This is a genomic window from Bradyrhizobium sp. UFLA06-24 (genome assembly GCF_054967145.1).
In genome coordinates, this window is record NZ_JADFUE010000003.1 from 57,107 (window position 1) to 114,777 (window position 57,671).

At 64.6% G+C, this 57,671-nt stretch carries 44 protein-coding genes (2 of these 44 running past the window's edge); 21 read left to right on the forward strand and 23 right to left on the reverse strand.

The window, feature by feature from the left end; all coding sequences use genetic code 11:
- Together IF809_RS04240 and IF809_RS04245 are read right to left on the reverse strand one after the other, a co-directional pair.
- On the reverse strand, window positions 1–135 hold the beginning of the coding sequence (locus tag IF809_RS04240) for a DUF1345 domain-containing protein (protein ID WP_462836911.1). 543 nt of this gene lie to the left of the window's left edge; only the first 135 of its 678 coding nucleotides appear in the window; the start codon lies at window positions 133–135; its stop codon lies beyond the left edge, outside the window.
- Between the two features lie 177 nt (window positions 136–312).
- Window positions 313–1,236: a polyprenyl synthetase family protein gene (locus tag IF809_RS04245; RefSeq protein ID WP_128968998.1), complete on the reverse strand. Its 924-nt coding sequence runs from the start codon at window positions 1,234–1,236 to the stop codon at window positions 313–315.
- A 160-nt stretch (window positions 1,237–1,396) separates the two neighbouring features.
- Here IF809_RS04245 and mtgA point away from each other — a divergent pair, with 160 nt between their 5' ends.
- From mtgA to IF809_RS04260, 3 genes are all read left to right on the forward strand, one after another.
- Window positions 1,397–2,071: a monofunctional biosynthetic peptidoglycan transglycosylase gene (gene mtgA, locus IF809_RS04250; RefSeq protein ID WP_128968997.1), complete on the forward strand. Its 675-nt coding sequence runs from the start codon at window positions 1,397–1,399 to the stop codon at window positions 2,069–2,071.
- A 170-nt stretch (window positions 2,072–2,241) separates the two neighbouring features.
- Window positions 2,242–2,424, forward strand: a complete 183-nt coding sequence (gene rpmF / locus IF809_RS04255; RefSeq protein ID WP_007598106.1) for a 50S ribosomal protein L32 — start codon at window positions 2,242–2,244, stop codon at window positions 2,422–2,424.
- A gap of 143 nt (window positions 2,425–2,567) precedes the next feature.
- The gene (locus IF809_RS04260) at window positions 2,568–3,203 is read left to right on the forward strand and encodes a hypothetical protein (protein WP_462836912.1); all 636 of its coding nucleotides are present in this window, start codon (window positions 2,568–2,570) and stop codon (window positions 3,201–3,203) included.
- A gap of 193 nt (window positions 3,204–3,396) precedes the next feature.
- Here IF809_RS04260 and IF809_RS04265 read toward each other — a convergent pair whose 3' ends face one another.
- Entirely contained in the window at window positions 3,397–3,657 is a 261-nt protein-coding gene (locus IF809_RS04265) for a hypothetical protein (RefSeq protein WP_462837011.1), read from the reverse strand.
- Between the two features lie 220 nt (window positions 3,658–3,877).
- Here IF809_RS04265 and IF809_RS04270 point away from each other — a divergent pair, with 220 nt between their 5' ends.
- Complete coding sequence (locus IF809_RS04270) at window positions 3,878–5,572, forward strand: putative bifunctional diguanylate cyclase/phosphodiesterase (RefSeq protein ID WP_462836913.1); 1,695 nt, start codon at window positions 3,878–3,880, stop codon at window positions 5,570–5,572.
- Between the two features lie 112 nt (window positions 5,573–5,684).
- Here the strand turns inward: IF809_RS04270 and IF809_RS04275 are convergent, their stop codons facing one another.
- The 4 genes from IF809_RS04275 to IF809_RS04290 form a co-directional block, all read right to left on the reverse strand.
- Window positions 5,685–8,552: a PAS-domain containing protein gene (locus IF809_RS04275; RefSeq protein WP_462836914.1), complete on the reverse strand. Its 2,868-nt coding sequence runs from the start codon at window positions 8,550–8,552 to the stop codon at window positions 5,685–5,687.
- A gap of 170 nt (window positions 8,553–8,722) precedes the next feature.
- On the reverse strand, window positions 8,723–9,598 hold the full coding sequence (locus IF809_RS04280; protein ID WP_462836915.1) for an acyl-CoA acyltransferase: 876 nt from the start codon (window positions 9,596–9,598) through the stop codon (window positions 8,723–8,725).
- A 95-nt stretch (window positions 9,599–9,693) separates the two neighbouring features.
- Window positions 9,694–10,674 carry an amino acid--[acyl-carrier-protein] ligase gene (locus IF809_RS04285; RefSeq protein ID WP_128968992.1) on the reverse strand — a complete coding sequence of 327 codons (981 nt, stop codon included), beginning with the start codon at window positions 10,672–10,674 and terminating at the stop codon, window positions 9,694–9,696.
- 39 nt (window positions 10,675–10,713) lie between these two features.
- On the reverse strand, window positions 10,714–11,931 hold the full coding sequence (locus tag IF809_RS04290) for an acyl-CoA dehydrogenase family protein (protein ID WP_462836916.1): 1,218 nt from the start codon (window positions 11,929–11,931) through the stop codon (window positions 10,714–10,716).
- 357 nt (window positions 11,932–12,288) lie between these two features.
- On the opposite strand from IF809_RS04290, the gene IF809_RS04295 reads away from it, so the two are divergent.
- The 3 genes from IF809_RS04295 (at window position 12,289) to mtnA (ending at window position 14,682) form a co-directional block, all read left to right on the forward strand.
- Complete coding sequence (locus IF809_RS04295; RefSeq protein ID WP_453981036.1) at window positions 12,289–12,561, forward strand: phosphopantetheine-binding protein; 273 nt, start codon at window positions 12,289–12,291, stop codon at window positions 12,559–12,561.
- 105 nt (window positions 12,562–12,666) lie between these two features.
- The gene (locus IF809_RS04300) at window positions 12,667–13,542 is read left to right on the forward strand and encodes an S-methyl-5'-thioadenosine phosphorylase (RefSeq protein ID WP_128968989.1); all 876 of its coding nucleotides are present in this window, start codon (window positions 12,667–12,669) and stop codon (window positions 13,540–13,542) included.
- A gap of 30 nt (window positions 13,543–13,572) precedes the next feature.
- Window positions 13,573–14,682 (forward strand): S-methyl-5-thioribose-1-phosphate isomerase, encoded by a 1,110-nt coding sequence (gene mtnA / locus IF809_RS04305; protein ID WP_462836917.1) that lies wholly within the window; start codon window positions 13,573–13,575, stop codon window positions 14,680–14,682.
- A gap of 49 nt (window positions 14,683–14,731) precedes the next feature.
- Here the strand turns inward: mtnA and IF809_RS04310 are convergent, their stop codons facing one another.
- Window positions 14,732–15,367, reverse strand: coding sequence for an HAD-IA family hydrolase (locus tag IF809_RS04310; protein ID WP_164938948.1), 636 nt, complete (start codon window positions 15,365–15,367; stop codon window positions 14,732–14,734).
- An 87-nt stretch (window positions 15,368–15,454) separates the two neighbouring features.
- Between IF809_RS04310 and IF809_RS04315 the strand changes: the two genes are divergently transcribed.
- From IF809_RS04315 to IF809_RS04325, 3 genes are all read left to right on the forward strand, one after another.
- Window positions 15,455–16,213 (forward strand): S1 family peptidase, encoded by a 759-nt coding sequence (locus tag IF809_RS04315; RefSeq protein ID WP_462836918.1) that lies wholly within the window; start codon window positions 15,455–15,457, stop codon window positions 16,211–16,213.
- A gap of 120 nt (window positions 16,214–16,333) precedes the next feature.
- The gene (locus IF809_RS04320) at window positions 16,334–17,836 is read left to right on the forward strand and encodes a flavin-containing monooxygenase (RefSeq protein ID WP_128968985.1); all 1,503 of its coding nucleotides are present in this window, start codon (window positions 16,334–16,336) and stop codon (window positions 17,834–17,836) included.
- A gap of 307 nt (window positions 17,837–18,143) precedes the next feature.
- The gene (locus tag IF809_RS04325) at window positions 18,144–21,179 is read left to right on the forward strand and encodes an autotransporter outer membrane beta-barrel domain-containing protein (protein ID WP_462836919.1); all 3,036 of its coding nucleotides are present in this window, start codon (window positions 18,144–18,146) and stop codon (window positions 21,177–21,179) included.
- Between the two features lie 3 nt (window positions 21,180–21,182).
- On the opposite strand, the gene IF809_RS04330 is transcribed toward IF809_RS04325, so the two are convergent.
- The 4 genes from IF809_RS04330 to IF809_RS04345 all read right to left on the reverse strand — a co-directional run bounded on the left by IF809_RS04330 (window position 21,183) and on the right by IF809_RS04345 (window position 27,516).
- The gene (locus IF809_RS04330) at window positions 21,183–22,013 is read right to left on the reverse strand and encodes an MlaD family protein (RefSeq protein WP_462836920.1); all 831 of its coding nucleotides are present in this window, start codon (window positions 22,011–22,013) and stop codon (window positions 21,183–21,185) included.
- 145 nt (window positions 22,014–22,158) lie between these two features.
- Window positions 22,159–24,378 (reverse strand): acetate--CoA ligase family protein, encoded by a 2,220-nt coding sequence (locus IF809_RS04335; protein ID WP_462836921.1) that lies wholly within the window; start codon window positions 24,376–24,378, stop codon window positions 22,159–22,161.
- Window positions 24,379–24,492: 114 nt separating this feature from the next.
- Window positions 24,493–25,062 carry a class GN sortase gene (locus IF809_RS04340; protein WP_462836922.1) on the reverse strand — a complete coding sequence of 190 codons (570 nt, stop codon included), beginning with the start codon at window positions 25,060–25,062 and terminating at the stop codon, window positions 24,493–24,495.
- A 180-nt stretch (window positions 25,063–25,242) separates the two neighbouring features.
- Window positions 25,243–27,516: a marine proteobacterial sortase target protein gene (locus IF809_RS04345; RefSeq protein ID WP_462836923.1), complete on the reverse strand. Its 2,274-nt coding sequence runs from the start codon at window positions 27,514–27,516 to the stop codon at window positions 25,243–25,245.
- A 186-nt stretch (window positions 27,517–27,702) separates the two neighbouring features.
- On the opposite strand from IF809_RS04345, the gene IF809_RS04350 reads away from it, so the two are divergent.
- Window positions 27,703–28,503, forward strand: a complete 801-nt coding sequence (locus IF809_RS04350) for a helix-turn-helix domain-containing protein (RefSeq protein ID WP_128968980.1) — start codon at window positions 27,703–27,705, stop codon at window positions 28,501–28,503.
- Between the two features lie 45 nt (window positions 28,504–28,548).
- On the opposite strand, the gene IF809_RS04355 is transcribed toward IF809_RS04350, so the two are convergent.
- The gene (locus IF809_RS04355; protein ID WP_462836924.1) at window positions 28,549–29,772 is read right to left on the reverse strand and encodes an ABC transporter substrate-binding protein; all 1,224 of its coding nucleotides are present in this window, start codon (window positions 29,770–29,772) and stop codon (window positions 28,549–28,551) included.
- 523 nt (window positions 29,773–30,295) lie between these two features.
- On the opposite strand from IF809_RS04355, the gene IF809_RS04360 reads away from it, so the two are divergent.
- The 7 genes from IF809_RS04360 (at window position 30,296) to IF809_RS04390 (ending at window position 39,159) form a co-directional block, all read left to right on the forward strand.
- Window positions 30,296–31,432, forward strand: coding sequence for an acyl-CoA dehydrogenase family protein (locus tag IF809_RS04360; RefSeq protein WP_462836925.1), 1,137 nt, complete (start codon window positions 30,296–30,298; stop codon window positions 31,430–31,432).
- Window positions 31,433–31,562: 130 nt separating this feature from the next.
- Window positions 31,563–32,729, forward strand: a complete 1,167-nt coding sequence (locus tag IF809_RS04365) for an acyl-CoA dehydrogenase family protein (RefSeq protein ID WP_462836926.1) — start codon at window positions 31,563–31,565, stop codon at window positions 32,727–32,729.
- A complete protein-coding gene (locus IF809_RS04370) occupies window positions 32,726–33,382 on the forward strand; it encodes a glutathione S-transferase family protein (RefSeq protein ID WP_462836927.1) in 657 nt (218 codons plus the stop codon). Before IF809_RS04365 ends, IF809_RS04370 begins: the two co-directional genes overlap by 4 nt.
- A gap of 205 nt (window positions 33,383–33,587) precedes the next feature.
- Entirely contained in the window at window positions 33,588–34,388 is an 801-nt protein-coding gene (locus IF809_RS04375; RefSeq protein ID WP_453981023.1) for a helix-turn-helix domain-containing protein, read from the forward strand.
- Between the two features lie 199 nt (window positions 34,389–34,587).
- Entirely contained in the window at window positions 34,588–35,454 is an 867-nt protein-coding gene (locus tag IF809_RS04380; RefSeq protein WP_462836928.1) for a beta-keto acid cleavage family enzyme, read from the forward strand.
- 118 nt (window positions 35,455–35,572) lie between these two features.
- Window positions 35,573–37,189 carry an acyl-CoA carboxylase subunit beta gene (locus IF809_RS04385; RefSeq protein ID WP_462836929.1) on the forward strand — a complete coding sequence of 539 codons (1,617 nt, stop codon included), beginning with the start codon at window positions 35,573–35,575 and terminating at the stop codon, window positions 37,187–37,189.
- Window positions 37,186–39,159: an acetyl/propionyl/methylcrotonyl-CoA carboxylase subunit alpha gene (locus IF809_RS04390; protein WP_462836930.1), complete on the forward strand. Its 1,974-nt coding sequence runs from the start codon at window positions 37,186–37,188 to the stop codon at window positions 39,157–39,159. The genes IF809_RS04385 and IF809_RS04390 overlap by 4 nt, the downstream gene beginning before the upstream one ends.
- A gap of 116 nt (window positions 39,160–39,275) precedes the next feature.
- Here the strand turns inward: IF809_RS04390 and IF809_RS04395 are convergent, their stop codons facing one another.
- From IF809_RS04395 to IF809_RS04425, 7 genes are all read right to left on the reverse strand, one after another.
- Window positions 39,276–40,271: an ABC transporter ATP-binding protein gene (locus IF809_RS04395; protein WP_128968970.1), complete on the reverse strand. Its 996-nt coding sequence runs from the start codon at window positions 40,269–40,271 to the stop codon at window positions 39,276–39,278.
- Window positions 40,268–41,275: an ABC transporter ATP-binding protein gene (locus IF809_RS04400; protein ID WP_453981018.1), complete on the reverse strand. Its 1,008-nt coding sequence runs from the start codon at window positions 41,273–41,275 to the stop codon at window positions 40,268–40,270. The genes IF809_RS04395 and IF809_RS04400 overlap by 4 nt, the downstream gene beginning before the upstream one ends.
- Window positions 41,275–42,168 carry an ABC transporter permease gene (locus IF809_RS04405; RefSeq protein WP_462836931.1) on the reverse strand — a complete coding sequence of 298 codons (894 nt, stop codon included), beginning with the start codon at window positions 42,166–42,168 and terminating at the stop codon, window positions 41,275–41,277. The genes IF809_RS04400 and IF809_RS04405 overlap by 1 nt, the downstream gene beginning before the upstream one ends.
- Before the next feature lie 191 nt (window positions 42,169–42,359).
- Window positions 42,360–43,307 carry an ABC transporter permease gene (locus IF809_RS04410; protein ID WP_128968967.1) on the reverse strand — a complete coding sequence of 316 codons (948 nt, stop codon included), beginning with the start codon at window positions 43,305–43,307 and terminating at the stop codon, window positions 42,360–42,362.
- A 37-nt stretch (window positions 43,308–43,344) separates the two neighbouring features.
- Window positions 43,345–44,943 (reverse strand): ABC transporter substrate-binding protein, encoded by a 1,599-nt coding sequence (locus IF809_RS04415; RefSeq protein ID WP_462836932.1) that lies wholly within the window; start codon window positions 44,941–44,943, stop codon window positions 43,345–43,347.
- 421 nt (window positions 44,944–45,364) lie between these two features.
- Window positions 45,365–46,915, reverse strand: coding sequence for an AMP-binding protein (locus IF809_RS04420; RefSeq protein WP_462836933.1), 1,551 nt, complete (start codon window positions 46,913–46,915; stop codon window positions 45,365–45,367).
- 21 nt (window positions 46,916–46,936) lie between these two features.
- The gene (locus IF809_RS04425) at window positions 46,937–48,091 is read right to left on the reverse strand and encodes an iron-containing alcohol dehydrogenase (RefSeq protein WP_462836934.1); all 1,155 of its coding nucleotides are present in this window, start codon (window positions 48,089–48,091) and stop codon (window positions 46,937–46,939) included.
- Window positions 48,092–48,361: 270 nt separating this feature from the next.
- On the opposite strand from IF809_RS04425, the gene IF809_RS04430 reads away from it, so the two are divergent.
- The 3 genes from IF809_RS04430 (at window position 48,362) to IF809_RS04440 (ending at window position 54,074) form a co-directional block, all read left to right on the forward strand.
- A complete protein-coding gene (locus IF809_RS04430) occupies window positions 48,362–49,579 on the forward strand; it encodes an efflux RND transporter periplasmic adaptor subunit (RefSeq protein ID WP_462836935.1) in 1,218 nt (405 codons plus the stop codon).
- Window positions 49,576–52,740 carry an efflux RND transporter permease subunit gene (locus IF809_RS04435; protein ID WP_462836936.1) on the forward strand — a complete coding sequence of 1,055 codons (3,165 nt, stop codon included), beginning with the start codon at window positions 49,576–49,578 and terminating at the stop codon, window positions 52,738–52,740. Before IF809_RS04430 ends, IF809_RS04435 begins: the two co-directional genes overlap by 4 nt.
- Window positions 52,741–52,871: 131 nt before the next feature.
- A complete protein-coding gene (locus IF809_RS04440) occupies window positions 52,872–54,074 on the forward strand; it encodes an ABC transporter substrate-binding protein (protein WP_128968961.1) in 1,203 nt (400 codons plus the stop codon).
- Window positions 54,075–54,277: 203 nt separating this feature from the next.
- Here IF809_RS04440 and IF809_RS04445 read toward each other — a convergent pair whose 3' ends face one another.
- The 3 genes in view from IF809_RS04445 to IF809_RS04455 are tightly spaced (at most 27 nt apart) and all read right to left on the reverse strand, a layout consistent with a single transcriptional unit that may run on beyond the window.
- A complete protein-coding gene (locus tag IF809_RS04445) occupies window positions 54,278–54,664 on the reverse strand; it encodes an MAPEG family protein (protein ID WP_462836937.1) in 387 nt (128 codons plus the stop codon).
- A 27-nt stretch (window positions 54,665–54,691) separates the two neighbouring features.
- A complete protein-coding gene (locus tag IF809_RS04450; protein WP_462836938.1) occupies window positions 54,692–55,774 on the reverse strand; it encodes a lipocalin-like domain-containing protein in 1,083 nt (360 codons plus the stop codon).
- Window positions 55,764–57,671, reverse strand: partial view of an FtsX-like permease family protein gene (locus tag IF809_RS04455; protein WP_462836939.1) — the 3' portion only. It continues 555 nt past the right edge of the window; the window shows 1,908 of its 2,463 coding nt (coding positions 556–2,463); the start codon falls outside the window, past its right edge; its stop codon occupies window positions 55,764–55,766. The genes IF809_RS04450 and IF809_RS04455 overlap by 11 nt, the downstream gene beginning before the upstream one ends.

The following is a 57,671-nucleotide window of genomic DNA, read 5'->3' on the forward strand; positions in this document are numbered from 1 at the left end:
GTGCGAGCCGGGAACGAACAGGCAGACGAGGATGCCGACGGCGAGCGAGATGAAGGTCCGCGGTCGCGAATAGATCAGCCGCATCGGCCGCGACATCTGGCGGAAGCGGACGAGGACGGGATCTTCTTTTTCCATTCGGATCGTCCGGTGAGGCCTGAGCGGCATCGCAGGTGAGCTCCCTCCCCCGCTTGCGGGGGAGGGTAGGGGAGAGGGTGTCTCCGCGGTGGGACACTCCCTCAGAGGAGAGAACCCTCGCCCGCGCCTTCGGCGCGACCTCTCCCGCAAGCGGGAGAGGTGGGGAGCCCGTAGCTGTCAGTTCTTCCGCTCAGCTACAAACCGCGCTGCGGCCTGCAGCACGGCGGCGCGTTCGCCGAAGATCGACACCGCGCTGTCGGCGCGCGCCAGTAGATCGCGCACGCGCTGCTTGGCGCCTTCGATGCCGAGCTGGGTGACGAAGGTGGTCTTGCCGAGCACGGCATCGGCGCCGGCCGGCTTGCCGAGCGCGGCCGCATCGCCTTCGACGTCGAGCAGGTCGTCGGCGATCTGGAAAGCTTCGCCGAGCGCGCGGCCGTAATCGTCGAGCGCCTGATACTCCGCACTCGAAGCCTGGCCGAGCAGCGCGCCGGCAATGCAGCCGTAGCGCAGCAGGGCGCCGGTCTTCATCTGCTGAATGCGCGCGACATCGATAGGCTCGTTGCCGCCAAAGCGGCCTTCGCCGGCGAGATCCAGGATCTGGCCGCCGACCATGCCACCGATGCCGGCACAGCGCGCCAGCGCGCGCGTCAGCAAGAGCCGCACATTGGCGTCGCGATGGACCTCGTCGCGGGTGATGATGTCGAAGGCGAGAGTCAGCAGGCCGTCACCGGCGAGGATCGCGGTGGCGTCGTCGGTCTGCTTGTGCAGGGTGGGGCGGCCGCGGCGCAGGTCCGAATTGTCCATCGCAGGCAGATCGTCATGAATCAACGAATAGCAGTGGATGCATTCGAGCGCGGCGCCCACGAGCAGCGCGGCGTCACGCGGAACACCGAACACGGCGGCGCTCTCGACCACCAGGAACGGCCGCAGACGCTTGCCGCCGTTCAGGCTCGAGTAGCGCATTGCGTCCATCAGTCGCTTGGGGCGGGCGATCTCATCGTGCAGGATGTCGTCCGACAACAAGCGCCCGAGCAAGGCCTCGGTGTCATCAGCGGTCTTGTCCAGACGCTTGGCGAAATCGGACGGTGACGTGCCGGTCATCAAGAAAGGCTCCAGAACTAAAATTCGGCGGGACAATCCTTTATGCGCCCGTTCCAGTCAATCGTTTGGAACGCCCAAAAAGTGCTGGAAAAGGCCCGAATTATCACAGACTTAATGGCGGGGGCCGCGGCCACGTACATTTCGCGCCGGAAAGGTCGATTTGCGCATCGTTAAAGTCCTGCTTGCAGCGCTCGCGCTTGTGGTTCTCGCGCCCTATGTGGTCGCGCCGTTCTACCGGACCGGTCATCCGGTTTCGACGCTGATGGCGTGGCGCTCGCTGACGGGCGCGCCGATGCACCGGGAATGGATCGATCTGGCTGATATGTCGCCTTATCTTCCGCGCTCGGTGGTGGCGGCCGAGGACGCCCATTTCTGCAAGCATCACGGTATCGACTGGGGCGCGCTGCGCGAGGCCATCGACGATGCCCGGGAGGACGGCACCGCCTTCCGCGGCGCCTCCACCATCACCCAGCAGGTGGCGAAGAACCTGTTCCTCTGGCAGGGGCGGGATTTCATCCGCAAGGCGCTGGAGTTTCCGCTGGCGCTGTGGATCGATTTTGTCCTGCCCAAGCAGCGGATCCTGGAAATTTACCTCAACATCGCCGAGCTCGGTCCGCAGGGCCAATTTGGGGCGGAGGCGGGGAGCGCCTATGCTTTCGGCAAGTCGGCAGAGGACCTCTCGCCCCGGGAATCGGCCCTGCTGGCCTCCATCCTGCCGAATCCGGTCAAACGCAGCGCCAGGACCCCGGGCCCGGGTGTCCGGCGGCTGGCCGGGACCTATGTGGCGAGGGGGCAGGCCGCCTCGCTTTTGACCTGCTGGCGGGAAAATCGCTGATTTCGAGCCCTTTTCGGGCGCTTTTTCCGTGCCAGAACCCTAGCTTTAGGGCCAGCCTTCCTCTATAAGCCCGGCCTTGATCGGCATTCAGCTCGCCCCGTATTGCGGGTGCTGAGCCGTCCTCCCGCGGACGATGCCCGGATGAACACCAATCCCTAGAGGATACTGAAATGGCCGTTCCGAGAAGAAAAACCTCGCCGTCGCGCCGTGGCATGCGCCGCTCGGCAGACGCCATCAAGAAGCCGACTTATGTGGAAGACAAGGACTCCGGTGAGCTCCGTCGTCCGCATCATCTCGACCTGAAGACCGGCATGTACAAGGGCCGCCAGGTCCTGAAGAAGAAAGAGTCCTGAAGTCAGGACTTTTCCTTGGGCAGTTTGGTTGCACCTGCCTGATTTCGGCCAACCCGTGAGATATGACAATGGCGGCGGCGGAGCAAAAGCTTCGCCGCCGCATTGTCCTGCCCGAACATCTTGATCAAGAAGGCGCTTTGCCGATGGTCGGTTTCCCGCTGCTTCTGATTCCGCTCGCGGTGTACAACATCATCGCCTTCCTGATGCCCACCGTGTCCTTCACGGACGTGCTGTTCAGGGTGCCGATGATCACGGGCGAGACCTGGCCGGTCACGCTAGCCGATCTTCTGCTCGCGCTCGGCGTGCTGTTGCTGCTGCTCGAAGTGGTCAAGGGCGCGCGGCCCGGTGCGAAATTCCTGATGGATCATCTGCTGTCGCTGATCATCTTCGGCGCGGCCGCGGCCGAATTCGTGATGTGGCCCAAATTCGGCAACTCCACCTACTTCCTGTTGGTGCTGCTCGCGATGGCCGATTTTCTCGGCGGCATCGCCCAACGCGCACGCCGCCGCATCACCTATGTTGCGGCCGAGGCCGTGGTGTCGCCACGCAAGGCGAAGCGGCAGGCCGAGCCGCCGACGCCAGTGACCACGTTCGAGCCGAAATATCCCGAACCCGCACCGCAGCCTGAGCCGCCGCCGCCCTCGGCGCAATCGGTTGCCGAATCCGTGCTGATGGATCATCCCGCGCCGAAGCCGGGTGTCGCGCCATCGCCGGAAATTCCCTCGCCGCATTTGCAGCCGGGCAACGGCACGCCGCCCTCACCCGAAGAACCGCGCTGATTTTACGGCAGCGGCGGTGCGCTCCCTCGCCCCGTTCTTACGGGGAGAGGGTTGGGTTGAGGGGCCTCTCTCCACACGCGAGATGGTCGAGAAACCTGTACCCCCTCACCCGGATCGCAAGAGCGATCCGACGTCTCCCCGCGAGCGGGGGGAGGTTGAGGGCGCGGTCGGGCTTCAAAAAACTAGAGCTGCCTTACGCCACCTGCCGCGTCCTCGTAGCGACGCTGGGCAGTGGCCGCTTGCCGCTATAGGCCATGCGCGCGTCCTCGGACGAGCCACGGCGCAGTCGGCCTGCCTGCGGCAGGTGCTCGGCATTGGCGATCAGCTGGGTGACGAAGCTCGGATCGGGGCGCGTCATTGGCACCTTGCGGACCCACTGCAAGACTGGCGTGAGCGGGACCAGCGCGGTCCCCGCTTCCTGCGTCGTCTCTTCGATCTGATCCGCATTCACCATCACAACACCGCTGATCCGCTTGAACTGGCGCGTTTTGGGACGTCGGCGCCGGTGCATGAGATGGTCTCGCAAGGCCTATGCCGGCCGAGACTAACCCGTTCCTGAACGCCTTGGGAACGTGGTTTCCAAATTGTTTATGAACTTTGCCTAGGGTCGGAGGCGAATCTGGCCGTATCCTGTGCCAGCTCAGGACTCCCCGCTGTCCCGAAACGAGGCGCTTTTGACCCCAGCATTGCCGCAAGCCTCCGAAATCCTGGCTGCCCTCGGCCAAGCCGTGTTCGTCTGGGATCTCGTCAGCGACGCCATCGTCTGGGGCGAGCAGGCCGGCGCTATCTTCCCCGGCATTCCCGCAGAGCGGCTTGCGAGCGGTGCCGAGTTCGCCAAGCTGATCGAGCCTGCGCAGACCCTGCGGAGCGCGGCGCTGGCGCAGACCTCAGCCGTGCACGGCGCCGACGGCACGCCCTACCGGGTCGAATATGGTGTGCGCATGAGCGCCTCCGATCCCGTGGTCTGGATTGAAGAGACCGGCCGCTGGTTCGCCGGCCCCGACGGCCGCCCGGTGCGGGCAATCGGCTCGGTCCGCATCAACAACGAGCGGCATGCCCGCGATGAGGAGCTGACGAAGCTCGCGCGGCTCGATCCGCTGACCGGCGAGCTCAATCGGTCCCATCTGATCGCGGCGCTGGCCGAAGCGATCGAGGAGACGAGCCGCTTCCGCTCCACCGCGGCCTTCATGCTGGTCGGGATCGATCATCTCGCCCGCGTCAACGACGCCTTCGGTTTCGACGTTGCCGACGCCGTGATCCTCGACGTCGCCAGGCGCATTCGCGCGCGGCTGCGCGGCGGCGACGTGCTCGGCCGCTTCTCGGGCAACAAGTTCGGACTGATCCTGAAGAACTGCACCGTCGATGACATGAACGTCGCAGCCGAGCGCTTTCTCACCGGCATCCGCAACGAGGTGGTGCCGACCAAGTCCGGTCCGGTGTCCGTCACCGTCTCGATCGGCGCCGTCAGCCTGCCGCGCTATGCCCGCAATACCGACGAGGCGATCAACCGCGCCCATGAGACGCTGGATGCCGCCAAGCGCCGCCGCGCCGGCTCGTTCGCGGCGTGGCGACCGAACGCCGAGCGCGACGCCCAGCGCCGTGTCAACATCCGCGTCACCGACGAGATCGTCACGGCGCTCAACGAGCGTCGCATCAGGCTCGCTTATGAGCCCGTGGTGTCGGCTGCCACGCGCGAGGGGGCCTTCCACGAATGCCTGGTGCGGATGGACCAGGGCGATGGCCAGGTGTTGCTCGCGCCCGACATCGTGCCGGTCGCCGAGCGGCTCGGCCTCATCCGCCTCGTCGATCACCGTGTGCTCGAACTGGTGGTCGCCGAGCTCGCAGCCGCGCCGAACATCCGGCTCAGCCTCAACATCTCGCCTGACACCACGATGGACCCGGACTGGTGGGCCGGAATCGAATCGCTGATGCGCGCCCATCCCGGCGTCGCCGAACGGCTGATCGTGGAGATCACCGAGACCGTCGCGATCCAGGACATCGACGACGTCCGCGCCTTCGTCAGCCGTCTCAAGAATTTCGGCAGCCGCATTGCCATCGATGATTTCGGTGCCGGCTACACCTCGTTCCGCAATTTGCGCAAGCTCGGCGTGGACATCGTCAAGATCGATGGCGCCTTCGTGCAGAACATCACCCACTCCGCCGATGATCGCGCCTTTGTGCAGACCTTGATCGATCTCGCCCGCCGCCTCGACATCAAGACCGTCGCCGAATGGGTGCAGGACGAAGAGGCCGCCACCATGCTGCGCGACTGGGGCTGCGATTACATCCAGGGCCGCCTGATCGGGCTGGCGTCAGCCGACCGCCCGTGGTGCCCGCCGCCGGATAGCGCACTGCCGGCCGCAAGCTGAGATACGGGCAGGATGGGCAAAGCGAAGGGGGCCCACGAAAATTCTCCTTTGAAATCAACGCCCCTTCTACTGTGCATGGGGTTGTTTTCGCGGCGATCCGCGAGCAGGAAACTCACGCCACGCGGCGAACCGCGTTCAGCGTCGCGATGGTAAGTCCTACCTCGGCCGCCGGGCAGGGCTTGCCGAAATAGTACCCCTGTACGGCCGTGCAGCCGCATTCACGCACGAAGTCGAGCTGCTCCGATGTCTCGACGCCTTCCGCCGTGGTCTCGACGCCGAGCACCGAGCCGAGGCTCGCGATGGTGCGGACGATGGCGACGCTCTCCGGGCTTTCGCCGAGCGTGCCGACGAAGGAGCGGTCGATCTTGATGCGGTCGAACGGAAACTTGCGCAAATAGCTCAGCGAGGAATAGCCGACGCCGAAATCATCCAAGCTGACGCGCACGCCGAGGGCGCGGAGCTGGTGCAGGATCCCGATGGTCGCTTCGCTGTCGTCGAGCAGCGCCGTCTCGGTGACTTCGAGCTCGAGCCGCTGCGGCGGCAGGCCGGCCTCGGCCAGCGCGCTCGTGACCATCGCGACCAGTCCGCGCGAGCGGAACTGGACCGGCGACAGGTTCACCGCGACCGTAACCTCAGGCCATGAGCCGGCCGTGGCGCAGGCGGTGCGCAACACCCATTCGCCGATCGGAACGATCAGCCCGTTCTCTTCGGCGATCGGAATGAACTCGGCCGGCGAGACGAAGCCGCGCGTGGGATGTCTCCAGCGCAGCAGCGCCTCGAAGCCGGTGAGTTCGGTGCTGTCGAGCCGCACCTGCGGCTGGAACACCAGATGGAACTGGTTGGATTCCAGCGCGCCGCGCAGATCCTGCTCGAGCGCGTGCCGGCTGCGCGCCTCTTCTTCCATCTCCGGCTCGAACAGCTGATAGGCGCCGCGCCCCTTGGCCTTGGCCTGGTATAGCGCAAGGTCGGCGCATTTCATCAGCTCGTCGGCATCGAGGCCGTGATCGGGCGCGATGGCGATGCCGACGGAGACGCCGACGTGAATGGACTGGCTTTCCAGCGGCGGGGGATGCCCGATGATCTCGACCAGGCGCCGCGCGAGCTTTTCCGCCGATTGCGGTTGTGGTCCACGCTGGAGCACGGCGAACTCGTCGCCGCCGAGGCGGGCGACGGTGTCGTGCTCGCCGACATTCTCCCTCAGCCGCGCCGCGACCCAGCGCAGCAGCCGGTCGCCGGCGGCATGGCCGAGCCGGTCGTTGACGGTCTTGAAATTGTCGAGGTCGAAGCACAGTACGGCCATGGCGCCGCCGGCGATTGCGACCTGGTTCAGCCCCTCGCCCATCTTCTCGCGGAACAGTGTGCGGTTGGGCAGATCTGTCAGCGAGTCGTGCCGCGCCATGTGCGCGACGCGGGCCTGCGCCTTGTGCCGCTCGGTCACGTCCTCATAGGTGACGACCCAGCCGCCATGCTCCATGCGCTTGTGGTTGAGCTTGATGATGCGGCCGTCGCTCAAATGGCGGTGCAGCGTGTGCTCGCCCTCGCGCAGCCGCTCGACATAGTCGGCATAGAGCTTGGCGCCGGTCGTGTTCGGGTGGATGCCGAGCGAGCAGCTGTGCTCCATGATCTCGCGCATCGAGACGCCGGGCTTCACGACATCGGGTGACAGGCCGTACATCTCGATGTAGCGGCGATTGCAGACGATCACGTGCAGGCTCGCATCGAGCATGCACAGGCCCTGGCTCATGTTGTTCAGCGCCGCGTCGAAGCGGCGATACTGCTCGCTCAGTTCCTCGACCGCGCGTTCGCGCTCGGTGATGTCCTCATAGGTGGCGACGAAGCCGCCCTCGGCCAGCGCGCAATAGCGCACAGAGACCACCGTGTCGTTGCTCATGCGCCGGCGCATGGGGGAGGTATCGTTGTTCTCGATCCGGACCCGGGCCGCCTCGAGGAGCTGCTGCGGGCTGTATTCGGAGGCGAAGGCGCCGTTCGCCATCGAGCGCTCGATCAGTTCGGAGAGATGCGTGCCGGGCTTGCTCTCCTCCGGAGACAGCCGGTAGATCTTCTGATAGGTGGAATTGCAGATGCGCAGGCGCATGTCGCTGTCGTAGAAAGCGAGGCCATGTGCCATGTTTTCGAGCGCGGCATCCAGCATCAGGTTCTGCTGCTTCAGCATCTCTTCGCGCTGCAGCCGCTCGGTGACATCCTCATGCACCGTGACCCAGCCGCCGTCGGGCATGAAGCGCGATACGGCCTGCACTTTCCGGCCGTCATGGCACGTCACGAGAATGGTCTTCGGGCTTCTTGTCCTGATGTCGTTGGTCCGGGCGTCGCGGAACTCGTCCCCGGACATCTCTGCCCGGTTGCCGCGCGACAGCCAATGATCGATCGCCGTGCAATGCGCGATACCTGGCTTCAAAACGGCGGGGTCGAGATCGTAGAGTTGCAGGAAGCGCTCGTTGCAGACGACCACACGATCCTCGGCGTCATACATGATGAGGCCGTGCGACATGTGGGCGAGCGCGTGCTGGCTGCGCTCCGTCTGCAGTTGCAGCTCGGCTTCGAGGCGGGCGAGACGGCTGACGTCGTCGCAGATCGTCATCCAGCCGCCGTCGGGAAGCGGCTTCAGTTCCAGCGTGATGACGAGACCGCTTGCGAGCGTCTGCCGCGTCTGGAACGGCTTGCCGGCCGCGATCAACGCGATCCGCGAAGCATAGAGCGCATCGAGCTCGCTCGGGGGGATATTCCCGCGCGCCATGCTATGGGCGAGCACCTCGCGATAGCTCGTCCCGAGCCGGACGATATCGGCCGACATGTCGAACAGCGTCAGGTAGCGCGTGTTGACCAGCACGATCCGGTTGTCGGCGTCGTAGACACAAACGCCCTGTTCCATGCCATCGAGCGCCAGCTGGCTCAGCGACAGCAGGGCCTGCGGGCCTTGGTCGCGGCATGCACCGAGCTCGTTGTTGCGGGTCGACGTCATGGGATCAGCGGGATCTCGGCGCAATAGACTTAATGCAACGTAATTCAGCCGCTGAGCGTAGCGAAGAGGCGGGAAAATTCCCTTAAGCGCCGTAGTTTACGGAGAGTGACTGGCGATGCAGAGCGAGCGTGCAAACAGCCTGACCGCAAGGCGATAGCGAAGCCGAACGCCTATGGCCCGTACAGCACGAGTTCCGTATCGGTGAGATCAGCCAGTCGTGGACGGTGCGGGCCCTTGAAATATTTGCGCCCGCGTCGCTCGGTATAAATACCGACAAGGCCGGGGATGGGTTCGTTGGAATCGACGATCACCGAGATCTTGCCGAGCCGCAGCAGCAGCCGGCCGATGCGGCCGGCGCAGGCGGCGTATTCGGCGGCGCTGCGGCAATAGATCAGCTGCATTGCGGGCGGTGCGATGAAGCCGCGGCGGATGCGCACCGGTTGCAGGATGAAGGGGAAGACGCCTTTCGGCGTGCGGCACACCAGGCTGAGGCAATTGTAGCGTGCGTGCCGCGTCAGCAACTCCGTCTCGGCCTCGGACAGGCCCTCGATCTGCTTGGCGTGCGGAGAAATGACTTCGATCTTGCTCCAGCGCGGCGCGCGGGACAGTGCCGGCACCGAAAAGAACAGGCCGTGGCAATAGGCGCGAAAGCCCTGCGTCTCGATGATTGGCCAGGTCCATACCGCCGGGCTGATGTTGAGATAGGTGACGTGCTTGTGCCGTTGCGCGATCTTGGTCAGCAGCGGCGCGTAGTTGCGGTAGGCCGGCTCGACATACCAGCTCGACAGATTGCACTGGATGGCGATCTCCTCCCCATCCTTGCGTGTGGTGTAGATCAGCAGCAGCACGCCGACCGGTTCGCCGTCATTGTCGAGCATATAGCCGAAACGCGGATAGCCCTCCGGCACGGGCCGGAAGGCCTGCCGGCGCAGGCCCTGGATCCAGTAATTGCGCGATCGGCCGACGAAGCCGCGCGTCAGCAAGTCCGCGATGGCGTCAACATCGGACTCGGTGATCTCGCGACATCGGACCTTGGTGTGGATCACGCTCGTCTTGCCCGTGGAAATGGTCGGCCTCTTGAAGTCTATCGTTTCAGCATGATCGATCCGGAAAACAGCTTCACGCTTCTCCGGATCACGCTCTAGCGCCAGCCTTCGCCGTGGGCCTCAGTCGCTACGTGCGGCGGCATGCCCATGATGTCCCGCACCTTGGCGGGCCAGGCGGAGAGATCGGTGCCGTGGGTGTGGAACATCGCGACCGCCAGCCGATCCATGCCGAAGGCAACGCAGCCAGTGTGAGCAGGCTCGCCATTGGCGTCCTGGATGCCCCAGGTCGTGCCGAAATGCTCGCGGTGATAGTTGAAGCTCATGCAGGCGGTCGGCTGCTCTTCGGAGCGCAGCGGGATCAGGAGCTCGAACTTGAGCTGCTGCTGTTTCTGGCTCACCGCCTTCATCTGGCCGACGCGGCCGAAGAAGGGATCGCTGGCATAATCGACCCGGAAGGTCAGGCCGAGATCGCGGGCGATCGCCTGCGCGCGCACCATCCAGCGCTCGCGGAAATCGGCGACGTCGTCGGGCGTGCCGATGCAGACATATTCGCGCATCCGGAACGATTGCAGGCGATCGAGATGCTTCGACGGCTCGCGGCGGAAGCAGTCGGCGGCGACGTCGAAGCGCAGGCCGCCCTTCGGCAAGGGCCCGCGGCTCGCCGCGATCGGATAGACGGGATAGCAGGCCGCGGGCGACAACACGAGGTCGGCCGGCGACAGCGACGTGGTCCAATCGCCGCCGGCATCGAAGCGGCTCACCGCGGCGTTGATCTCGCGTTCGGTGCCGTGCAGCCCGCAGACGCAGCCGAGCAGGTTCGGAAAGCTCTTGAGGTAGCCGGACTTTTCCAGCTGGGCCCGGCTCATCACCGGCGGGAAGCGCAGCGCTTCCGTGCCGGATTCGCGATGGCTGGTGATCAGCGCGGCGAGCTTCTCCACCACACCTTCATACAGCGCGGTGCGGGCGTAGACGCCGTCCGAGCCCATGCGGTGGAATAGTTTGTCGGCGAGATGATCGAGCGGATCGGCGATTTGCGGGGCAGTCTCGGGCGAATCCGGGAGGACGGCAATGTTCATGGTCGATGTCCTGCTATCTCAAATTTGCTTTTTGTTGGTTTAGTCACGAAGGCTCGCCGGCACACCGCTCATCAGCGTCGACGTGGCGGCATTGGCCAGAATACGATCGTTGTTGATCATGATCGGCGACGACAACACGTCGCGCAGGTGGCGGCCCATGGTGAACTCGCCGTCGTTGCGATAGCCGGACAGGCCCGCAGTGCGCATCGCATGCATCACTGTCTCGACCGCGAGCTCGGAGGCCTGCACCTTCAACAGCGTGATCGAGGACTGGAAGTCCAGCGAGCCGAGCGCGCGCTCGTCATGTTCAGCATGGGCGAAGGCGTCGAGATTGGCTGAGATCAGCGCGCGAAGTTTCGCCAGCGACATCTTCGCGGCGGTGAAATGCGCGGCGGCCGGCGGCATCTGTCCACCGGAAGAGCGTGCAGCCTTGCGGATGAAGGCCTGCGCGCGCGTCACCGCTGCGGCGGCGATGCCGGCCCAGGCCGATGACCAGCACAGATGCGCGAAGGGCGTCATGGTCTGGGCGTGGATCTTGTCGTAGGATTCCGGGAAGACGCGGTCAGCCGGACAGTCGACCCTGAGCTCGAAACCGGTCGAGCAGGTGCCGCGCATGCCGAGCGTTTCCCAGCCCAGGGTCTGCTTCAGCGAATAATCGTCCTTGGCGAGCGCAAGGAGCACCTGGTCAGAGGCCGCGGCCTCGGTGGCGCGGCGGGCGATGGTGACGAGGCCATCGGCTTCGGCGCCGTAGGAGATCACCGTGGCGTCGCGCAGCAGCGAGATGGTGTCGCCGGCGTGGTCGACGGCTGCGGCGCTGGCGCGGATGTTGCCGCCGCTCTGGCCTTCGGTGGTGGAGGAGGCGAGCAGCCATTGGTCGCGGGCGACCCGGCGCATCATGGTTTCCATCCAGGGAATGCCGTGGCCGTGCCTGATGATGCAGGCGACCTTGGTCTGGTGCATCGCGTAGATCATGGCCGTCGAGGCGCAGGCGCGCCCGAGCGTGTAGCAGATGTCGGTGACGTCGTAGATCGAGGCGCCAAAGCCGCCGAACTCGACCGGGATCATGACGCCGAGCAGCTTCTGCTCACGCGCGGTCTCGAAGGCCTTGTGCGGGAAGCGGGCATCGCGATCGACGCCATCGGCATCGGCCGCAGCCACGCTGGCGGTTCGGGCGGTACGCTCGATGAGGGAAGGGCCCTGCTCGAGCAGGCTCGTCGGTGTTTCGTCGACAGTGGGGACTGCTTCACGCACGTTCATACTCGTCCGCCTCCGGTTTGCCGTTCAAGATCGTCGGCATCATTCGCGATGCGCGTCAGCGATCCTCCGGCCATCTTTGCTTGTGAGACGAGGCTACGGATTTAATTCAAATTCGTCGATGAAATAGAGGGTAAACGAACCGCAATTTCGAACGAACAGTTAAGGTGCGGTTGTTTGCATGGCCCGAATTTCGGCGATCGCGTTAGGGTTCTGGAAGATGCCGTAATTCCAGACAATCTGAGTCATCGTTTACTAAGAAACGCGATGTAATGCTGGCAGGCATTGCGGGATCGGCCCGTCGTCCCCATCGTACCCGGCGACCGGCCCGACCTTTTAAAGACAGATGGGAATTTGCCGATGCAGGCCTTCGATACCGATTTGCGTCATCGCATCACCAAGCTGGTGAAGGGCATCCTCGAGCAGAATTCGCTTGCCGCCGATGTCGCGCCGCAGGCCAAGCTCGTCGATGTCGGCCTGACCTCGATGGACATGGTCAATCTGATGCTGGGCGTCGAGGCCGAGTTCGACTTCACCATTCCGCAGTCGGAGATCACGCCGGAGAATTTCCAGTCCGTCGAGACCCTGGAACGCATGGTCGCGACCCAGCTGAAGCTGGCGAAGGCGGCTTAGCCAGGTCGCCGCTGCCTCCCGGCAAGCCCCCGTCCCCGTTCCAAAACTGCCGCAAAACTGGCATAGCTTAACCATGTCGCACGTGGCGGACAGGGTGAAGCAGGTATGACGCAGGCGGTATTGGGCATCATCGGTGGCTCCGGCATCTATGATTTGCCGGGTCTCGAAGGCGCGCACGAAGAGGTGATCAGGAGCCCCTGGGGGGAGCCGTCGGCGCCCGTGCGGAGAGGCACCATTGCAGGTCTGCCGATCGTGTTCCTGCCGCGCCATGACAAGGGGCATCGGCTGTCACCCTCCGACATCAACTATCGCGCCAATATCGATGTGCTGAAGCGCGCCGGCGTCACCGACCTGATCTCGCTCTCGGCCTGCGGTTCCTTCAAGGAGGAGCTGCCGCCCGGCACCTTCGTTCTCGTCGATCAGTTCGTCGACCGCACTCACAAGCGCGAGAGCTCGTTCTTCGGCAGAGGCTGCGTCGCCCATGTCTCGATGGCGCATCCGGTCTCGCCGCGGCTGCGGATTCATCTGGCGGCGGCGGCCGAGGCCGAAGGGATCGCGATCGCGCGCGGCGGCACCTATGTCTGCATGGAGGGACCGCAATTCTCCACCTATGCGGAGAGCATGACGTACAAGACGCTGGGCTATTCCGTGATCGGCATGACCAACATGCCCGAGGCCAAGCTCGCCCGCGAGGCCGAGATTTGCTACGCGACCGTCGCGATGGTGACGGATTTCGATTGCTGGCATCCGGATCACGACGCGGTCACGGTGCAGGACATCATCCGTGTGCTCACCTCGAACGCCGACAAGGCCAAGGCGCTGGTTGCGCGGCTGGCGAAGGATTTTCCACGGGAACACGAGCCGTGCCCGATCGGTTCGGACCGTGCGCTGGATACCGCGCTGATCACCGCGCCCGAGGCGCGCGATCCCGAGCTTCTGAAGAAGCTCGATGCGGTGGCCGGGCGCATTTTGCGCGGTTGAGACGCAAGAAGAACGAAAAGGCAGACCGCCATGAAGGTCGACGGCAACCATTTTCGCAGCATCTGGCGCGAACGCGACGGCTGGTCGGTCGGCGCGATCGACCAGCGCCGGTTGCCGCATGAGTTCATCATTGCGAAGTTGACCTCGTGCCAAGACGCCGCCGTGGCGATCCGCGACATGCTGGTACGCGGCGCACCGCTCATCGGCGCGACCGCGGCCTACGGCATGGCGCTGGCGATGCGTGCGGACCCGTCCGACGCCGGCCTGAAGCGCGCTTACGACACGCTGATCGTGGCGCGGCCGACCGCGATCAATCTGAAATGGGCGCTGGAGGAGATGCGTGCGGCGCTTGCGCCGATCGATCCGGTTGAACGGGCCGAAGCGGCCTACGCCCGCGCCGACGAGATCGTCGAGCAGGACGTCGAAATCAATCGCGGCATCGCCGCCAACGGCTTTGCGCTGATCGAGGCGATCGTGGCCAGGAAGAAGCCGGGCGAGACGGTCAACGTGCTGACCCATTGCAATGCCGGGTGGCTTGCCACCGTCGATTGGGGCACCGCAACCGCGCCGATTTATCTTGCGCATGAGCGCGGCATCAAGATCCATGTCTGGGTCGACGAGACGCGTCCGCGCAATCAGGGCGCCTCGCTGACCGCCTGGGAACTCGGCCATCATGGCGTGGCGCACACCGTAATTCCTGACAATACCGGCGGGCACCTGATGCAGCATGGCATGGTCGATCTCGCCATCGTCGGCACCGACCGCGTCGCCGCCAATGGCGACGTCTGCAACAAGATCGGCACCTATCTGAAAGCGCTCGCCGCGCACGACAATGGCGTGCCGTTCTATGTCGCGCTGCCGTCGCCCACGATCGACTTCGCGGTTGACGACGGCATTCGCGATATTCCGATCGAGCAGCGTAGCGGCGCCGAGGTCACGGACATGACCGGCCGCACCGCGGATGGACGGTTGGAGACGGTGCGCATCGTGCCGGAGGGCTCACCGGTCGCGAATTATGCCTTCGACGTCACGCCGGCGCGCCTCGTGACTGGCCTCATCACCGAGCGCGGCGTCCTGAAGCCCGACCGTGCCTCGCTGGCGGCCGCGTTTCCCGAGCGGATCGCTGCCGCGGCGGAGTAGCTAGGTAATCGGGCGATTGATCTGCGCTCGCAATGACGAGGGTGATAGACTATGCCAGCTTCAACCCGGTCGCCGCCTCGAGGTCGGCGATCGCCTGCGTGCCGGTCGTGACCTTGATCGTGGTCATGCCCATGTCCCGCGCAGGCTTCAGGTTGACGCCGAGATCGTCGAGATAGACGCAGTTCTTCGGATCGACCTTCAGCGTCTCGACCATCAGCTGGTAAATGCGTGGGTCCGGCTTGCGCAGGCCGATCTTGGCGGATTCGATGACGTGATCGAACAGCACCATTACCTCGGCGACATAGAGCGAGCGCCCGGTCATGCTGCCGATGGCATTGGCCGGAAGGTTGTTGGTGATGCAGCCGGTCTTGAACTCTGCCTTGATGCGCTTCAGCGCGGCGACCATCTCGGGGCGCAGGTCGCCCTGGAGCAACGGCAGCACGTCGCGTCCGCGCACTTCGGCGCCGAGCGCGAGCGACTCCGCTGCGAACAGCTGGTCGAACGTCTCGATATCGACTTCGGCGCGCTCGAACTTGGCCCAGGCATTTTCCAGGTGATTGGCCGCGTTGGTGCGCCTGATGATGTCGACGGGCAGACCACGCTCGGTTTCGAATCGCGCAAACGCTTCGAATGGTGAGCTCGTCAACACGCCGCCAAAATCAAAGATCACAGCCTCGATCGCCAATGTCCTGCCCTCGTCAATTCCTTCCCAAGAGGGCTAGCATGCGCTATCCGCAAGGGCCAGTCCGGCCGACGATAGAAGCGTGTTCCCATGAAGAAGTTCGTTTTTCTCATCGCAGCAGCCCTGCTGCCTGCCGTGCCCGCTCATGCCATCGTCGGCGGCGGTACACCTCAGACGGAGGGCGTCGCGCGCGCGGTCGTCACCATCGTGGGCTCGCGCGGCAATTTCTGCAGCGGCACTCTGATCGCCCCGCAAATCGTGCTGACGGTCGCTCACTGCGTGCAGCCCGGCGCCGACTACAAGATCGTCGATCGCGGCGCCGATGGTCAGCCGCAATTGCTGAACGTGCGCACCGTCGCGATCCATCCGGGCTTCAACATGCAAGCGATGCAGGCACATCGCGCCACGGCCGACGTGGCATTGCTGCAACTTCAAATTCCACTCAAGGGAAAATCGACCGTGCCGGTCGGCGCGCCAACTATTCCGATCCGGGTCGGCAGCCGTTTCACCATCGCCGGTATCGGCGTCACCGTGCGCGGCGATGGCAAGAGCGGCGGCGCCACGCGGGTTGCCGGTCTCGTCGCCACCGGACAGCCCGGCACCTTCCAGATCCGCCTGGTTGATCCCGTAACCAACGGTATTCGCGACGGAATCGGCGCCTGCACCGGCGATTCCGGCGGCCCCGTGTTCGAGGACAGATCGAACGGCGCGGTGCTTGTCGGCGTGATCAGCTGGTCCACCGGGCCGAATGGCGCTGCCGGCTGCGGCGGATTGACCGGGGTTACGCCGCTCACGCTGTACCGTGACTGGCTCTTGCAGACCGCGCGGAGCTGGGGCGCGGCGTTATAGTTTGATCGCGAGTTGATCTATGTCATTTTGCGAGGGAAGCGCGGCGGGCGAACATGACCGTCGCGGAGGAAACGCGTCGCCATCAAGGCGGCCTGAACAAGACAAGGCACAGAAACAACAATGAATGTCGCTGTTCGCAGTCACGCCACGGCCAAACAGGCTTCTGAACATTTCGACGTGCTGATCGTCGGCGCCGGCATCTCCGGCATCGGCAGCGCCTATCACCTCGAAAAGCAGCTCCCGGGCACGAGCTATGTCATCCTGGAAACGCAGGCGACGTTCGGCGGCACCTGGAGCACGCATCGCTATCCCGGCATTCGCTCGGACAGCGATCTCCATACCTTCGGGTACAGCTTCAAGCCTTGGGTCGGGCCGCCGATCGCAACCGCCGAGGAAATCCTCGCCTACATGAACGAAGTGATCGACGACAACGATATCGCTCGCCACATCCGGTACAAGCACAAGATCGTCTCGGCGAGCTGGTCGAGCGAGCAGAATCTCTGGACCATCGAGGCCGTGACGACGGACACCGGCGAGACCAAGACGTTCAGCGCCAACTTCCTCTGGATGTGCCAGGGCTATTATCGCCATTCGGAAGGCTACACGCCGGAATGGAAGGGTATGGACCGCTTCAAGGGGCGTATCGTCCATCCGCAGACCTGGCCCGACGATCTCGATCTCAAGGGCAAGAAGGTCGTCGTAATCGGCTCGGGCGCGACAGCGGCGACGCTGGTGCCGAACATCGCCGACGACTGCGCGCATGTCACCATGCTGCAGCGCTCGCCGACCTATTTCAGGCTGGGGCGTAACGCCATCGAGATCGCGGAGGAACTGCGCCGGCTTCAGGTGGATGAAGCCTGGATCCACGAGATCGTCCGCCGCAAGATCCTGTTCGAGCAGGATGCGTTCACGAAGCTCTGCCTTTCCAAGCCCGAGCAGGTGAAGAAGGAGCTGATCGGCCAGATCAGTGCCGTGCTCGGTCCGGACTACGATGTCGAAAAGCACTTTACGCCGAGCTATCGGCCGTGGCGCCAGCGCATCGCCTTCGTGCCTGATGCCGATCTGTTCAAGGGCATCGCCAGCGGCAAGGCCTCCGTGGTCACCGACGAGATCGAGTGCTTTGTCGAGAACGGTATTCAGCTCAAATCCGGCAAGCTGCTCGAGGCCGATGTCATCGTCACCGCGACCGGCTTCAATCTCTCTGCGCTCGGCGATATCGCCTTCGAGATCGACGGCAATCCGCTCGCGTTCGGCGACACCGTCACCTATCGCGGCATGATGTTCACGGGCGTGCCGAACATGGTCTGGGTGTTCGGCTATTTCCGTGCGAGCTGGACGCTTCGCGTCGACCTTGTTGCGGATTTCGTCTGCCGCCTGCTCGGCCACATGAAGGCGAAAGGCGCAAAGAAGGTCGAGGTCAAGCTGCGGCCTGAAGATCACAACATGCCGATCCTGCCCTGGATCGATCCGGAGAACTTCAACCCCGGCTACATCATGCGCAACATGGACCTCTTGCCCAAGCGCGGCGACAAGCCGGAATGGCAGCACAGTCAGGATTATTGGACCGAGAAGGACGAGATCCCGAGGACCGATCTCGATGACGCGGCGTTTGTGTACGGGTAACGGCTTCCGGCCGCCCGATCATCTCTCAATCGTCATGGCGAGGGCGTGGGCGTATGCTTCCGGTGTGAATGGCCGTACACACGATCGGCCATTCTGACGCACCGTCGCATGCGCCGATTGAGAGCCGAACGTGTCAAAACGTGGCGCGGTTGCAACAACGTGTGTCGAATCTGCCTGAGTTGCAGCCTTACGGGCGGATTCTGGGCCGCCCGTAGTTCTACTGACCATTCCCATGATCTAGGTTCCGGGGCTGGCGCCGCTAGGAGCGCCAAGGGTCAGGGGGCAAGCGTTGCGGGCTGGGGTGCCATTGAGGGGGCAGAATTGCCCGCGCCGGATCGTCGCCGCGGTTCGCGCGGCCGTCTGGCTTGGCTTTGCCTTGAGCGTGGCCGCGACGACGAGCCCCGCAGCCGCGCAGCAATTCTTCAACGGATCGCAGACCACGCCCAACGGCGCCGTCAACGGCGGAGGCGGCGTTTGGGAAACGACCACGACGAACTGGACGAACGATCCCGGGACGACGAGTTCGGTCTACGATCCATCCGTGGCGACCAGCACAGTGTTTGGCGCCTCCGCCACATCGACACCGGCCACCGGCGGTACGGTGACGGTCGCGCCAACCGGCGTCCAGCTTACCGGCGCCCTGACGTTCACCAACACCGGCGATCATTCGATTTATACAATCCAGGGTGGGGACCTCAGGCTGGCGGTGGGCGGGACGATCATCAATGTGGGCGACGTCACCGGCACGTCGGCTCCCTCGGCGGTGATTGCCTCAAACATCGTCGGCGGCGGCGGGATGTCCCTATTCGGTTCCGGCACGCTCGCTCTGACGGGAACGAATGCCGTCTCTGTCACCATATGCTCGTGCGCGACGCTGCAACTCGGTGATCTCACCCATACCGCTGGCCTTACTGGATCGGTCGTCAACGAAGGCTATTTCAACGTCGTCAATGCCAACACGTCAGGGATATCCACGATCCGGAATGACGGCAGCAGCTTCGGCCCGGCCACCACCACCTTCCTCAATAGCACGGGCGCAAGCTCGATCACGATCACCAACATCAACGGTGGCGAAACGTTCTTCGGCACGTTTCGCGGAACCGACACCGCAACGGCCGCCAACGCGACGATTTTGAACAAGACGGGAGCTACGATCTTCTTTGCGCGGACCACGGCAGGATCTGCAACGATCACCAACGAGAGCGGCGGCGGAATCGAATTTCTCGAACACAGCAGCGCGGGCAGCGCCAAGATCACCAACCGCACGGGCGCCGTGACGATCTTCAGCGATTCAACCACGGCGGCCGACGCCAGCATCACCAATAGATCGGGTGGCTCGACGGTCTTTGGCGGCAACGCGACCGCCGGAAACGCCACCATCACGACACTCAACGGCGGCACGACGCAGTTTTTCGTTGCCGCAACGGGCGGCAACGCGCAATTCATCACGAATGGGACCGGCATTGTCGATTTTTCCGGCAGCACCGGTCCGAACGGCGACGGGCGCGTGAGCGCCGGATCGATTGCAGGCTCCGGCACCTACGTGATCGGTATCGGTAATACGCTTGTGGTCGGCAGCAACAATCTGTCGACCGAAGTGAGCGGCGTCATCGCCGATTCCTGCGGCTGTGGCCCGGGGCCTGGCTCTCTCGAGAAGGTCGGCACCGGAACGCTGGTTCTCTCCGGCACGAATACCTACACCGGCACGACGACCATCAATGGCGGCAGCCTGCGCGTGGATGGCAGCATCTCGCAGTCGAGCCTGACCACGGTGAATGCGGGCGCTGCGCTCTATGGCGCCGGCATAGTCGGCAACACTGTCATCACCAATGGCGGCATTTACGCCCCGGGTAACGGTAGTCCGGGCTCAAGCATGCGGGTTCAGGGCGATCTCAGCTTTCAGCCCGGCTCGGTCTATGCCGTGCAGGTCGGCAGCGGCTCCAGCACCAGTCACGCGCTCGTCAGCGGCAATGTCGCGCTGAACGGGACGGTCGGTATTTCGCTGTCTGCCGGCAGCATGGTGATGAAGCACTACGCGATCATGGACTTCTCGGGCATCGCCACCGGAAATTTTGCCGGCGTTGCCGCGCCGGGCGGACTGATCGGCACGACGAGCGTCGGCTCGAGCCAGGTCTTTCTCGATTTCACGCTGGACTATGGTGCGAAATACGCGCTCAACGTCAACCAGCAGAACGTGGCGACGACGCTTCAGAACTTTTTCAACGCCAATGGCGTCCTGCCGGCTGAGTTCGCGGGCCTCGGTCCCGCCGGCCTGTCGCAGGCCTCGGGTGAATCGGCAACGGGATCGCAGCAGACCACATTCAACGCGATGAACCTGTTCATGAGCCTGTTGACCGATGTGTTCGGCGCAGGGCGCAGCGGTCCTCCGGGTGCGGCCCCTTACGCCGACGAGACCCGCGCGAATGCCTACGCCGCCTCCGCCAGGCGGCCCAGCGACGCGTTTGCCTCGATTGATCGCAAGGCGGCGCCGCCGACCTTCGAGCAGCGTTGGGACGTCTGGGCGGCTGGCTTCGGCGGTTCGCAGACCACCGACGGCCAGGCGGCACTCGGCTCGAGCACCACCACCAGCAGCGTCTACGGCACGGCGGTCGGTCTGGACTATCGCTTCTCGCCCTCGACAGTCGCAGGCTTTGCGCTCGCCGGCGGCGCCACCGGTTTCGGCGTCAATGGTCTCGGCTGGGGCCACTCCGACCTGTTCCAGGCCGGCGCCTTCGTTCGTCACAACGCCGGGCCCGCTTACCTCACGGCCGCGCTGGCCTACGGCTGGCAGGATGTCACCACCAACCGCATCGTCACGGCGGCCGGCACCGATCAGCTGCGTGCCCAGTTCAACGCCAACGCCGTCTCGGGACGTATCGAAGGCGGTTATCGCCAGGCAACGCCGTGGATCGGGCTGACACCCTATGCCGCGCTGCAGGCCACGTTGTTCAGCCTGCCGAGCTATCAGGAATTCGCCGTGGTCGGCAACAACACGTTCGCGCTCAACTATGCCGCCAAGGACGTGACCAGCACCCGGACCGAGCTCGGCTTGCGCGCCGACAAATCCTTTGCCGCGGCCGGCGGCGTGGTGACGCTGCGCGGTCGCGCGGCCTGGGCGCATGATTTCAATCCGAATCGCACGGTCGGTGCGGTGTTTCAGGCGCTGCCGGGCTCTGCCTTCGTCGTGAACGGCGCCGCGCTGGCGCGCGATTCCGCGCTCACGACCGCTTCGGTGCAAATGAACTGGATGAACGGCTGGTCCGCCGCGGCAACCTTCGAGGGCGAATTCTCGAACGTCACGCGCTCCTACGCCGGCAAGGGCGTCGTGCGCTACACCTGGTAAATTCTACCGCTTGGGGTGCGGCGGCTTGCGTGGCGGGCGAGGGGCGGCCACGGGCGTTGGTATTCCGCTCATCTTGTTGGCGGCTTCGCTGACGTCGAGCAGGGAGCGGCGGGTGTCCTCGAGGAAGCTCGCCGATTTCTTCTTCATGGTGTCGGCGAGCTCGTGCAGCGCCTTCACCTTCTCGAACAGCTCGTCGGTCTTGCCGTCGATGAAGCCGGGCACCACGCCCTCGATTTTCGTGACCGCCTTGTCGAAACCCGCAAACGCATTGTCGACCTTGAGCATCACCGTGTCGATCTCCTCGCCCTTGCCCCTGAGGCTGGCGGTGTAGTCTTCGAACGTGCGGAGGCCCTCCTTGATTGCCGGCGCGTTGCTGACGATCGAGCGATCGACGCTATGCAGCGTATCGACGATGGATTCGGCGTCGCTGAGATCGGCGGTGAGCACGGGAATGCCGTCCGAGTCCAGCGGCACCGGGGGTGCGGACGGAGCGCCGCCGATCAGCGAGACCGCGGCGACACCGGTGAGCCCCTGGAACTCGATGCCGGCCACCGTGTCCTTGCGGATCGGCGCGGTGTTGTCGAGCAACACCAGCGTCACGACCTTGCGCGGATTCTCCAGCTTGATCGACAGGATCTGGCCGGCGGGAACGCCGTCGAAATTGACCGGGCCGCCGCGGCGCAGGCCGCTCGCCGAGCCGCCTTCGAACACGACGCGCAACTGGCTGCGGCTCTGGATGGTGCGCCATTTCTGCATGCCGAGCACGCCGCCGAACGCGACGGCGATCACCGTCAGCGTCGTCGTTCCAATCACCAGATTGCTCGCGCGTGCCATAAGGTCGAGTTTACGGTCAATGCCTGAAAGTTGGAAGGAGGCAGTAATGGTACGTAGGGCGGGTTAGCGAAGCGTAACCCGCCGCTTGACGCCGGCATTCGTGCAAATTGGCGGGTTACGCTGCGCTAATCCGCCCTAGACGACATCAATGCTTGGCCGCGCGTTTTGCCGCAGCACTGTTCAACACGATCAGTGCGTCGACGGCGACACCGGTCTTGGTGTTGATCAGGAACGGATTGACGTCGATCGAGGCGATCCGGTCGCCGGCATCCGCGATCAGATTGGAGAGCCCGACCAGCGCCTTCACGGCGGAGATCTCGTGCAACGCCGGCTTGCCGCGATAGCCGCGCATCTTGATACCCGCCTTGGTGCGGCCGATCAGCAGCCGCGCCTCGGCCTCGTCCAGCGGCGCGCCTGATAGCGCCACGTCCTTCATCAGCTCGATATCGACGCCGCCGGTGCCGAACAGCACGACCGGCCCCATCTCGGCATCGAGCGAGGCGCCGACCACGAGCTCGAGGTCGGCCTTCACCTGCTGTGCGATCAGGATGCCGTCGAGCTTCGGCTTGCCCTTCAACCTGGCCACCCGCGCGGTGATGTCGGCAAAGGCCTTCTTCACCTCGGCAGCGGTGGTGAGGTTCAGCACCACGCCGCCGATATCGGATTTGTGCAGGATTTCGGCGCTGACGACCTTGGCCACCACGGGAAAGCCGATCTGCTTGGCGATCTTCACGGCTTCTGCCGCCGTCTGCGCGATTCCCTCCTTCGAAATCGGGATGCCATAGGCCTTCAGCAGTTTCTTCGAGGCGACCTCGTCGAGCGCGGCGCCGCTCGCCGATTTCAGCGCCTTCTCCAGCACCGCGCGCGCGGCTGGCTTGGAGCTCGAGACGATGTCGGGTACCTCCTTCCGCAGCTTCGCATAGGCGAGCAGCGATTTGATGGCCGTCACGGCACGGTCCATGCCCTGCATCACCGCCAGATGCGGCAGCGACTTGCGCAGGCCCTTGGTGAATTCGGTAAAGCCGATCGACATCGCGCTGATGTAGATCACGGGTTTCGAGGCCCGCCTCGCCATCTCGTTGACCATCCGCAAATTGCGCTCGCGCTGCTCGTGCGGCGCTTTGGGCAACTCGGAATCGATGATGACGATGTCGATATCGGGATCGTCGATCATCAGCTTGATCGACTTCATGTAGACGGAGGGATCGACCACCGCGGCAAAGCCGGCGTCGAGCGGATTGCCGACGATCGAGCCCGGTCCGAGCATGTTGGCCAGCTCGCTGCTGACATGCGGGCTCAGCGGAGCGAAGTTCAGGCCTTGTGCATAGAAGGCGTCGATCAGCATGCCGCGCTTGCCGCCGGACAGCGTCACCGCCGCGAGCCGGTCGCCCTTGGGCACGGTGGCGTGGACGAAGCATTCGGTGGTCTCGATCAGTTCGTCGAGCCCGCTGACGCGGATGACGCCTTCGCGGGTCGCGATGGCATCGAACGTCTCGATCGAGCCTGCCAGCGCGCCGGTGTGCGCCATCGCCGCGGCGCGGCCGCCTTCCGATGATCCGAGCTTGAGCGCGATCACCGGTTTGCTCGCCGCACGCGCCGCCTTGCAGGCGTCGCGAAACGCCTTGGTGTTGCGCACGCCTTCGAGATAGACCACGATCACCCTGATGCTGGGATCCTCGGCGAAATAGCGCATCAGGTCCGGCGTCTCGAGCCCGGTCTCGTTGCCTGTCGTCACCATGTAGCCGACGCCCACGCCACGATCCTCCAGCGCTTGCCGGATCGCCATCACGATGGCGCCGGATTGGCCGGCGATCGCCACCGCGCCCTGTTCCATGGTGACGATGCGGTCGTCGATGTTTGTGAAGAGCTTTTCGCCGGCGCTCAAATTGCCGAGACAATTCGGGCCGGTGACGGCGAGTCCCGTCTCGCGCACCGCCTTCTGCAGCTCTGCGGCCAGCTTCTGGCTCTCCTCGTCCTGCAATTCGCTGAAGCCGGAGGTGACAATGGTGGCCGATCGCGCCCCGGCGGCAGCGGCGTCGCGGATCACCTGTACGGCAAAGCGCGCGGGCACCAGCACCAACACGTGATCAGGCTTTTCGGGAAGGCTCGCAAAATCCTTGTAGCACGGCACGCCCCAGATCGTGTCGCGCTTGGCATTGACAGGATAGAGCCCGCCCTCGTAGCCGTATTTGACCAGATTGTTCCAGATGCGCTCGGCGTAATTGCCGGGCTTGTCGGTCGCGCCCACCAGCACGATGTTGCGGGGATGCAGCATGGCATGGATGCGCTTGACGATGTCGCTGGCATCGGGTGAAGGCGACCACGGACGGGCAGGAACCGATGCAGCAGAGACCTGAGCTTCCATGGCGTGACCTCACCTGTTGTTCTTCTTGACGGCGCGTTCCTCTGTTCTATGGCGAGTTCTCCTCAGTGGCAACCAACTGGTATGCCGCAAGATGGAATGAGCGATGTGTCGCTCTTATTGATTCTCTCCAATCAGAACGCCATGCAGGATGTAGCGCTCGGGACCTGATGTGACGGCGTCAAACGGCCAACAGGTCGAGAGCACCAGTTCAAAATCCCGTGTCGCGGGATCGATGCCGGTTGCATCGAAACGGACCACAGCCGAGGAATCCGCGCGATAGAGGAAATGTTTGCCGTCGCGGCGCGTGATCTCGATGACGTCACCGACCGAAACATTCCGCAGGAAGCGGAAATGTGTGTCGCGATGTGCGGCATATACGGCAACGCCGCGTTCGCCTGGAGCGGCCGTCCGCTCGAGATGGGCGGGTCCGAAAGCAAGCGCCTGACCGCTCGTGCCCTCCAGCACGATAGCGCTTGCGCCGATCCGCTTCACCTCGATCCGGGCGACCGGCCAGGTGTCGGCCCATGACCACGGCTTGACCGTCTCGCCGGTCGCCACGCTCCGCTCGAACGCGCGCTCCAGCAGTACCTGCGCGAGCCAGGCTTTGGCGTGGATATAGGCGCCGTCGCCGAACAGGATCATTCCAAAGAGCGCGACGACCAGAGGCGAAATGAAGCGGGACATGGCAATCTTCCTCGTCATTGCGAGCGGAGCGAAGCAATCCAGGCTGTCTCCCTGGTGGCAGTCTGGATTGCTTCGTCGTCTCGCTCCTCGCAATGACAGGAAAAAAAGGCGCGCGCGGCCGTTGGTTTCGGGACGGGCAGCCGCGCGCGCCAAGCAAGAGGAGTTCGGGGTGCTCCTCTCTCAAGCGGCGTCAGTGAGCAAGGTCCGACGCCGGTTGAACACGAACAGGATCAGGGCGAGCGCAATCATGACCAGTCCTGCCATCATCTTGAGCTCGGCCGAGGTGCTGGTCTTGGGCAGGCGGATCGCGTCTGGTGTGACGGGAGCCGGCCGCCTTGCCGCGGGCTGGCCCGCATCGGCGCGGCGTTCGCGCAGTTGCGTCGGCGTCAGCTGCGGCCGTTCGCCGAACACTTTTTCGAAATCCCAGCCGGCCGGCAGGTTGATCGGCAGCTCGCTGAGCTTGAGCGGCGCGCCTTCGGGACGGCTGGGGGTCTTGTCGACCGCGACGAGACTGGTCAGCCGCGTGACGATCTGATGGTCGAGCGCCAGCGCAAGGATGGTCTTGTCGGTATCCTCCGGCGTCATCTCGCGGAGCGTCCGCGCCACCTCGGCGTCGCCGATCTTGCGCCTCGCCCAGAGCTTGGACAGGCCCTTGCCCTGAGCGGCGTTCTGCAGCGGCAGCGTCACCGACCACGGGCGGTCGCCGACACGACCCTTGATCTCCAGTGAGCCCGCGAGCTTGTCCAGCTTCGCCGCCAGCACCAGCGGCTCGTCGCGATAGACATCGGGAATGATCGCGGGCGTGACGTCGACCTTTGCCTCGGAGAACCTTGCGGTGAGGCCGGTCACGGCAGGATTCTCGAGCTTGGCGAACAGGCCGCGCATGCGCTCCTCGACCTGCTCGACGGAGCCGATATGGGTGAAGGCACCGCGGCCGAGCTCGGCGGCGCGCGTCATCAGATAGGTGTTGGGCGCGGAGCCGATGCCGACCATGAAGATGCGTGAGCGGCCGCGCATCGCGGTGATGGTCTCGAACAATTGCTGCTCGTTGCCGATCGCCCCGTCGGTCAGGAACACGATCTGCCGGACCATGTTGGTGTCGCCGAGCTTGTCGGTCAGCGCCGCACGCATCGCCGGCACCATCTCGGTGCCGCCGCGAGCCTGCAATGCGCTGACGAACGAGGTCGCTTCGCCGAGATGCGCGTTATCTGCGGGAACGGAGGTCGGAAACAACACGTCCATGGTGTCGTCGAAACGGATCACGTTGAAGCGGTCGTTCGGTTGGAGGCGGCCGAGCGCATAGAGCAGGCTTGCCTTGGCCTGCTCGATCGAGGTGCCGCCCATCGAACCGGAATTGTCGATCACGAACACGACTTCGCGCGGCAACGGCTTCTGCGTGGCTTGCTCGGCGGCCGGCGGCGTGACGAAGGCGAGCAGGTAGTCGGCATTGCCGACATGCTCACGGAACAGGCCGACCGACGGCGCCTGTTGGGCGGCCGGCTTCCAGGTCAGTTCGAAGTCGCGGTCGGCGGGCACCGGGCCCTCGGCGAGCGTGATCACGCGCGTTGCGTTGTCCGGGCTCTCGATCTTGACCTTGTGGTGCTGGCTCTTGACCTCGCCGAGTGCGAAACCGGCGTTCAGGTGCACGTTGATGCTGGTCGGATTGACCGGCGCATTCCTGGCGGGATCGACAACGGGCGGCGAGATTCGGTCACGGTCCGGCACCGGGTCTGATGTGGTCGCGCCCCAGCCGGTGCCGTCCTTGCGGAAATCGGCGCTCTGCACGAGCGGGGCCGGATTGTAGCGCGGCCCGACGACAAGCGGCAGGCGCAGCGAATATTCGTTGCCGGATTGATGCACCGGCTCCTGATATTTGATCTGCACCAGCACGGTCTCCCCCGGGCCGATATTGGCAACCGAATTGGTGAAGATATTGGGCCGCTCCTGCTCGGTGAGCGCGGCCTTCTGCCCGGCGCGGCGCGCCTGCTCGTAGATCACGCGGGCCTGCTGACGCTCCTTGATGTCGCCGATGATGATGCGGTCGCCGACCACCATCTTCAGCGTGTCGACGGCGCCGTCACTCGCCAGCGGATAGACATAGGTTGCCTCGACCCAGTCCTTGGTCGGGTTACGGAAAGCTTGCGTGACGCGCGTGCGCAGCGTCGGGCCTGACACCGTGATGTCGACGTCGATCCCGAGCCGGACGGCTTCGGTCGTGCCACTGTCGTTCTTCAGGAGGAGGGTGCCGGACCTGGCATCGCCGGGCTGGAGCAGGCTGGCCTGCTGCGTCGTCGCCGACCACGAGGTTTCGAAGCTCACCAGCAGGGCGACGAAACTGACCAGGAGCACGGCAATGCTTTGCGCCAGCAGAAACAGACCGACCTTGATCAGCCTATCCAGCCAAAGGTGCTCGTCCGGGTGTTCGTCGCTGTCGATCGTGTCGTAAGTGTCCATTTCGCCTGCTCCCGAAAGCTGTTTGACGGCCTGAGCATCGGTCGGAAGGGCCTGATGGCGCGAGCAGAATGATCGGCAATGTTCCGCCGCGGCCGGCCTGAGCGGGCCGCCATGGTGGCGGTCCTGTCCGGTTTTGTGCTGACTTGTCCGCCCTGCTAGACTGACGCCAGTGGAGCAGGATTACCGATGCAGACGCCGGATAAACTCAACGACGGGCAGCTTTCGGACGAGCAGAGCCGCGAGGTCGCGGACACCATCCGCGAAGAAATCGCGAGGCGACGGATCTCGCGGCAGGCGCTGGCCGAGCAGGCCAAGCTCAGCCTGTCGACGCTGGAGAAGGCGCTCGGCGGTCGCCGTCCGTTCACGCTGGCCACCACGGTCCGGCTGGAGCAGGCGCTGGGCGTCTCCTTGCGCAAGAGCGCCGCTGCACCGTCGCCCACGGCCGGTAGCGATGTCGCACCCGACAGCCTCGGCGCATATTCGCATCGCGCCGTCACCTGGCTCGAAGGCGTCTTCGTGACGCTGCGGCCTTCGTTCGGGGACAAGGATGCGATCTTCGCCTACCGCACCGAGATCGTCTGGGAGCCGAACGTCTCCTCCCTGGTGTTTCGTGAGGGCGAGCGCACCGATGCGGCCTACGAGCATACCGGAGAGGTTGCGGTGCCGCACCAGTCCGGCTTCATCTATCTCGTCATCAACAAGCACGGCCAGCATCGCGTCATCACGGTGTCGCGGCCGACCGTGGCCGGCGAGATGTACGGCATCATCTCGACCCTGCGCGCCGGTCCCGGGTCGCAGCTCACGCCCGTTGCGGCGCCGATCGCCTACGTGCCGCTCAGAAACGTGGCAAAGCCGTCTTGGGGACGGGTCGGGCCCGATGATGCCAATCATCCGCTCTATCGCGATCATCTGCGTCGCACGGTCGACGAGTCTTTTGCGCTGTTCCTGCCCGTCAGTGCGCCTTTGCAGGCGGAGCAAAAGAAATAGCGGCCTTGCGGCCGCTATCTCGCGCGTCCTGGCATCCCGTCCGAGCTAGCCGCTCGGCTCGGCGCTGATGATGGGGCCGAACAGCTCCCACTGGCCGTTCTTGAACCGCCACATCTTGAGCTGCTCGATCGGCGCGAAGTCGGTGGCCGAGGTGTTGATCGTGATCCCCGGGATCAGCGTATCGGGCGTAAAATCCTTCAGGCTGGCGGCCTGCTTCATCACGTTCTCGCGCGTGAGATTGTCACCCGCCTGCTTCAGCACCTGCACCATGGTCTGGGCCGCGGCGTAACCATAGACCAGATTGGCGTCGGAAATGTTAGCGCCAGGCATGTACTTCTCGATGAAGGCCATGAACTTCTTCATGCCGGCATCGTCCTTCCATTGCGGATCCGACGCGTCCTTGAGGTAGCCGGCCGAGAGCACGCCTTCGGACGCCTCGAGCCCGGCCGGCTTCATCACCGCGCCGATCGACACCGAGACGTCGGTCATCAGATGCATCGGCTTCCAGTTGAGCTCGGCGATCTTCTTGATCGCCTGCGCCGCGAATTTCGGAGTTGAAACGTTGACGAAGACATCGGCGCCGGTGTCCTTGAGCTTGACGATATGGGCGTCGATCGACGGCTCCGACGTCTCGTAGCTTTCCTCCGCCACGATCAGCTTCGAGGCCTTGTCGCCGAACACGTCCTTGATGCCGGCAAGATAGTCTTTGCCGAAATCGTCGTTGGCGTAGAAGATGGCGACCTTCGCGTCCGGCTTTTCCTTCAGGATGTATTTCGCGAAGATCCGCGCTTCGACCCGGTAGCTGGGCTGGAAGCCCATGGTCCAGGGGAAGTTCTTCGGGTCGTTCCATTTGCTGGCGCCGGTGGCGAGGAAGAGCTGCGGCACCTTCTTGGCATTGTGGTACTTCTGCACGGCGGTCTGGGTCGGCGTGCCCAGTGCGTTGAACACCAGGAAGACCTCGTCGCTCTCGATCAGCTTGCGGACCTGCTCCACCGTCTTCGGCGGCGAATAGCCGTCGTCGTAAGAGATGAAGTTGATCTTGCGACCGTTGATGCCGCCCTGGTCATTGATCATCTTGAAATAGGCTTCTTCGGTCTTGCCGATGATGCCGTAGGCGGACGCCGGGCCGGAATAGGCCTCGACATTGCCGATCTTGATCTCGGTGTCGGTAACGCCGGTGTCGTAGGCCTTTTGTGCGTTGGCGGCTTGGGCCGAAAGCAACGTCACGGCCGCCGCCGCGGCGAGCAGGGAGAGTTTCTTGTTCTTCATGGAAATTCCTTGGGTTTCTTGCTGGGTTTCTTGTGGGATGGAGCAGGCACTTCAAAATAAAAAGCGCCCGCGAGACGGACGCTTTTGATCAAACGGCAGCGAATTTCTTGTCGAAGCTGCGTGGGCGGAAGAATGAGGAGGCGCGAGATTTGGACACCCCGCATAGCTCAATCGGCGCTCGCTCGCGAGGTCGATGGCCGCGACCTTGCCAGGCGCGCGGCGTGCATGGTGAGTGATCCAGTCGTAATAACAGACGGCCAACACTCCCTCCCTCGGCGGTCTTGCGCCGCCTGAATTTTATTGCTGTGCACCATCCCGGCATGGCCCTGGGAGGCCAGCCGGAGTTTGTGCAGCACTTTTTTGATTTGGAGTTGGCCAGCGAGGAGGGAAAATCGTCTTGCGTTGAGTTGCTGGATCGTTGCGGCTGGTGCCGAGCGGCTCCCGGGCCAGCCACTCGGCGCAAGCGAGCCGCCGGTGTTCCAGCCATGGTGGAACGAGACGAGTCGTCGAAGGCGAAAGTGCAATGAAGAGCCCGTTCTATACCGCCGAGCACGACGCCTTTCGCGACGTCATGCGCCGCTTCGTCGACAAGGAGATTGCCCCGTTCGCCCATGAGTGGGACGAAGCCGGCGAATTTCCCCGCGTCCTCTATCGCAAGGCGGCCGAGATCGGATTGCTGGGGCTCGGCTTCCCCGAGGAATATGGCGGGATCGCCGCCGACCAGTTCATAAAGATCGTGGCGAGCCAGGAGCTGGCGCGCGCCGGAGCCGGCGGCGTCAGCGCCAGCCTGATGAGCCACACCATCGGCTCGCCGCCGATCGCGCGCGCCGCGCGGCCGGAGGTGAAGGCGCGCGTGCTGCCGCAGGTCCTGTCGGGCGAGAAGATCTCCGCGCTCGCGATCACCGAGCCGGGCGGTGGCTCCGATGTCGCGAACCTGCGCACAAGGGCGCAGCGCGACGGCAATCACTACGTCGTGAGCGGCGAAAAGACCTTCATTACCTCAGGCGTGCGCGCCGATTATCTGACCGTTGCGGTGCGTACCGGCGGCGAGGGGGCCGGCGGCGTCAGCCTGCTGCTGATCGAGGGCGATACGCCCGGCCTGTCGCGCACCAAGTTGAAGAAGATGGGTTGGTGGGCCTCCGACACCGCGACGCTGCATTTCGATGACTGCCGGGTGCCGGCCGAAAATTTGATCGGCGAAGAGGGCCAGGGCTTCAAGATCATCATGCAGAACTTCAACAGCGAGCGGATGGGCATGGCCGCGAGCTGCACCGCCTTTGCCCGCGTCTGTCTCGATGAAGCCGTCGCTTACGCCAAGGAGCGCAAGACGTTCGGCAAGCCGCTCGCGCAGCATCAGGTCATCAGGCACAAGATCGTCGACATGGCGCAGAAGGTCGCAGCCTCGCAGGCGATGCTGGAAATGCTGGCCTGGCGGCTGGAGCAGGGCGAGAGCCCGGTCGCCGAAATCTGCATGATGAAGAACCAGGCGACGCAGACCATGGCGTTCTGCGCCTCGGAAGCGGTGCAGATCTTCGGCGGCGCCGGCTTCATGCGCGGCATCAAGGCCGAACGCATCTACCGCGAGGTCAAGGTCAACGCCATCGGCGGCGGCACCGAGGAGATCATGAAGGACCTGGCGTCGAGGCAGATGGGATTGTGAATACTATCTCCTCGCGTCATTCCGGGGCGCGAGCGAAGCGGAGCGAGCCCGGAATCCATACTCACGATGGTGGTTATGGATTCCGGGCCCGCGCCAAGAGGCGCGTCCCGGAATGACGAGGCTGAGAAGAATGCTATTCACCGCCGACCACGACGACATCCGCCGTTCCCTGCAAAAGTTCATCGCGAACGAGATCAACCCTCACGTCGATGAATGGGAGAAGGCCGACATCTTCCCGGCGCATGAGCTGTTCAAGAAGATGGGCAGTCTCGGCTTTCTCGGCCTGAACAAGCCGGTCGCGTTCGGCGGCTCCGGCCTCGACTATTCCTATGGGCTGATGATGGCGGAAGAGCTGGGGGCCATCACCTGCGGCGGCGTGCCGATGGCGATCGGCGTGCAGACCGATATGGCGACGCCGGCACTTGCGCGATTCGGTTCGGACGAGGTGCGGCGCGAGTTTCTGGCGCCCTCGATTTCGGGTGACTATGTCGCCTGCATCGGCGTCTCCGAGCCTGGCGCAGGCTCCGATGTTGCCTCGATCAAGACCAATGCCCGCTCCGACGGCGATGACTATCTCATTACCGGCGGCAAGATGTGGATCACCAACGGTACGCAAGCCGACTGGATCTGCCTGCTCGCCAACACGGGCGACGGTCCGGTTCACCGCAACAAATCGCTGATCTGCGTGCCCATGAAGAGCAAGGGCGTCACGGTCGCCCGCAAGCTCGACAAGATGGGCATGCGCTCGTCCGATACGGCGCAGATCTTCTTCGACAATGTCCGGGTGCCCAAACGCAATCGGATCGGCGAAGAGGGCAAGGGCTTCACCTACCAGATGATCCAGTTCCAGGAGGAGCGGCTCTGGGGCGCCGCGGCCTGTCTCAAGGCGCACGAATACATCATCGACGAGACCATCGAATACACCCGCAACCGCAAGGCGTTCGGCCAGAGCATCCTCGACAACCAGGTCGTGCACTTCAAGCTCGCGGAGATGCAGACCGAGGTCGAGCTGCTGCGCGCGCTGATCTATCGCGCCGCCGAGCAACTGGTCGCCGGCGAGGACGTGACAAAACTTGCGACCATGGCCAAGCTGAAGGCCGGCCGGCTCGGCCGCGAGCTCACCGACGCCTGCTTGCAATATTGGGGCGGAATGGGCTTTACCAACGAGACGCCGGTCAGCCGCGCCTATCGTGACAGCCGTCTGACCTCGATCGGTGGGGGCGCCGACGAGGTCATGCTGATGGTCCTGTGCAAGATGATGGGGACGCTGCCTGGGAGTAGAGGAAAGGCTTCATGATCACGCTCTATCATTGCGACGCCGCGCGCTCGTTTCGTCCGCTCTGGATGCTGGAGGAGATGGAGCTGCCTTACGAGCTGAAGATGCTGCCGTTCCCGCCGCGCGTCTTCGCCAAGGATTATCTGGTGCTCAATCCGCTCGGCACGATTCCATATCTGATCGACGGCGAGACCAGGATGACGGAGTCATCAGGCATCTGTCACTATCTCGGCGTCGTCTACGGGCCGACGCCGCTGATGGTCGACCCCGAGGATCCCGCCTATGGCGCTTTCCTGAACTGGATGTATTTCAGCGACGCCACGTTAACCTTTCCGCAAACGCTGGTGCTCCGCTACACCCAGCTCGAGCCGGAGGAGCGGCGCAATCCGCAGGTCGCCACCGACTATGCCAAGTGGTTTCTGGGGCGACTGCGCGCGGTCGAGGCAGCGACCGCCAATGCCGAAACCTTGTGCGCCGGCCGTTTCACCGCCGCTGACATCGTCATCGGCTATGCGTTGCGTCTCGCAGGCAGCATCGGTCTCGCCAAGGATTTTGGTCCAAATGTCGCAGCCTATTGGGCGCGCTTGCAGCAGCGCGACGGATTCAAGCGTGCGGTTGCTGCGGAGCAAAAGGCCGGCCTCGAGCAAAATGTTGCACCACGCGTGAGGGCGTAAGGGATGCTGTCATTCCGGGGCGCGCAATTGCGCGAACCGGGATTATCGCGCAGCCAAATCGAGGTTCCGGGTTCGGTTCAATCGACCGCCCGGGAGCGATGGCGCTTGTTTCCATGACAGCGCTATCCCGTCGTGACAGCGCCCAAATTTCCGCTAAGGTGACCTCCGTCCGCAGCGGCCAGAGAGCCGCGCGAGGAGGAGCCCAATGGAATATCACGGTCGCGAATCCGACCATCTGATGCTGATCACACCAGAGCGGGTCTTCTATGCCGGCCTGCTTGGCCGCCCCCGCAAGCGAACCCCCGGCTGCTGCCACGTCTATGTCGCGGTAAAGGGCGATCTGCACCTGACGATCGACGATGTCCTCGCCACCGGCGAGCTGTTCGTCACCCTGCCGAACCAGCGGCATTCCATCGCCAGCGAATATCGCACCGTCATCAGCGTGACGCTCGAGCCCGAAAGCATGCCGGATGGGGTGCTGGAGGCCTTGGCCGAGCGGCTGACCGGCCCCGACCGGGCCGCCCATGCCCGCAAGATCCTCGCCGCCTACGCATTGCTGCGTCAGCGGCGCTATGGCGACATCACCACCGCCGAATTCGACGAGATGTGCTTTGGCGAGGCGCTGCCGCGCCGCGTGCTCGACCCGCGCGTGATGCGCGCCGTCGCCCGCATCGGGCGCTTCTCCGGCGAGCCGGTGACGGCGGATACCTGCGCGGCGGAAGCAGGCCTCTCGGCGTCGCGCTTCCTGCATCTGTTCAAGGAGGAGACCGGCATCTCGTTCCGCTCCTTCCGCGCCTGGAAGCGCGCGCGGCATCTGCTGCACTTCGCAAACCAGGATCTCAACCTCGCCCATCTCGCGCAGGACATCGGCTATCCCGACAGCACCCATTTCAGCCACTCGATCCGCCGCTTCTACGGATTGAAGCCGCGCGCGATCTTCGTCGGCTCGCGCGATCTGGCGATCTATCGCAGCACCGAGACGGTGAGGATGGCGGAAGCGGGTTGATACCGCTCTCGTAGGATGGGCAAAGCGAAGCGCGCCCACCACATCTCTCGATCAGTGACATATGCGGGCACGGCGCAACAGCGCCTTTGCCCACCCTACGAAAGCTCGCCTTTTTCCCAGCTTCTCCGCGCAAGAAGCCGCATGCCCCGCATCACATGATCCCAAGCGTTGAATTCTCAACGTGCGAGATAATTTTGGCATGAGCGACAAGGCCGTCATCACCTGCGCGCTGAACGGCGTGCTCACCGACCCGAAGCAGCACAACGTGCCCGTGACCCCCGAGCAGATGGCGCGCGAGGCCAAGGCTGCGTTCGATGCCGGCGCATCCATCATGCACATCCATCTGCGGCAGCAGGCGCCGAACAAGGGGCACCTGCCGTCCTGGGACGTCGCTGTGTCAAAGGAGATCCAGCAGGCGATCCGCGAAGCCTGCCCCGGCGTGATCATCAACCACACCTCGGGCGTGTCAGGGCCGAACTACTCCGGCGCGCTCGATTGCATCCGCGAGACCAGGCCGGAGATCGCTGCCTGCAATGCCGGCTCGCTGAATTATCTGAAGGTGAAGGCCGACAACACCTGGGCATGGCCCCCGATGATGTTCGACAACGCGGTCGAGAAAGTGAAGGACTATCTCGACGTCATGAACGAAGTCGGCACAATCCCCGAGTTCGAATGTTTCGACGTCGGCATCGTCCGCTGCGTCGGCATGTACACCCAAGTCGGCATGTACAGCGGCCCGCTCGAATATAATTTTGTGATGGGCGTCGCCTCCGGCATGCCGGCCGATCCCGAGCTGCTGCCGATCCTGATCAAGCTGAAGCGCCCTGAAGCGCATTGGCAGGTCACCGCGATCGGGCGCGAGGAGATCTGGCCGCTGCATCAGCGCTGCGCCGAGCTTGGCGGCCATCTCCGCACCGGGCTGGAGGACACCTTCTATCTCGCCAATGGCAAGAAGGTGACCTCGAACGGACAGCTGATCGAGGCCATCGCCGCCTGCGCAAGGCGAGCAGGCCGCGAGATCGCGAGCCCGGCCGAGGCGCGGAATATCTTTGGGACGAACAGGTAGTCACACGTCGTCATTCCGAGATGGCCAAAGGGCAAGGCCCGGAATCCATAACCACGATCGGGAGTATGGATTCCGGGCTCGCGCTCCGCGCGCCCCGGAATGACGGGCAGGAGCACTAATGTCTGCTATCGAAAACACCATCTCCCCCAGCGGCGTCAGCTATCAGGCCAATCGCGACGGCATGCTCGGGCTGATCGGCCGCATGCGCGCGCTGGAAGAACGCACGCGTGTCGCTTCCGCCGCGGCAAAGGATCGTTTCCACAAGCGCGGGCAGCTGCTGCCGCGCGAGCGCGTCGCGCTGGTGCTAGATCCCGGCGCGCCCTTCATCGAGCTGTCGAACCTCGCCGGCTATATGTTCGACGTCCCGGATGCCGACAAGAGCGTGCCCGGCGGTGGCGTCATCGCCGGCATCGGCTTCGTCTCCGGTATCCGCTGCATGGTCAGCGCCAGCGATTCCGGTATCGATGCCGGCGCGCTGCAGCCTTTCGGCCTCGACAAGACGCTGCGCGTGCAGGAGCTCGCGCTCGAGAACAAGCTGCCCTACGTTCAACTCGTCGAAAGCGCCGGCGCCAATCTCCTGCGCTACCGCGTCGAGGATTTTGTCCGCGGCGGCAACATCTTTCGCAATCTCGCGCGGCTGTCGGCGGCGGGCCTTCCGGTCGTCACCGTCACGCACGGCTCGTCCACCGCGGGCGGGGCCTATCAGACCGGCCTCTCCGACTATATCGTGATGGTGCGCGGCCGCACCCGCGCCTTCCTCGCCGGTCCCCCACTCCTGAAGGCCGCGACCGGCGAGATCGCGACCGAGGAAGAGCTCGGTGGCGCCGAGATGCACACGCAAATCTCCGGTCTCGGCGACTATCTCGCCGAGGATGACCGCGACGCCCTGCGTATCGCGCGCGAGATCATGGCGGCGCTGCAATGGGAGCGGCCGGACCGGACGCCGTCTGACTTCAAGCCACCGCGCTACGACCAGGACGAGCTGCTCGGCATCATGCCGATGGACCACAAGCGGCCTGTCGATATGCGCCAAGTGATCGCGCGCATCATCGACGATTCCGACTTCATCGAGATGGCGCCGAACTATGGCCCGGCCACCGTCTGCGGCCACGCCCGCATCGAGGGCCAGGCGATCGGCATCATCACCAACAACGGCCCGCTCGATCCCGCCGGCGCCAACAAGGCGACGCATTTCATCCAGGCCTGCTGCCAGACCCGCACGCCGATCCTCTATCTCAACAACACCACCGGCTACATGGTCGGCAAGGCCTATGAGGAAGCCGGCATGATCAAGCACGGCTCCAAGATGATTCAGGCGGTGACCTCGGCGACGGTGCCGCAGATCACCATCTATTGCGGCGCCTCGTTCGGCGCCGGCAATTACGGCATGTGCGGCCGCGGCTTCCATCCGCGCTTCTGCTTCTCCTGGCCCAACGCCAAGACTGCGGTGATGGGCGGCGAGCAGGCGGCCGAGACGATGGCCATCGTGACGGAAGCCGCCGCGGGGCGCCGCGGCAAGCCGATCGAGAAAGACAAGTTAGAGGCCATGAAAGCGCAGATCGTCGGCGTGTTCGACGGCCAGATGGACGTGTTCTCGACCAGCGCGCGCGTGCTCGACGACGGGGTGATCGATCCGCGCGACACCCGCGCGGTGCTGTCGCAGGTGCTCGCGATCTGCCGGGAGGGCGATTCGCGCATGCCCCAGCGCATGCAGTTTTCGGTGGCCCGCCCATGAGGAACGGATCAGTGCAGCACCGGCCGTTCTTTAAAGTGTTGGTCGCCAATCGCGGCGAGATCGCGCTGCGCGTGATGCGGAGCGCGCGGCAGCTCGGCCTTGGCGTTGTCGCCGTGTATTCAGATGCCGATCGCGATGCGCTCCATGTGAAGCAGGCGGACCAGGCCGTGCGCATCGGTGAAGCCCTGCCGGCGCAATCCTATCTCAACATCCCCGCGATCATCGCCGCGGCCAAGGCGAGCGGAGCGGATGCCGTTCATCCCGGCTACGGATTCCTCGCCGAGAACGAGGACTTCGCGCAAGCCTGCAGGGATGCCGGTCTCGTCTTCATCGGCCCGTCGCCGCAGGCGATCGCAGCGATGGGCAACAAGGCCGGCGCCAAGGAGATCATGAAGAAGGCTGGGGTACCTGTCGTGCCCGGCTATCAAGGTTCCGATCAGGGTGATGAGGCCATGCTCGCGGAAGCCAGCAAGATCGGTTTCCCCGTCATGATCAAGGCCGTTGCGGGGGGCGGCGGTCGCGGCATGCGGCTGGTGACCGACGCAGCGTCGTTTGCGGATGCGTTGCGTAGCGCGCGATCGGAGGCCAAGGCGGCGTTCGGCGATCCCACGGTCATTCTCGAGCGCGCCATCCAGAACCCGCGTCACATCGAAGTTCAGGTGTTCGGCGATATCAATGGCAACGCCATCCATCTCGGCGAGCGCGACTGCTCGGTGCAGCGGCGGCACCAGAAACTGATCGAGGAGGCGCCGTCGCCCGCGGTCACGCCGGAGCTGCGCGCCAGGATGGGCGAGGTCGCGGTCGCGGCGGTGAAGGCGCTGCGCTATGAGGGCGCCGGCACGCTGGAATTCCTGCTCGATGCAAGCGGCGACTTCTACTTCATGGAGATGAACACGCGCCTCCAGGTCGAGCATCCCGTTACCGAAGCGATCACCGGGCTCGATCTCGTCGAGTTGCAATTGCGCATTGCGCGTGGTGAGCCGTTGCCGGTGAAGCAGCAGGACATCAAGTTCTCCGGCCATGCCATCGAGGTGCGGCTCTGCTCGGAAGACGCCGCGCATGAGTTCATGCCGCAGTCCGGCCGCATGGCGCGCTGGCAAGTGCCGGAAGGCATTCGCGTCGAGCACGCGCTGCAATCCGGGTCTGAGATCCCGCCGTTCTATGATTCCATGATCGCCAAGGTGATCAGCCATGGCGCGACGCGCGAGGAGGCGAGGGGGCGGTTAATTGTCGGACTCGAGCAGCTCACGGCGCTCGGCGTGACCACCAACCAGGCGTTCCTGATGTCGTGCCTGCGTCATCCCGGCTTTGCCAGGGGGGAGGCAACGACGGCCTTCATCGACGCCCATCGCGACGAGCTGCTGGCGCCGCGGGCGGATACCGCATTTGATACGGCGCTGGCCGGCCTGCTGCTCTACGTCACCAATCCGCGCGCGCCGGTATGGCGCAGGGGCCGGAGCCTGTCGGCGACGTTCCCGCTTCCCGTGAAGATCGAGATCGCCGGCCAGGCGCTCGAGCTTGATGTCACGCGCGAGCGCGACGGCAGCTACATTGTTGGCAGGGACGGTCGTCAGGACAAGTTCGAGATCGACCAGCTAGACCCTGGCTCCATCCGCTTCCGCCACGGCGGCGTGATGGATAGTGCAAAATACTTGCGCGACGGCGATCGGCTCTACGTTCAGCATCGCGGCATTCCATTTGCCATCACCGATCTCACGCTGGCTGCGCCGAGGGCCGCCGCAAGCAACGGCGGCGATGGCAAGGTCCGCGCCGCCATGAACGGCCGTGTTGTCGCCGTCCTGGTCAAGCCGGGCGACCGCGTCACAGCAGGCCAACCGGTGCTGACGCTGGAAGCGATGAAGATGGAACACGTCCACAAGGCCGGCATCGACGGCGTGGTGGCGGCGATCGATGTCGCCGAGGGCGAGCAGGTGACGACGGGACGGGTTGTGGCGGAGATCGGGGCGTAGTCGGAGCCGCGAACGCGGTCTCGTTGGGTGGGCAAAGGCGCAAAGCGCCCACGATCTTCCGTGATGGAGAACGACTGGTGGCCACGCTCCGCTTTGCCCACCCGACGGCGGCAGCGCTACGGTACCTCCGCTGGTCGCCCCGTCCCTTCGTTCAACAGGCAGGCGACCTGATGCCCGTCGCCGGCATCCATCAGCACCGGTCGCTCCGTCTTGCATCGCTCCATCGCGAACCGGCAGCGGGTGTGAAACGCGCAGCCGGGCGGCGGATTGACCGGGCTTGGCACGTCACCATCGACCAGCGGCGCGAGCTTCTTCGCCAGCGGGTTGGCGATCGGCACCGAGGCGAGCAGCGCCTGCGTATAGGGATGACGCGGATTGCGGAACAGCTCGTCCTTGTCGGCGATCTCGACGATACGGCCGAGATACATCACGGCAACGCGGTGGCTGATGTGAGCGACCACGGCAAGGTCATGAGCGATGAAGAGATAGGAGAAGCCATGCTGGCGCTGCAAATCGATCAGCAGGTTGATCACCTGCGCCTGGATCGAGACGTCCAGCGCGGAGACCGGCTCGTCACAGACGATCAGCCGCGGCTCCAGCGCCAGCGCCCGCGCGATGCAGATGCGCTGGCGCTGACCGCCGGAGAACTGATGGGGGAAATTGCGCATCTGGTCCGGGCGCAGCCCGACCTGCTCGAACAGTTTTGCGACGCGCGTCTCCAGCGCCTTGCCGGTAGCAAGACCGTGGACCGCGATCGGCTCGCCGACGATATCGCCGGCGGTCATGCGCGGATTGAGCGAGGCGAACGGGTCCTGGAACACGATCTGCATCGCGCGGCGATGCGCTCGCAGCGCGGTCTTGGACAGATGCGTGATGTCCTCGCCGTCAAGGCGGATCCGGCCTGCAGTCGGCTCGACCAGCCGCAGCACGCTGCGCGCCACCGTCGACTTGCCGCAGCCGGATTCCCCGACCAGGCCGAGCGTCTCGCCGGCGCCAAGGGAGAACGAGACGCCGTCGACTGAATGCACCGTGCCGACCTGCCGGCGCAGCACGCCGGCGCGCACCGGGTAGTATTTCTTGAGATCGGTGACTTCGAGCAGCGCCTTGGTCATGCCACCTCCGCCACTTCAGCCGCGCGCCAGCAGGCGGCGAGATGGCCGCCGCCCCAATCGGTTAGCGGCGGGTACTCCGCCTCGCAGCGTTTCACCGCGAGCTTGCAGCGCGGCGCGAAGGCGCAGCCCTTTGGCAAGCGCACCAGCGACGGCACCGTGCCCGGAATTTCGTTCAAGCGCTCCTGCGCGGCGACGCCCGATGCGGGCACCGCCGGGATCGAGGCCATCAGCCCGCGCGTATAGGGATGCTTGGGCGCGGCGAACAACGCTTCGACGGTGGCTTCCTCGACCTTGCGTCCCGCATACATCACGATCACACGCTGTGCGGTCTGCGCGACGACGCCGAGATCGTGGGTGATGAGCACGAGGCCGGTGCCGAGCTCCTTCTGAAGATCGAGGATCAGCGCCAGGATCTGGGCCTGGATGGTGACGTCGAGCGCGGTGGTCGGCTCGTCCGCGATCAGCAGCGCCGGCCGGCAGGCCAGCGCCATCGCGATCATCGCGCGCTGGCGCATGCCGCCGGAGAGCTGGTGCGGATATTCGCGCGCGCGCCGCGCCGGCTCGGGAATGCGCACCAGCCGCAGCATCTCGACCGCGACAGCGTGCGCCTCCCTCGCCGTGATGTTCCGGTGCAGCCGCACCGCCTCGACGATCTGGTCGCCGATCCGCATCACGGGATTGAGCGAGGTCATCGGCTCCTGGAAGATCATGGAGATGCGGTTGCCCCTAACCTCGCGCATCCCGGTTTCGTCCAGCGCCAGCAGGTCGGTGCCTTCGAGCGAGACCGAGCCGCCGACGATGCGTCCGGGCGGATCGGGGACCAGCCGCATCAAGGACAGCGCGGTGACGCTCTTGCCGCAGCCGGATTCGCCGACGATCGCCAGCGTCTCGCCGCGCTTCACGGTGAAGGAGATGTCGTCGACCGCCTTGAACAGGCCGGAATTGGTGAAGAACACCGTCTTCAGGTTCTTCACCTCGAGCACGAGATCGGTTGTTTCAACCATCAGCCGCGCTGCCGGGGATCGAGGATGTCGCGCAGCGCGTCGCCGAACAGATTGGCGCCGAACACGGCGAGGCTGATGGCAATGCCCGGGAAGATCACCAGCCACGGCGCGGTGCGGACATATTCGGCGGCGGACTCCGACAGCATGCGCCCCCATGACGGATAGGGCTCGGGAATGCCGAGGCCGAGGAAGGAGAGCGAGGCTTCGGTCAGAATGGTCGAGCCGAGCTGCGCGGTGGCCAGTACGATCAGCGGCGCCAGCGTGTTCGGCAGGACGTGACGCAGCGCGATGCGGATCTCGCTCATGCCGATCGATTTGGCGGCCTCGACGAACGGTTGCTCCCGTAGCGCCAGCGTGTTGGCGCGGGTGACGCGCGCCACCGTCGGGATCAGCGGGATGGCGATGGCGAGAATCACGTTCGGCAGCGACGGCCCAAGCGCGGCCGTCATCACCAGCGCCAGCACCAGCAGCGGCAACGCCTGGAGAACGTCGGAGACGCGCTGGAATACGAGATCGACCCAGCCGGAAAGATAGCCGGAGGTGAGGCCGACGATGACGCCGATCGAGCCGCCGAGCGCTGTCGAGCCGAGCCCCACCGCCAGCGAGATCCGCGCGCCATGGATGATGCGGCTGAAAACGTCGCGGCCGAACGAGTCGGTGCCCATCCAGTGCGCCCAGCTCGGACGCGCCAGCGCGTGGGCGGCATCGACGCTCAGCGGATCGTAACGGGCGATGAAGTCGGCGAAGATCGCCGTCAGCACGAACAGCGTCATGATGACGAGCCCGGCCGCGCCCAGCACGTGCCGCTGTGCCAGAAACAGCACGCGCCGCCAGCCGCCGGTCGCATGCGCGCCGGCCCGCCTCAGTTCAACGTCAAAATCGATCGCGGCCATGCGGGCCTCCGCGGAGAGATACACCTCTCCCCCTCGGGGAGAGGTCGGCGCGTAGCGCCGGGTGAGGGGGCGCTGCCCTCGCGAGAGAGCGTAATCCCTCACCCGGACCGCATCTTGCGATGCGGCCCGACCTCTCCCTACGGGAGAGGTGGAGCACCGCCGTCGCGTGTGATCGCTTCGATCTCATGCCACTAATCCGTGTACCGGATGCGCGGATCGAACACGGCATAGAGCATGTCGACGGTGAAGTTCGCGAACACCACGACCACCGCGATGAGCATCACGAGGTTCTGCACGATCGGGTAGTCGCGCCAGCGGATCGCCTCGACCAGGAAGCGGGCGACGCCGGGGATGTTGAACACGGTCTCCGTCACAATCAGGCCACCGATCAGGAATGCCGCCTCGATGCCGATCACGGTGATCACGGGCAGGATCGCGTTCTTCAGCGCGTGATGATAATTCACGGCGGCATCGGAGGCGCCCTTGGCGCGGGCGGTGCGGATATAGTCCTGCCGCAACACCTCCAGCATCGAGGATCGCGTGATGCGCATGGTCAGCGCCGAACTGCGGAATCCGACCACCATCGCCGGGATGCAATAGGTCGCAAGCGCTTCGCCGAGGGTTTGTGGATTGGGATTGAAGATCGGCATCTGCCCGAACATCGCCACCGACGCGGTGAGGACCAAAAGACCGAGCCAGAACGAGGGCAGCGACAATCCGCTCAGGCTGACCACGCGGAGCGCATAGTCGAGCCTTGTGCCCTGCTTGACCGCGCTGATGACCCCGAGCGGAATGCCGATCGAGGCCGAGAACAGCAGCGCGAGGCCGGCGAGCCGGGCGGTGATCGGGATTCGCGGCAAGATCTCCTGAAGCGCCGGCTTCTCGGAGACATAGGAGTAGCCGAGATCGCCGTGCAGCAGGCCGCCGATCCAGTGTAGATATTGTACCACCAGCGGCTGGTCGATGCCGAGCTGCTTCTCCAGATCGACCTTGTCGGCGGGATCGACGTAACCGGCCGCGGCGAACAGGATGTCGACGATGTTGCCGGGCACGATGCGCAGCAGGAAGAAGATGACGACCGAGATCCCGAACAGGGTCACGAGCATCAGGAACAGGCGCCGCACCAGATAGGCAAACATCCTTCGCCCTCCGCAGCTTAGTCTTCAGCCTGGCGCACTATTTGTCGAGCCACACATCCTCGAAGCGAAATCCGTTGTAGGAGCTGTTGGACATGATCGTGACCCCCTTGACGTAGGGCTGCCAGCAGGTGCCGGCCCGCGCATGGAAGATGATCGGACGGGCAACGTCCTCCTGCAGCTTCTTGTCGATGTCCCAGACCAGCGGCTTGCGCTTGGCGATGTCGATCTCCTGCGACTGTACGTCGAACAGCTTCTCGATTTCCTTGTTGCAGTAGTTGGTGTAGTTCCGCTCCGAGCCGCAGGAATAGTTCTCGTAGAAGGACTGGTCGGGATCGTCGACGGAATTGCCGGTCAAATTGAGGCCGAGCATGTAGTCCTTGCGCGCGACCTTCGGGAACCAGTTGGCGGTCTCCACCACGTCGAGCTCGCCGTCGATATAGATGCTCTTGAGCTGGTCGATCAGGATCACCGCGGGATCGCGATATTCCGCCAGATTGCGCGTCGAGACCTTCACGGCGAGATGCTTGTCCGGGCCGTAGCCCGCCTTCTGCATCAGTTTCTTCGCTTCCTCGCGATTTGCGTTCACATCCGGACCGTAGCCCGGAATGGTCTGCAGCTTGTCCTTGGGCATGCCCCAGATGCCTTGCGGCGGTGGCAGCATGGTGCCGCCGATATCGGCCTGACCCTCGAACAGGATGTCGACGAAGGCCTTGCGGTCGAGCGCCATGGCCATCGCGCGGCGGATATCGATGTTGTCGAACGGCGGGGAGGTCGAATTGACGATGATGTTGGTCGAAACGTTGGTCGGCTCGACGACGCAGACCGCGTTCGGCGCCTGCGACTTGATGTCCTTCAGCAGCGGAATGGTGATATGCGTCGGGAACGTCATGTCGAACTTGCCGGCGACGAAGGCGAGGATCGCGGTCGAGCGGTTCGGGATGATGGTGTATTCGATGCCGTCGAGATAGGGCAGGCCCTTCTTCCAGTAATCAGGATTTCGCGTCAGCTTGATCGATTCATTGGCCTTGAACTCGACGAATTTGTACGGCCCGGTCCCGATCGGGTGGGTGCGCATGTCGGCCGGCGAGACGTGACAGGGGTAGATCGGCGTGTAGCCGGAGGCGAGCATCGCCAGTAGCGAGGGCTGCGGCCGCTTCAGGTCGAAGGAAACCTCGAAGTCGCCGTTGGACGTGACGTCGTTGACCTCGCTGTACCAGGCCTTGCGCGGATTTTGCCGCAGCTTCTGCTGCGACTTGCCCATCAGGAGATCGAAGGTGCACTTGACGTCGGCCGACGTGAACGGCTTGCCGTCGTGCCATTTGACGCCCTGGCGCAGTTTGAACGTCAGCTTCTTGTTGTCGCCGCTCCAGGACCAGCTTTCTGCCAGCTCAGGCCTGAGGGTATCGGGGCTGTTCTGCGCGATGTGCTGGTCGTAGATGACGAGATTGTTGAACACGCCCATGAAGGGCACGTTGACCGAATAGGTCGCGCCTTCGAGGATGGACGCATTCGCCGGGCTGTCGCGGTGATACATCCGCAGGATTCCGCCCTGCTTGGGCTCGCCGGCGAACGCAATGGTCGAAAACGCCAGCCAAGACAGCGCCGCCGTCGCGGCGAGCGCCCGCACGCTCCGCATCCTCGTCCTCCCTGGACATTGGCCTTTAGCCTCTTGGGCCTTTTGCGGCCTGTTTGTCCCGACGATAGCCGACGCGCATGGACCGAGGCAACCGGCTAACGCGTTTTATGGCCTCGGCAATTTGGATGACGTAATGCCGCAGGAATCTTCACGCTTTCACAATTTGGGAGTGCAGGTGCGAAGGGTTCCGGCGGTGGCGTTGCGCGCGATTGCAATGCCAATCTCCGTCGCGGTCCCGGAATAAGCGCAGCGCAGATCCCGGGACCATAGCCACAGGGAGACGTTTGGCGAAGACTCGGAGTGACCGGCGCGCGCAACAACGATGCCCTGTAGTTATGGATCCCGGGTTCGCGACTTTGTCGCGTCCCCGGATGACAGCGGAGTTTTTGGAACTGGCTTGCTTACGACACGGCAGAACGCCTCACACGATCCGCGACGTCTTGTTGCCCCAGTACCGATCCCTCAGCAGCCGCTTGTACAGCTTCCCCGTCGGCAGCCGCGGCAATTCCTTCTCGAAATCGACCGAGCGCGGCACCTTCTGCCGCGACAGTGACTGCCCGCAGAAAGCAATCAGTTCCTCTGCCAGCGCGGGCCCCGGCACCACGCCGGGCATCGGCTGCACCACCGCCTTCACCTCTTCGCCGAGATCGGCATTGGGCACGCCGAACACCGCCGCGTCCGCCACCTTGGGATGGGTGATCAGTAGATTCTCGCATTCCTGCGGATAGATGTTCACGCCGCCGGAGATGATCATGAAAGTGGCGCGGTCGGTGAGATAGAGGAAGCGGTCCTCATCGACATAGCCGACATCGCCGACCGTGCTCATGCTGCCATCGGCCGAGCGCGCCTCCCTGGTCTTCTCCGGATCGTTGAAATACTCGAAAGGCGACGCCGTCTTGAACCAGACCTGGCCCGGCGTGCCGGTCGGGCATTCCCGCATGTTCTCGTCGAGAATATGCAGGTCGCCGAGCAGCACCTTGCCGACGGTGCCGCGGTGGCTAAGCCATTCCTCGCTGTTGCAGGCCGTGAAGCCGAGCCCTTCGGTCGCGCCGTAATATTCGTGGATGATCGGCCCCCACCATTTTATCATGTCGTCCTTGACCAGCGCCGGACAAGGCGCCGCGGCATGGATCGCGATCTCCAGCGAGGACAAATCGTAACGCTTTCGCACGTCCTCGGGCAGCTTGAGCATGCGCGAGAACATCGTCGGCACCAGCTGGCTGTGCGTGATGCCCCATTGTTCGACGAGCTGGAGGTAACGCTCGGGATCGAAATGCTCCATGATGATGACGGTGCCGCCCATACGGATCGTCAGATTGACCGCGGCCTGCGGCGCCGAATGATAGAGCGGTGCCGGCGACAGATAGACCATGCCCTCGCGGTAGTGCCAAAGCTTGGTCAGGAAATCGAACAGCGGCAGATTGTGTTTCGGCGGCTCCTCCGGCAGTGGCCGCAGGATGCCTTTCGGCCGTCCGGTCGTGCCCGACGAGTAGAGCATCGCGGTGCCGAGCCACTCATCGGCGATCGGCGTTTTCGGCAGCTCGGCGGTGACATCAGCCAGCCCGACGATGCGGTCGCTCTCGCCGGGGCCGTCGGCGACGATGCAGAGCTTGATCTCGGGGCAGGCCTGGATCGCCTCCCGCGCGATGTCGAGCTTGGCCACCGAGGTGATCAGGATCTTGGACTGACTGTTGACGAGGAGATAGGCCAGCTCGCCGGGCGTCAGAAAGGAGTTGATGCACGTGTAGTAAAGGCCGGACCGCTCGCCCGCGCCGCAGGCTTCGAGATAGCGCGAATTGTTCTCCATGAAGATCGAGTAGTGATCGAGCCGCTTCAAGCCATGCTTGCGAAACAGATGCGCGAGGCGATTGCTGCGCGCCTCCAGCTCGCGGTAGGTGACCGCCTCGCCCGTCGCGGCCATGATGAAGGCGGGTTGCAGCGGGCGCAGTCGAGCATGCAGACCTGGGTACATCAGTCCTCCGGCATTACGACATCATGCGGCGAGATCAAGGATCTCGCGTACCTGCGCCGGGCTCTCGATCTTGCGCGGGTTGCGTGGGATCCAGTTCGTGCGCATCGCCTGTTCGGCGATGGCAGCAAAATGCTCGGGCAAGACACCCACGGCGGCGAGGCTGCGCGGCATGCCGAGCGAACGAATGAAGGCATCGAGCACGTCGGCGGCGTTGTGGCCGGGAAAGCCCATCGCGGCGGCGACGATCATCTGCTGTTCGGCATTGGCGCTTGCATTCCAGCGCATCACCGCCGGCAGCATGACGCAGGACGTGTAGCCGTGCGGCACGTCGAAGGCGCCACCCAGCACGTAGCCGATGCCGTGGCTCGCCCCCATCGGCACGCCGGCCGCGAGGGCGCCCATCGACAACCAGGTGCCGATCTGCGCATCCATCCGCGCGTCGAGATCGGCCGGATCGGCCTTCACCCGCGGCAGCGCATCGGCCAGCATGGCAAGGCCCTTCACCGCTTGCGCGTCGGCATAAGGATGCGTCTCGTGCGAGCAGATCGCCTCCACGCAATGGTCGACGGCGCGGATGCCGGTGGAGAGGAACAGCCATTCCGGCGTATGCACGGTGATGGCGGGATCGAGGATGGTCGCGCGCGGCACGGTCAGCGGATGCCGCAGCATCTGCTTCACATGGGTGCTGCGGTCGGTCACGCCGGCGATCGACGAGAATTCGCCGCCGGCAATCGTGGTCGGCACGCTGACCTGGCGCACCGTCGGCGCGGTCATGTCAGGTGCGACGCCCCTGTGCACGCGGATGCGGTCGATGCCCGCGATATCGTCGATGCCGTTGGCCAAGCACAGCTGCACCGCCTTGGCGCCGTCGGTGATCGAGCCGCCGCCCACCGTGACGATCAGATCGGCGCCGGCTGCGCGCGCGGCGTTGGTCGCCGCGATCACCGCCTCGCGCGGCGTGTGCGCGGGCATCCCATCGAACAGCCCGGCACATCGCGAGCCCAGCGCGTCTCGGATTTTTGCGATTTCGTCGGTCTGGCGGTTCAGCGTGCCTGAGACCATCAGGAAGGCGCAGCGGGTTCCGAGCCGGTCCATCTGCGCGACGACGGCCTCGGCCGCCGGATGGCCGAACACGACCTCCTCGATCGCGCCGTAAACGACACGTCCCTGATGCACGCCTGTCCTCCCCGGACAATTCGTCTTGTTTTGTATGGGATAATCTAGCCGAGCCGACAGGGCGCGTCATGTGTGAAGACGCTGGCGGGCTTTCCCCCGCGCGCGGGAAGGGGCGAAGAAGAGCCGTGTCAACCCGCCATCCGGCCAGGGCGTTCTCTGCAGCATTGCACACCCATTGGTCTTGAAGAGTTCATCATTGCCACCCATCTTGTGCCGCCCGCAGGTAAAAGCCTACCCTAGGCTTCTGCGGCTGTGATGCGAGGACCTGGGATGAGCGGACCGGACGGAAGCGAGCAATTTGCCACGACGCACGATTTCGTTCAGTCCCGGCCTCACGCATTAGCCGGCCTGCTCGTAGCGGCCTTCGCGCTCAGCGGTTGCGGACAGCCGACCTCGCAGGCGGCCGCGCCGTCACCGCCGCCGGTCACTGTCGCGCAGCCGGTCAAGCGCACGGTCACCGATTGGGATGAGTACACCGGCCGGTTCGAGGCGGTCGAGGAGGTGCAGGTGCGTCCTCGCGTCGGCGGCTTCGTCAACTCCGTCGAGTTCCAGGACGGCGCGATCGTCCACCAAGGCGATCTGCTTTATGTGATTGACCCGCGTCCCTTCGAGGCGGTGGCCGAGCAGGCCGACGGCCAGCTCTCCGACGCCCGCGCCAAAGTGGAGCTGGCCAAGCGCGAGCTCGACCGCGGCCTGAACCTGGTCCAGACCAGCGCGGTGTCCGAGCAGGTCGTCGACCAGCGCCGCCAGGCCTTGCAGGCCGCGCACGCCGCCGAGACCCAGGCCGAGGGTGCACTGAAGGCCGCCCGGCTCAACATCGAGTTCACCCATGTCACCGCGCCGATCACCGGCCGTGTCAGCCGCCATCTCGTCAGTCCCGGCAATCTCGTGCAGGGCAGCGACAACGGTTCTTCGACCTTGCTGACCTCGATCGTGACGATGGACCCGATCTACATCTATTTCGACATGGATGAGACGGCCTTCATGAAATACAGCAAGCTCTGGTTCGAGGGGAAGCGCCCGAGCTCGCGCGACACGGCCAATCCCGTGCAGGTGACGCTCGCCGGCGAAACCAAGCCCTCGCATGAGGGCTCCGTCAACTTCCTCGACAACCGCCTCGATGTCTCCACCGGCACGCTGCGCAGCCGCGCCGTCGTCAAGAACACCGATCTGTCGATCCTGCCCGGCCAGTTCGGCCGCGTCCGCCTGATCGGCAGCGCGCCCTACGAGGCGCTGTTGGTGCCGGATGCCGCTGTCGCAACCGACCAGTCGCGCAAGATCGTGTTCGTGATGAAGTCCGACGACACCGTGGAGGCGCGGCCCGTGGTGCTCGGGCCGCTTGAGGACGGCCTGCGCGTGATCCGCGAAGGCCTGAAGGCCGAGGACCGCGTCATCGTCAACGGCATCCAGCGCGCCCGCGTCGGCGCCAAGGTGACCCCGCAGACCGCTCAAGCGCCGGCCGGTGGCAAGGCTGGTGACAAGTCATGAACCTTGGCCGCCTCTCCATCAATCAGCCCATCCTCGCGATGGTGCTGTCGATCGTGCTCCTGATCGTCGGTACGCTCGCCTATTCGACGCTGCCGATCTCCGAATATCCGCAAGTGGTGCCGCCGACGGTCGTCGTCACCACGCAATATCCGGGCGCCTCGGCGCAGACCGTGTCCGATACCGTCGCCGCACCAATCGAGCAGCAGATCAACGGCGTCGAGGACATGCTGTATCTCTACAGCCAGGCGACCTCGAACGGCCAGCTCACCATCACGGTCACCTTCAAGCTGGGCACCGATCTCGACAAGGCGCAGGTGCTGGTGCAGAACCGTGTCGCCATCGCGCAGCCGCAATTGCCGGACGAGGTGCAGCGCAACGGCGTCGTCACCCGCAAGAACTCGCCCGACATTCTGATGGTCGTGTTCATGCTGTCGCCGGACGACACGTTCGACCAGCTCTACATCTCCAATTACGCGCTGCTCCAGGTTCGCGACCAGCTGTTGCGCATCGACGGCGTCGGCGACATCCAGATCTTCGGCGCGCGCGACTATTCGATGCGGCTCTGGCTCGACCCTGACCGCATTGCCAATCTCGGCCTGACTTCGAGCGAGGTGCTGGCCGCGATCCGCGCCCAGAACGTGCAGATCGCCGGCGGCCAGATCGCCGAGCCGCCGATCGCCGACCGCGCTTTCCAGCCGAACCTCGTCTTCACGGGACGTTTGAAAGACCAGAAGCAGTTCGAGGATATCCTGATCAAGGCCGGCTCGGACGGTCGCACGGTGCGGCTGCGCGACGTTGCCCGCGTCGAGCTCGGCGCCCTCGCCTATTCCACCAACAGCTTCCTGCTGCGCAAATCGGCGGTCGCCATGCTGGTGACGCAGCGGCCGGGATCGAATGCGCTCGCCACCGCCAAGCACATCTCCGACACCATGACGAAGCTGAAGGAGAGTTTTCCGAAGGGCCTCGACTACAATATCGGCTACAACCCGACCGAGTTCATCGCGCAATCCGTCCACGAGCTGATCAAGACCATCTATGAAGCCATGCTGCTCGTCGTGGTCGTGGTGCTGGTGTTCCTGCAGGGCTGGCGTCCCGCGATCATCCCGATCATCGCGATTCCGGTGTCGCTGGTCGGCACCTTTGCGGTGATGGCGGCTCTCGGCTTTTCCATCAACAATCTCACGCTGTTCGGGCTCGTGCTCGCCGTCGGCATCGTGGTCGACGACGCCATCGTCGTGGTGGAAAATGTCGAGCGCCATCTCGAGCACGGGCTCAGCCGGCGCGACGCGGCGCTGAAGACCATGGAGGAGGTCGGCGGCGCGCTGGTCTCGATTGCGCTGGTGCTGTGCGCGGTGTTCGTACCAACGGCGTTCCTGGGCGGCATATCCGGGCAGTTCTTCCAGCAATTCGCGGTCACCATTGCGGTTGCGACCGCGATCTCCTGCTTCTGCTCGCTGACGTTGTCGCCGGCGCTGGCCTCGCAGATCCTGACGCCTCATGAGGAGAAGCGGCCGCCCGCCGCCTGGAATCTGATCGCGCGCGGCTGGGCCGCCTTCACCGGCGCGTTCAACCGCGCGTTCGACCGGCTCTCGCACGGCTATGCCGGCGTCGCCAACTTCGTCATCAGGCACTCCGCGGTGATGCTGCTGATCTATCTGGTGCTGATCGGCAGCGCCGGCTGGCTGATCGGGACCACGTCGCAGGGCTTTATTCCCGCGCAGGACCGCGGCTACGTCATCATCTCGGTGCAATTGCCGGGCGCGGCGTCGCTCGCGCGAACCACCGAGATCGTGCGCGAGATCGAGCGGATCTCGCTGGACACGCCGGGCATCATCCGCGTCGCCGCCTTTGCCGGCTTCTCTGGCGCCACGCGCACCCAGGCGGGCAATGCGGCCGCGCTGTTCCCGGTGTTCGACGAGCCGGAAGCCCGGATCAAGAAGGGACTCACCGCCAACGCCATCACGGCTGAGCTGCGCAAGCGCCTCGCCGCGATCCAGGGCGCCTTCATCATCGTGATTCCGCCGCCCGCGGTGCCGGGCATCGGCACCGGCGGCGGTTTCGCCATCCGCATCCAGGATCGGCAGGGCCGCGGACCGGAGCTGCTGGCGTCCGCGACCGACGAGCTCGTCGCCGCCGCGCGCAAATCGCCCTTGCTCCTTGGCCCCTCGGTGTTCTCGCCGTTCTCCGCCAACACGCCGCAACTGTTCGTCGACATCGACCGCACCAAGGCGCAGAAGCTCGGCGTTCCCATCTCCAACATCAACGAAACGATCCAGACCTATTTCGGATCGACCTATGTCAACGACTTCAACCTGTTCGGCCGTACCTATCACGTCACCGCGCAGGCGGATTTCCCGTTCCGCAAAGAACCCAGCGATCTCGCGCGGCTGCGCACGCGCAACGCCTCCGGCGACATGGTGATGCTCGGCAGCGTAGTTGACTTCAGGGATATCTCCGGCCCCGACCGCGTCGCGCGCTACAATCTCTACGCAGCGTCCGAGCTTCAGGGCGAGCCGGCGCCGGGCGTAAGCTCGACCACAGCGCTCAACACCATCAAGAAGCTTGCCGACGAGACCTTGCCGAGCGGCTTCAGCTTCGAGTGGACGGACCTGTCTTATCAGCAGATCAACGGCGGTAACGCCGGTCTTTACGTATTCCCGATCTGCGTGCTGTTCGTCTATCTCGTGCTCGCCGCGCAATATGGCAGCTGGACCTTGCCGTTCGCGGTGATCCTGATCGTGCCGATGTGCCTGCTCGCCGCGACCATCGGGGTGCGCATCATGGGGCAGGACGTCAACATTCTCACACAGATAGGCTTCGTCGTGCTGGTGGGATTGGCGGCGAAGAATGCGATCCTCATCGTCGAGTTCGCCCGCGACATCGAGCTCGAAGGCAAGCCGCGGCTGGAAGCCGTCATCGAAGCCTGCCGGCTTCGCTTGCGGCCGATCCTGATGACGTCCTTCGCCTTCATCCTTGGCGTGCTGCCGCTGGTGATCTCGTCCGGCTCGGGCTCCGAGATGCGCCAGGCGGTCGGTGTCGCCGTGTTCTTCGGCATGATCGGCGTCACCCTGTTCGGCCTCTTGTTCACGCCGATCTTCTACGTGGTGGTGCGGAACCTGGCGGAGGGGCGGCGGGACAAAAAGCCGGAGGCGGCCGCTTAAGGCTTCCCAGGACGACGGCTTTTGGGATGGCGCCAGCTATACCAATAGCCAACATAAACCCATGGGCACGGCCGATCTTCTTCACTACTATCCGCGCGATTTCAAAACAGAACAATGCTGGGAGATAACAGATGAAATCAGGACTTTTGGCCGCTGCCGCAATTTCGGCTCTCTTGCTCGCCGCGCCGGCCTCCGCGCAAGGAACGGGACAAAGCGTCAAGATCGGCATTCTCAACGACCAGTCCGGCGTCTATGCCGATTACGGCGGCAAGTACTCCGTCGAAGCGGCCAAGATGGCGATCGAGGATTTTGGCGGGGAAGTACTCGGCCAGAAGATCGAGATGGTCACCGCCGATCACCAGAACAAGCCGGATCTGGCCACCTCCATCGCGCGGCGCTGGTATGACGCCGACAATGTCGACATGATCACCGAGCTGACGACGTCGTCGGTGGCGCTCGCCGTGCAGGACCTGTCGAAGGAAAAGAAGAAGATCGACATCGTGGTCGGCGCGGCCACGTCGAGCATCACGGGCTCGGCCTGCTCGCCTTACGGCTTCCACTGGGCGTTCGATACCCATGCGCTTGCGGTCGGCACCGGCGGCGCGCTGACCAAGGCGGGCGGTGACAGCTGGTTCTTCCTCACTGCGGACTATGCCTTCGGCTACGCGCTGGAAAAGGACACCAGCGAGATCGTCACCGCCAATGGCGGCAAGGTGCTGGGCTCGGTCCGCGTGCCGCTCAACTCCTCGGACTTCTCCTCCTTCCTGCTGCAGGCGCAGAGCTCGAAGGCGAAGATCGTCGGCCTCGCCAATGCCGGCCAGGACACCACCAACTCGATCAAGCAGGCGGCCGAATTCGGCATCGTCTCGGGCGGCCAGAAGCTCGCGGGCCTCCTGATGACGCTCGCCGAAGTGCATGGTCTCGGCCTGCAGGCGGCGCAGGGCCTGGTGCTGACCGAGGGCTTCTACTGGGATCATGACGACACGACACGAGCGTTCTCCGAGCGCTTCTTCAAGCGCACCGGGCGGATGCCGAGCATGATCCACGCCGGCACCTATTCGGCGACGCTGAGCTATCTGAAGGCGGTGAAAGCTGCCGGCACCAAGGATACCGAGGCGGTTGCCAAGAAGCTGAAGGAGCTGCCGGTCGACGACGCCTTCGCCAAGGGCAAGGTGCTCGAGAACGGCCGCATGGTCCACGACATGTATCTGTTCGAGGTCAAGAAGCCCTCGGAATCGAAGAAGCCGTGGGACTATTACAAGCAGCTCGCCGTGGTCCCCGGCGACCAGGCCTTCTTCACCGCCAAGGAAAGCGGCTGCCCGCTGACGAAGTAACGGGAAGAGGCAGCGCTCGCGCTACAAACTCCTCTGTCGTCCCCGCGAAGGCGGGGACCCATAGCCACAGGGTTATGTTGTCGCGCGAACTGCTAACTCCGAGTCTTCGCCAAACGCGATCCTGCGGTTATGGATCCCGGATCAGCGCTCACTGCGTTCGCTTGTCCGGGATGACACCGAGAGTATGGACGCAGCCGGGCTCACTACACCAACCTCAACACCACCGCGCCCAGCGCCCCCGCCCACAGGGCGATCGCGGCGGTGGCCTGGATCGCAAAGCCCGGGCCGCGCTTGGCGGCCGCCTGCGAATAGCCGATGAAATAGACGATGCGGCCGACGATCCAGACGGCGCCGATCGCCGCGGCGCCGGCATTGCTGACATAGATCGCGAACAGCCAGAGCGCCGGCAGGAAGATCGGCATCCATTCCAGCATGTTCATCTGGATGCGGAAGGCGCGCTCGAAGTCCGGATGGCCGGACATCGCCGGCGCCTTGACGCCGGTCTTGCTGCGCGAGCGCGACACGTAGATGCAGGTGAAGAAATAGAATGCGATCGCCAGCAGCGTGACGAGGGCGGTGAGGTGATACATCGCTGGTCCCTTCAAACAGACCGCGCTTCAATAGCCGGTCAGCTCGAGATAGCCAACGCCGTCATGCGTGCCGGCGAAGCTGATCGGCCCTTCCCAATAGGAGAAGCCGGTCCCCATCCATGCCGCAGGATTGAGCGGCTTGCAGGCAATCGAGAATGAGCGTGAGGGGATCGCGATTTGCCATTCCACCGGCAGCTTGCGTCCTGCCACCTCCGCCGTGGCCTTCGGCGCCATCTGGATGTCGCTTCCCGCGATCATCTGCGTCTCGCCGCTGGCGCTGATCCAGTTGCCGAACGGATAGCCTTTGCCGTCCTTCTGGCGCAGCCGGTACAGCATCAGCTTGTCGCCGGAGGAAAGATGCAGGGACAGCCAGTCCCAGCCGGTCTGGTCGGTATCGAGCGGCTGGCTGCTCCATTCCCGGTCCATCCAGGCCTGGCCCGTGACATCGACCTGGATGTCGTCGATCGTGAGGGTGCCGCGCGCGCGGTAGAACGGCTGGCTGTAATAGTAGGATGCCTGCCCGCGATCGGATTTGCGGCTGTAGCCGTGATCGCCCTGCAACACGACCGGGCGATCGGCTTCCAGCGTCAGCGCGTAGCTGAAATCGGTGCTCGAGGCCTGCAGCGTCACCGGCGACAAGGAGCGATCGTCGGTGCGCTCAGAACCTTTCATCTCCCAATCGTCGATCCACGCCGCGAACGGCCTCGCCTCGACACCGGCCTGGCCGATGCCGCCCCGCGAAAACCGCTCGTTGAAACGGTGGGTGTCGGCGCGCGTCACCGCCGCATGCGCCATCCAGATCTGCTGATTGGCCCAGCCTTCGCCTTGCGGCCCCGGCTTCGCGGCCTGGCGGAACAGCGTCCATTGCAGTCCGCACGCCGCGCCGCTGGCATCGACGAGATTTGCCGTCAGATACCACCACTCGATGCGAAATTCCGGGTGTGGGCCGTGATCGGCAGGAAAGGTGAATGCCCTTCCAGGCGTGACCTTCGCAAAGCCATCGGCCGTTTCACCGAGCCCCGCATAGCCCTGCGCACCGGCGCGGCGCGCGAGCGCCAGCGCGGCGATGCCGCCGGCAAACGTACGGCGCGAGAGTCTGTCAGCGCTCATTGGCAAACACCTTGACGAGATTCGCCGGCTGCATCCGCGCCAGCCGCAGCACCGGCAGCAGCGCGGCCAGCAGCGAGGCTACAAGCGCGACCGCGACCAGCTCGACGAGTTGGAGCGGAAACACATGGAACGGCAGCCGCCAGCCGAACGCCTTCACGTTCACGATCGCGATCAGACACCACGCCACTAAGAGCCCGAGCGGCACGGCCAGCAGCGAGGTGAACAGCGCGACCGACAGCGTCTTGGTCAGCTCGATCGCGGCAAGGCGCGGCCGGGTGATGCCGATCGCCCAGAGCGGCGCGAGCTGTGGCAGCCGCGAATTCGCCAGCGTCAGAAGGCTGGTCAAGAGCGCGATGCCGGCGACGCCGAGCGTGAAAGCATTCAGCGCCGAGGTCACTGCAAAGGTGCGGTTGAAGATCCGGATCGATTCGGCCTTCACCGTCGCCTGGTCCGCCACCGCGCGGTCGTCGAGCGCGAACTGCTTCTGCAACGCCGCGATCAAGCCGGGAATCTTGTCGCGCGGGACGATCAACCCGATCCGGGTCTGCGGCGTCTGCGGAAACTGCCGGATCAGCGCCGCAATATTCACTGCGAGCTGCCCCTTGGGATTGCCGTAATCGGCATAGATGCCGACGATGTCGAGCTCCCAGGTCCCTCCCGGCGCCGGCACCTCGATGACATCGCCGATGCGAACGTGGAGGCGGCGGCTGAGTTGCTCGCTGATGAAGGCGGCATTGCCCGGCACGAGCTGCGTCCAGGCGCGCGGCGCTGTTTCCAGCAGCGGCCAGCGCTCGCGATAGAGCGGGTGATCGGGCAGGCCGAGCAGTTCCACCGGCTGTCCCTGAACCTGGGTCTCAGCGCGCCCGCCCGACAGGATCGCCTGCACCTCGGGCCGGTCCTTCAGCCAGTTGCGGATCGCCGCGCCTTGCGCATTGTCGGCAGCGCTGATGTAGACGTCGGCCGCGAGCCGCCCGTCGAGCCAGCCGACGAAAGTGCGGCTGAAGGTCTCCACCATGGTGGAAACCCCGACATTGACCGCGAGCGCGAGCAGCAGCGCCATCAGCGCCAGCGACAGGCCGGAGAGCTGCTGCCGGCTGTCCGCCCAGAACCACAGCGCCAGCGGTCCGCGCGCCAGATGCTGGCCCGCGAGCAAAAGAACCTCCAGGAACGCCGGCAGGATCAGCGCCGCGCCGAGCATCAGCGCGGCCAGCACGCCAAACCCCGCGATCAGCGATTGCCCGTAGTGGAGCAGGAGCAACGCGACGCCGAACACGGCGCAGGCGGCACAGCTTTGCAGGATCAGCCAGCGGCGCTGCCGCTGCTGCCACGCGCGCGGCTGCGCGGTCGCCAGCACGGGCATGCGGATCGCCTTGATCAGGCTGGTCGCCGCCGCCACCAGTGCGCCCGCGACGCTGATGCCGATGCCGGCGAGCCACCATTCGGGCCTTAACGTGAGCTGCCCCGGAATCTGCGCGCCATAAAGCCCGCGCAACGATGCCGCAACATCAGGCAGCAGCGCCGCCGCGATGACATAGCCGCAGACGAGCCCGATCAGACCCGCGACCAGCGCCAGCGCCACCAGTTCGACGACCAGTACGCTGTTGACCAGCCGCGCCGAAGCGCCACAGGCGCGCAAGGTCCGCAGCATCGGCAGCCGCTGCTCGAAGGCAAGGCCGACGGCGGAGTTGACGATGAAGAGGCCGACGAAGAACGACAGCAGGCCAAACGCGGTGAGGTTGAGATGGAAACTGTCGGTCAGCCGTTCCAGCTCGGTCTCGGCGGTCGGCGCTATCAACTGCAACTGCTCGCCGACGATGCTCTGCAGCGGCGCGGGCTTGCTCTTCGCCTTGCCGATCAGCAGGCGGGAGACTTGATCTGGCTTGTTGAGCAGCCGTTG

What these genes read in the sequence shown, in the direction of transcription:
- IF809_RS04380 (WP_462836928.1), top strand. Translation starts at nt 34,588, where the DNA reads ATGAGCGACAAGGCCGTCATCACCTGCGCGCTGAACGGCGTGCTCACC.
- IF809_RS04385 (WP_462836929.1), top strand. Translation starts at nt 35,573, where the DNA reads ATGTCTGCTATCGAAAACACCATCTCCCCCAGCGGCGTCAGCTATCAG.
- IF809_RS04285 (WP_128968992.1), bottom strand. Translation starts at nt 10,674, where the DNA reads ATGAACATTGCCGTCCTCCCGGATTCGCCCGAGACTGCCCCGCAAATC.
- IF809_RS04430 (WP_462836935.1), top strand. Translation starts at nt 48,362, where the DNA reads ATGAGCGGACCGGACGGAAGCGAGCAATTTGCCACGACGCACGATTTC.
- IF809_RS04410 (WP_128968967.1), bottom strand. Translation starts at nt 43,307, where the DNA reads ATGTTTGCCTATCTGGTGCGGCGCCTGTTCCTGATGCTCGTGACCCTG.
- IF809_RS04330 (WP_462836920.1), bottom strand. Translation starts at nt 22,013, where the DNA reads ATGGCACGCGCGAGCAATCTGGTGATTGGAACGACGACGCTGACGGTG.
- IF809_RS04295 (WP_453981036.1), top strand. Translation starts at nt 12,289, where the DNA reads ATGCAGGCCTTCGATACCGATTTGCGTCATCGCATCACCAAGCTGGTG.
- IF809_RS04335 (WP_462836921.1), bottom strand. Translation starts at nt 24,378, where the DNA reads ATGGAAGCTCAGGTCTCTGCTGCATCGGTTCCTGCCCGTCCGTGGTCG.
- IF809_RS04420 (WP_462836933.1), bottom strand. Translation starts at nt 46,915, where the DNA reads ATGTACCCAGGTCTGCATGCTCGACTGCGCCCGCTGCAACCCGCCTTC.
- IF809_RS04415 (WP_462836932.1), bottom strand. Translation starts at nt 44,943, where the DNA reads ATGCGGAGCGTGCGGGCGCTCGCCGCGACGGCGGCGCTGTCTTGGCTG.
- IF809_RS04290 (WP_462836916.1), bottom strand. Translation starts at nt 11,931, where the DNA reads ATGAACGTGCGTGAAGCAGTCCCCACTGTCGACGAAACACCGACGAGC.
- IF809_RS04260 (WP_462836912.1), top strand. Translation starts at nt 2,568, where the DNA reads ATGGTCGGTTTCCCGCTGCTTCTGATTCCGCTCGCGGTGTACAACATC.
- IF809_RS04245 (WP_128968998.1), bottom strand. Translation starts at nt 1,236, where the DNA reads ATGACCGGCACGTCACCGTCCGATTTCGCCAAGCGTCTGGACAAGACC.
- IF809_RS04300 (WP_128968989.1), top strand. Translation starts at nt 12,667, where the DNA reads ATGACGCAGGCGGTATTGGGCATCATCGGTGGCTCCGGCATCTATGAT.
- IF809_RS04315 (WP_462836918.1), top strand. Translation starts at nt 15,455, where the DNA reads ATGAAGAAGTTCGTTTTTCTCATCGCAGCAGCCCTGCTGCCTGCCGTG.
- IF809_RS04445 (WP_462836937.1), bottom strand. Translation starts at nt 54,664, where the DNA reads ATGTATCACCTCACCGCCCTCGTCACGCTGCTGGCGATCGCATTCTAT.
- IF809_RS04350 (WP_128968980.1), top strand. Translation starts at nt 27,703, where the DNA reads ATGCAGACGCCGGATAAACTCAACGACGGGCAGCTTTCGGACGAGCAG.
- IF809_RS04340 (WP_462836922.1), bottom strand. Translation starts at nt 25,062, where the DNA reads ATGTCCCGCTTCATTTCGCCTCTGGTCGTCGCGCTCTTTGGAATGATC.
- IF809_RS04370 (WP_462836927.1), top strand. Translation starts at nt 32,726, where the DNA reads ATGATCACGCTCTATCATTGCGACGCCGCGCGCTCGTTTCGTCCGCTC.
- IF809_RS04355 (WP_462836924.1), bottom strand. Translation starts at nt 29,772, where the DNA reads ATGAAGAACAAGAAACTCTCCCTGCTCGCCGCGGCGGCGGCCGTGACG.
- IF809_RS04440 (WP_128968961.1), top strand. Translation starts at nt 52,872, where the DNA reads ATGAAATCAGGACTTTTGGCCGCTGCCGCAATTTCGGCTCTCTTGCTC.
- IF809_RS04265 (WP_462837011.1), bottom strand. Translation starts at nt 3,657, where the DNA reads ATGGTGAATGCGGATCAGATCGAAGAGACGACGCAGGAAGCGGGGACC.
- IF809_RS04390 (WP_462836930.1), top strand. Translation starts at nt 37,186, where the DNA reads ATGAGGAACGGATCAGTGCAGCACCGGCCGTTCTTTAAAGTGTTGGTC.
- IF809_RS04275 (WP_462836914.1), bottom strand. Translation starts at nt 8,552, where the DNA reads ATGACGTCGACCCGCAACAACGAGCTCGGTGCATGCCGCGACCAAGGC.
- rpmF (WP_007598106.1), top strand. Translation starts at nt 2,242, where the DNA reads ATGGCCGTTCCGAGAAGAAAAACCTCGCCGTCGCGCCGTGGCATGCGC.
- IF809_RS04345 (WP_462836923.1), bottom strand. Translation starts at nt 27,516, where the DNA reads ATGGACACTTACGACACGATCGACAGCGACGAACACCCGGACGAGCAC.
- IF809_RS04435 (WP_462836936.1), top strand. Translation starts at nt 49,576, where the DNA reads ATGAACCTTGGCCGCCTCTCCATCAATCAGCCCATCCTCGCGATGGTG.
- IF809_RS04365 (WP_462836926.1), top strand. Translation starts at nt 31,563, where the DNA reads ATGCTATTCACCGCCGACCACGACGACATCCGCCGTTCCCTGCAAAAG.
- IF809_RS04375 (WP_453981023.1), top strand. Translation starts at nt 33,588, where the DNA reads ATGGAATATCACGGTCGCGAATCCGACCATCTGATGCTGATCACACCA.
- mtnA (WP_462836917.1), top strand. Translation starts at nt 13,573, where the DNA reads ATGAAGGTCGACGGCAACCATTTTCGCAGCATCTGGCGCGAACGCGAC.
- IF809_RS04395 (WP_128968970.1), bottom strand. Translation starts at nt 40,271, where the DNA reads ATGACCAAGGCGCTGCTCGAAGTCACCGATCTCAAGAAATACTACCCG.
- IF809_RS04320 (WP_128968985.1), top strand. Translation starts at nt 16,334, where the DNA reads ATGAATGTCGCTGTTCGCAGTCACGCCACGGCCAAACAGGCTTCTGAA.
- IF809_RS04360 (WP_462836925.1), top strand. Translation starts at nt 30,296, where the DNA reads ATGAAGAGCCCGTTCTATACCGCCGAGCACGACGCCTTTCGCGACGTC.
- IF809_RS04405 (WP_462836931.1), bottom strand. Translation starts at nt 42,168, where the DNA reads ATGGCCGCGATCGATTTTGACGTTGAACTGAGGCGGGCCGGCGCGCAT.
- IF809_RS04450 (WP_462836938.1), bottom strand. Translation starts at nt 55,774, where the DNA reads ATGAGCGCTGACAGACTCTCGCGCCGTACGTTTGCCGGCGGCATCGCC.
- IF809_RS04400 (WP_453981018.1), bottom strand. Translation starts at nt 41,275, where the DNA reads ATGGTTGAAACAACCGATCTCGTGCTCGAGGTGAAGAACCTGAAGACG.